This window comes from Cellulosimicrobium funkei, from assembly GCF_900155925.1.
GTDB classification, from domain to species: Bacteria; Actinomycetota; Actinomycetes; order Actinomycetales; family Cellulomonadaceae; genus Cellulosimicrobium; species Cellulosimicrobium funkei.
Genome location: NZ_FTMI01000001.1, coordinates 683,657 through 739,475, shown reverse-complemented (window position 1 = coordinate 739,475; position 55,819 = coordinate 683,657). Strand labels below are relative to the sequence as shown.

At 75.5% G+C, this 55,819-nt stretch carries 54 protein-coding genes (2 of these 54 cut by a window edge); 27 read left to right on the top strand and 27 right to left on the bottom strand.

Translation table 11 applies throughout. The features are described from left to right. Positions 1–261 carry the 5' portion of a phage holin family protein gene (locus tag BXA05_RS03235; RefSeq protein WP_021483630.1) on the bottom strand. It extends 129 nt beyond the left edge of the window, so the window shows 261 of its 390 coding nt (coding positions 1–261); it begins with the start codon at positions 259–261; its stop codon lies off the left edge, out of view. Positions 262–364: 103 nt separating this feature from the next. On the opposite strand from BXA05_RS03235, the gene hisC reads away from it, so the two are divergent. The 11 genes from hisC (at position 365) to BXA05_RS03180 (ending at position 11,283) form a co-directional block, all read left to right on the top strand. Next, positions 365–1,444 (top strand): histidinol-phosphate transaminase, encoded by a 1,080-nt coding sequence (hisC, locus tag BXA05_RS03230; protein WP_076403862.1) that lies wholly within the window; start codon positions 365–367, stop codon positions 1,442–1,444. 119 nt (positions 1,445–1,563) lie between these two features. Next, positions 1,564–1,854, top strand: a complete 291-nt coding sequence (locus BXA05_RS03225; RefSeq protein WP_082774291.1) for a lactococcin 972 family bacteriocin — start codon at positions 1,564–1,566, stop codon at positions 1,852–1,854. Positions 1,855–1,914: 60 nt separating this feature from the next. Further along, positions 1,915–3,960: a bacteriocin-associated integral membrane family protein gene (locus tag BXA05_RS03220; protein WP_143311018.1), complete on the top strand. Its 2,046-nt coding sequence runs from the start codon at positions 1,915–1,917 to the stop codon at positions 3,958–3,960. A gap of 10 nt (positions 3,961–3,970) precedes the next feature. After that, positions 3,971–4,666, top strand: coding sequence for an ABC transporter ATP-binding protein (locus tag BXA05_RS03215; protein WP_244550367.1), 696 nt, complete (start codon positions 3,971–3,973; stop codon positions 4,664–4,666). Positions 4,667–4,722: 56 nt separating this feature from the next. After that, positions 4,723–4,989, top strand: coding sequence for a DUF805 domain-containing protein (locus tag BXA05_RS03210; RefSeq protein ID WP_076403859.1), 267 nt, complete (start codon positions 4,723–4,725; stop codon positions 4,987–4,989). Positions 4,990–5,238: 249 nt separating this feature from the next. After that, positions 5,239–6,417 (top strand): pyruvate dehydrogenase (acetyl-transferring) E1 component subunit alpha, encoded by a 1,179-nt coding sequence (gene pdhA, locus BXA05_RS03205; RefSeq protein ID WP_211435821.1) that lies wholly within the window; start codon positions 5,239–5,241, stop codon positions 6,415–6,417. Continuing rightward, positions 6,414–7,406, top strand: a complete 993-nt coding sequence (locus BXA05_RS03200) for an alpha-ketoacid dehydrogenase subunit beta (RefSeq protein ID WP_076403857.1) — start codon at positions 6,414–6,416, stop codon at positions 7,404–7,406. Before pdhA ends, BXA05_RS03200 begins: the two co-directional genes overlap by 4 nt. A 53-nt stretch (positions 7,407–7,459) precedes the next feature. Next, complete coding sequence (locus tag BXA05_RS03195) at positions 7,460–8,998, top strand: dihydrolipoamide acetyltransferase family protein (protein ID WP_076403855.1); 1,539 nt, start codon at positions 7,460–7,462, stop codon at positions 8,996–8,998. Between the two features lie 252 nt (positions 8,999–9,250). Further along, positions 9,251–9,634 (top strand): hypothetical protein, encoded by a 384-nt coding sequence (locus BXA05_RS03190; RefSeq protein WP_061267040.1) that lies wholly within the window; start codon positions 9,251–9,253, stop codon positions 9,632–9,634. 85 nt (positions 9,635–9,719) lie between these two features. Further along, the gene (locus tag BXA05_RS03185) at positions 9,720–10,421 is read left to right on the top strand and encodes a DUF6766 family protein (protein ID WP_076403851.1); all 702 of its coding nucleotides are present in this window, start codon (positions 9,720–9,722) and stop codon (positions 10,419–10,421) included. A 76-nt stretch (positions 10,422–10,497) separates the two neighbouring features. Beyond that, positions 10,498–11,283, top strand: coding sequence for a sirohydrochlorin chelatase (locus BXA05_RS03180; protein WP_083711316.1), 786 nt, complete (start codon positions 10,498–10,500; stop codon positions 11,281–11,283). Here the strand turns inward: BXA05_RS03180 and BXA05_RS03175 are convergent. After that, positions 11,273–12,802, bottom strand: coding sequence for an MFS transporter (locus tag BXA05_RS03175; protein ID WP_083711314.1), 1,530 nt, complete (start codon positions 12,800–12,802; stop codon positions 11,273–11,275). The genes BXA05_RS03180 and BXA05_RS03175 overlap by 11 nt on opposite strands. Then, positions 12,799–13,827, bottom strand: coding sequence for an alcohol dehydrogenase catalytic domain-containing protein (locus BXA05_RS03170; protein ID WP_076403849.1), 1,029 nt, complete (start codon positions 13,825–13,827; stop codon positions 12,799–12,801). The genes BXA05_RS03175 and BXA05_RS03170 overlap by 4 nt, the downstream gene beginning before the upstream one ends. A 232-nt stretch (positions 13,828–14,059) precedes the next feature. Here BXA05_RS03170 and soxR point away from each other — a divergent pair, with 232 nt between their 5' ends. Then, a complete protein-coding gene (soxR, locus tag BXA05_RS03165; protein ID WP_076403847.1) occupies positions 14,060–14,530 on the top strand; it encodes a redox-sensitive transcriptional activator SoxR in 471 nt (156 codons plus the stop codon). 76 nt (positions 14,531–14,606) lie between these two features. On the opposite strand, the gene BXA05_RS03160 is transcribed toward soxR, so the two are convergent. The 8 genes from BXA05_RS03160 to BXA05_RS03125 form a co-directional block, all read right to left on the bottom strand. Beyond that, on the bottom strand, positions 14,607–15,329 hold the full coding sequence (locus BXA05_RS03160; RefSeq protein WP_076403845.1) for a GNAT family N-acetyltransferase: 723 nt from the start codon (positions 15,327–15,329) through the stop codon (positions 14,607–14,609). A 110-nt stretch (positions 15,330–15,439) separates the two neighbouring features. Further along, on the bottom strand, positions 15,440–16,075 hold the full coding sequence (locus BXA05_RS03155; protein WP_076403843.1) for a nitroreductase family protein: 636 nt from the start codon (positions 16,073–16,075) through the stop codon (positions 15,440–15,442). Between the two features lie 168 nt (positions 16,076–16,243). Further along, positions 16,244–17,290 carry a hypothetical protein gene (locus BXA05_RS03150; RefSeq protein WP_143311017.1) on the bottom strand — a complete coding sequence of 349 codons (1,047 nt, stop codon included), beginning with the start codon at positions 17,288–17,290 and terminating at the stop codon, positions 16,244–16,246. Continuing rightward, on the bottom strand, positions 17,287–18,372 hold the full coding sequence (locus tag BXA05_RS03145) for a vWA domain-containing protein (protein WP_076403839.1): 1,086 nt from the start codon (positions 18,370–18,372) through the stop codon (positions 17,287–17,289). Before BXA05_RS03145 ends, BXA05_RS03150 begins: the two co-directional genes overlap by 4 nt. A gap of 7 nt (positions 18,373–18,379) precedes the next feature. Beyond that, the gene (locus BXA05_RS03140; RefSeq protein ID WP_061267030.1) at positions 18,380–19,474 is read right to left on the bottom strand and encodes a vWA domain-containing protein; all 1,095 of its coding nucleotides are present in this window, start codon (positions 19,472–19,474) and stop codon (positions 18,380–18,382) included. After that, positions 19,468–19,971 (bottom strand): hypothetical protein, encoded by a 504-nt coding sequence (locus BXA05_RS03135; protein ID WP_076403837.1) that lies wholly within the window; start codon positions 19,969–19,971, stop codon positions 19,468–19,470. Before BXA05_RS03135 ends, BXA05_RS03140 begins: the two co-directional genes overlap by 7 nt. Beyond that, entirely contained in the window at positions 19,958–20,845 is an 888-nt protein-coding gene (locus BXA05_RS03130) for a DUF58 domain-containing protein (RefSeq protein WP_076403835.1), read from the bottom strand. Before BXA05_RS03130 ends, BXA05_RS03135 begins: the two co-directional genes overlap by 14 nt. Before the next feature lie 32 nt (positions 20,846–20,877). Beyond that, a complete protein-coding gene (locus BXA05_RS03125; RefSeq protein WP_043659061.1) occupies positions 20,878–21,876 on the bottom strand; it encodes an AAA family ATPase in 999 nt (332 codons plus the stop codon). 204 nt (positions 21,877–22,080) lie between these two features. On the opposite strand from BXA05_RS03125, the gene BXA05_RS03120 reads away from it, so the two are divergent. The 4 genes from BXA05_RS03120 to BXA05_RS03105 all read left to right on the top strand — a co-directional run bounded on the left by BXA05_RS03120 (position 22,081) and on the right by BXA05_RS03105 (position 28,420). Then, a complete protein-coding gene (locus BXA05_RS03120) occupies positions 22,081–22,590 on the top strand; it encodes a PPOX class F420-dependent oxidoreductase (RefSeq protein WP_083711313.1) in 510 nt (169 codons plus the stop codon). Between the two features lie 41 nt (positions 22,591–22,631). Continuing rightward, positions 22,632–24,740: a bifunctional copper resistance protein CopD/cytochrome c oxidase assembly protein gene (locus BXA05_RS03115; RefSeq protein WP_076403833.1), complete on the top strand. Its 2,109-nt coding sequence runs from the start codon at positions 22,632–22,634 to the stop codon at positions 24,738–24,740. A gap of 225 nt (positions 24,741–24,965) precedes the next feature. Beyond that, positions 24,966–25,982, top strand: coding sequence for a type IV toxin-antitoxin system AbiEi family antitoxin domain-containing protein (locus BXA05_RS03110; protein ID WP_076403831.1), 1,017 nt, complete (start codon positions 24,966–24,968; stop codon positions 25,980–25,982). A gap of 62 nt (positions 25,983–26,044) precedes the next feature. Then, complete coding sequence (locus BXA05_RS03105; protein WP_076404092.1) at positions 26,045–28,420, top strand: S9 family peptidase; 2,376 nt, start codon at positions 26,045–26,047, stop codon at positions 28,418–28,420. Positions 28,421–28,498: 78 nt separating this feature from the next. Here the strand turns inward: BXA05_RS03105 and BXA05_RS03100 are convergent, their stop codons facing one another. Continuing rightward, positions 28,499–28,705, bottom strand: a complete 207-nt coding sequence (locus tag BXA05_RS03100) for a hypothetical protein (RefSeq protein ID WP_061267027.1) — start codon at positions 28,703–28,705, stop codon at positions 28,499–28,501. 130 nt (positions 28,706–28,835) lie between these two features. Further along, entirely contained in the window at positions 28,836–29,573 is a 738-nt protein-coding gene (locus BXA05_RS03095) for an alpha/beta fold hydrolase (protein WP_076403829.1), read from the bottom strand. A 50-nt stretch (positions 29,574–29,623) separates the two neighbouring features. Here BXA05_RS03095 and BXA05_RS20370 point away from each other — a divergent pair, with 50 nt between their 5' ends. Continuing rightward, the gene (locus tag BXA05_RS20370; RefSeq protein ID WP_244550365.1) at positions 29,624–30,514 is read left to right on the top strand and encodes a helix-turn-helix transcriptional regulator; all 891 of its coding nucleotides are present in this window, start codon (positions 29,624–29,626) and stop codon (positions 30,512–30,514) included. A 10-nt stretch (positions 30,515–30,524) separates the two neighbouring features. On the opposite strand, the gene BXA05_RS03080 is transcribed toward BXA05_RS20370, so the two are convergent. Beyond that, complete coding sequence (locus tag BXA05_RS03080) at positions 30,525–30,890, bottom strand: VOC family protein (RefSeq protein WP_076403827.1); 366 nt, start codon at positions 30,888–30,890, stop codon at positions 30,525–30,527. Positions 30,891–30,931: 41 nt separating this feature from the next. Then, the gene (locus BXA05_RS03075) at positions 30,932–31,633 is read right to left on the bottom strand and encodes a TetR/AcrR family transcriptional regulator (RefSeq protein ID WP_076403825.1); all 702 of its coding nucleotides are present in this window, start codon (positions 31,631–31,633) and stop codon (positions 30,932–30,934) included. 129 nt (positions 31,634–31,762) lie between these two features. Between BXA05_RS03075 and BXA05_RS19230 the strand changes: the two genes are divergently transcribed. The 4 genes from BXA05_RS19230 to BXA05_RS03050 all read left to right on the top strand — a co-directional run bounded on the left by BXA05_RS19230 (position 31,763) and on the right by BXA05_RS03050 (position 38,781). Continuing rightward, complete coding sequence (locus tag BXA05_RS19230) at positions 31,763–34,777, top strand: MMPL family transporter (protein WP_083711307.1); 3,015 nt, start codon at positions 31,763–31,765, stop codon at positions 34,775–34,777. Next, positions 34,774–37,203 carry a YhgE/Pip domain-containing protein gene (locus BXA05_RS03060; RefSeq protein ID WP_083711305.1) on the top strand — a complete coding sequence of 810 codons (2,430 nt, stop codon included), beginning with the start codon at positions 34,774–34,776 and terminating at the stop codon, positions 37,201–37,203. Before BXA05_RS19230 ends, BXA05_RS03060 begins: the two co-directional genes overlap by 4 nt. Before the next feature lie 106 nt (positions 37,204–37,309). Next, entirely contained in the window at positions 37,310–38,398 is a 1,089-nt protein-coding gene (locus BXA05_RS03055; protein ID WP_076403823.1) for a chymotrypsin family serine protease, read from the top strand. Between the two features lie 122 nt (positions 38,399–38,520). Next, the gene (locus BXA05_RS03050; RefSeq protein ID WP_076403822.1) at positions 38,521–38,781 is read left to right on the top strand and encodes a hypothetical protein; all 261 of its coding nucleotides are present in this window, start codon (positions 38,521–38,523) and stop codon (positions 38,779–38,781) included. Positions 38,782–38,891: 110 nt separating this feature from the next. Here BXA05_RS03050 and BXA05_RS03045 read toward each other — a convergent pair whose 3' ends face one another. From BXA05_RS03045 to BXA05_RS03030, 4 genes are read right to left on the bottom strand one after another with little or no spacing between them, the layout of a single operon-like run. Continuing rightward, positions 38,892–39,203 (bottom strand): hypothetical protein, encoded by a 312-nt coding sequence (locus tag BXA05_RS03045; RefSeq protein ID WP_076403820.1) that lies wholly within the window; start codon positions 39,201–39,203, stop codon positions 38,892–38,894. 44 nt (positions 39,204–39,247) lie between these two features. Then, positions 39,248–41,566, bottom strand: a complete 2,319-nt coding sequence (locus BXA05_RS03040) for a heavy metal translocating P-type ATPase (protein ID WP_076403818.1) — start codon at positions 41,564–41,566, stop codon at positions 39,248–39,250. A 46-nt stretch (positions 41,567–41,612) separates the two neighbouring features. Next, positions 41,613–42,584 (bottom strand): DUF8832 domain-containing protein, encoded by a 972-nt coding sequence (locus BXA05_RS03035; protein ID WP_076403816.1) that lies wholly within the window; start codon positions 42,582–42,584, stop codon positions 41,613–41,615. Further along, entirely contained in the window at positions 42,581–42,793 is a 213-nt protein-coding gene (locus BXA05_RS03030; RefSeq protein ID WP_085951370.1) for a heavy-metal-associated domain-containing protein, read from the bottom strand. Before BXA05_RS03030 ends, BXA05_RS03035 begins: the two co-directional genes overlap by 4 nt. Before the next feature lie 94 nt (positions 42,794–42,887). Between BXA05_RS03030 and BXA05_RS03025 the strand changes: the two genes are divergently transcribed. Then, a complete protein-coding gene (locus BXA05_RS03025; protein WP_076403815.1) occupies positions 42,888–44,066 on the top strand; it encodes an FAD-dependent oxidoreductase in 1,179 nt (392 codons plus the stop codon). A 43-nt stretch (positions 44,067–44,109) separates the two neighbouring features. Beyond that, positions 44,110–46,134, top strand: coding sequence for an NHL domain-containing thioredoxin family protein (locus tag BXA05_RS03020; protein WP_076404090.1), 2,025 nt, complete (start codon positions 44,110–44,112; stop codon positions 46,132–46,134). A gap of 81 nt (positions 46,135–46,215) precedes the next feature. On the opposite strand, the gene BXA05_RS03015 is transcribed toward BXA05_RS03020, so the two are convergent. From BXA05_RS03015 to BXA05_RS02995, 5 genes are all read right to left on the bottom strand, one after another. Further along, positions 46,216–46,464, bottom strand: coding sequence for a hypothetical protein (locus BXA05_RS03015; RefSeq protein WP_021482232.1), 249 nt, complete (start codon positions 46,462–46,464; stop codon positions 46,216–46,218). A gap of 149 nt (positions 46,465–46,613) precedes the next feature. Further along, complete coding sequence (locus tag BXA05_RS03010; RefSeq protein ID WP_061267011.1) at positions 46,614–47,078, bottom strand: PTS sugar transporter subunit IIA; 465 nt, start codon at positions 47,076–47,078, stop codon at positions 46,614–46,616. After that, a complete protein-coding gene (locus BXA05_RS03005; RefSeq protein WP_061267010.1) occupies positions 47,078–47,308 on the bottom strand; it encodes a PTS sugar transporter subunit IIB in 231 nt (76 codons plus the stop codon). Before BXA05_RS03005 ends, BXA05_RS03010 begins: the two co-directional genes overlap by 1 nt. Positions 47,309–47,436: 128 nt before the next feature. Further along, positions 47,437–47,682 (bottom strand): PTS sugar transporter subunit IIB, encoded by a 246-nt coding sequence (locus tag BXA05_RS03000; protein WP_021482555.1) that lies wholly within the window; start codon positions 47,680–47,682, stop codon positions 47,437–47,439. Further along, complete coding sequence (locus BXA05_RS02995) at positions 47,679–48,536, bottom strand: GntR family transcriptional regulator (protein WP_076403813.1); 858 nt, start codon at positions 48,534–48,536, stop codon at positions 47,679–47,681. The genes BXA05_RS03000 and BXA05_RS02995 overlap by 4 nt, the downstream gene beginning before the upstream one ends. 360 nt (positions 48,537–48,896) lie before the next feature. Between BXA05_RS02995 and BXA05_RS02990 the strand changes: the two genes are divergently transcribed. Continuing rightward, positions 48,897–50,294 carry a PTS transporter subunit EIIC gene (locus tag BXA05_RS02990; RefSeq protein WP_082774278.1) on the top strand — a complete coding sequence of 466 codons (1,398 nt, stop codon included), beginning with the start codon at positions 48,897–48,899 and terminating at the stop codon, positions 50,292–50,294. A 50-nt stretch (positions 50,295–50,344) separates the two neighbouring features. After that, complete coding sequence (gene ptsP, locus BXA05_RS02985) at positions 50,345–52,024, top strand: phosphoenolpyruvate--protein phosphotransferase (RefSeq protein ID WP_143311042.1); 1,680 nt, start codon at positions 50,345–50,347, stop codon at positions 52,022–52,024. A 44-nt stretch (positions 52,025–52,068) separates the two neighbouring features. Here the strand turns inward: ptsP and BXA05_RS02980 are convergent, their stop codons facing one another. After that, a complete protein-coding gene (locus BXA05_RS02980) occupies positions 52,069–52,338 on the bottom strand; it encodes an HPr family phosphocarrier protein (protein ID WP_061267008.1) in 270 nt (89 codons plus the stop codon). 154 nt (positions 52,339–52,492) lie between these two features. On the opposite strand from BXA05_RS02980, the gene BXA05_RS02975 reads away from it, so the two are divergent. Then, the gene (locus BXA05_RS02975) at positions 52,493–53,446 is read left to right on the top strand and encodes a sugar phosphate isomerase/epimerase family protein (protein WP_083711436.1); all 954 of its coding nucleotides are present in this window, start codon (positions 52,493–52,495) and stop codon (positions 53,444–53,446) included. 10 nt (positions 53,447–53,456) lie between these two features. On the opposite strand, the gene BXA05_RS02970 is transcribed toward BXA05_RS02975, so the two are convergent. Both BXA05_RS02970 and BXA05_RS02965 read right to left on the bottom strand, forming a co-directional pair. Beyond that, positions 53,457–54,821, bottom strand: a complete 1,365-nt coding sequence (locus BXA05_RS02970; RefSeq protein WP_076403811.1) for a hypothetical protein — start codon at positions 54,819–54,821, stop codon at positions 53,457–53,459. Beyond that, entirely contained in the window at positions 54,818–55,390 is a 573-nt protein-coding gene (locus BXA05_RS02965) for a SigE family RNA polymerase sigma factor (RefSeq protein WP_061267006.1), read from the bottom strand. Before BXA05_RS02965 ends, BXA05_RS02970 begins: the two co-directional genes overlap by 4 nt. Positions 55,391–55,605: 215 nt before the next feature. Between BXA05_RS02965 and BXA05_RS02960 the strand changes: the two genes are divergently transcribed. After that, on the top strand, positions 55,606–55,819 hold the start of the coding sequence (locus BXA05_RS02960) for an MFS transporter (protein ID WP_076403809.1). Its footprint extends 1,118 nt past the window's final position; 214 of the gene's 1,332 nt are visible here — the first part of the coding sequence; the start codon lies at positions 55,606–55,608; the stop codon falls past the right edge of the window.

Genomic DNA, 55,819 nt, shown 5'->3' with positions numbered 1-55,819 from the left:
CCACGCGGTGAGCATCAGCATGAGCGCGTTGACGACGAGCGAGAACAGCCCCAGCGTGAGGATGTAGAGCGGGATCGAGAGGACCTGCACGATCGGCTTGATCACCGCGTTCACGAGCGAGTAGAGCAGCGCCACGACGAGGACGATCACGACCTTGCCGCCGGCCGTGTCGGAGCCGACGATCTGGAAGTGCTCGTCCATGAACAGGCTCGTGAGCCAGATCGCGAGACCGGTGATGAGGACGCGGACGACGAAGCTCATATCCGGCATCCTGCCATCCGGGCGGTCGTGCGGCACGAGGGCGGCGTGCGGCGCGTCGTCGCGCGCCACGGACGACGCCGCACGGGTGGCATGATCGAGGACCGTGGCCCACGAACCCCGCGTCCCCCTGCGTCCTGCCGTCGCCGCCCTGCCGGCCTACGTCCCGGGGGCGCGCGTCGCCCCGGGTGCGGCGGCGTTCAAGCTCTCCTCGAACGAGAACCCGTACCCGCCCCTGCCCTCGGTCGTGGCGGCGATCGCCGACGCCGCGGCGGACGCGAACCGCTACCCCGACATGTACGCGACCGAGCTCACCGAGGCGCTCGCGGCGGACCTCGGGGTGGGGGCCGACGAGGTCGTCGTGGGCAACGGCTCGGTCGCGGTGCTCGCGCACGTCCTCCAGGCGGTCGTCGAGCCGGGCGACGAGGTCGTCTACCCGTGGCGCTCGTTCGAGGCGTACCCGATCGCGGTCGCGGTCGCGGGCGGCACGTCGGTGCGGGTCCCGCTCCGGACGGGGGAGCACCGCGGGCGCCTCGACCTGCCCGCGATGGCCGCGGCGGTCACCGAGCGCACGCGCGTCGTCATGGTGTGCACGCCCAACAACCCGACCGGTCCGGCGGTGCACCGCGACGAGCTCGAGACGTTCCTCGCGGCGGTGCCGTCGGACGTGCTCGTGGTGCTCGACGAGGCGTACCTCGAGTTCGTGCGCGACCCGGAGGCCCCCGACGGTCTCGCGGTGTACGCGCAGCACCCGAACGTCGTGCTGCTGCGCACGTTCTCCAAGGCGTACGGCCTCGCGGGCCTGCGCGTCGGGTACGCCGTCGGGCGTCCGCGCCTCGCGGCGGGCATCCGTGCCGTCTCCACGCCGTTCGGGGTCTCGCACGTCGCGCAGCGTGCCGCGATCGCGTCGCTCGGGGCGCGGGACGAGCTCCTGCAGCGGGTCGAGCACCTCGTGGCGGACCGCACCCGCCTCGTCGAAGGGCTGCGCGACCAGGGCTGGTCCCTGCCGGAGTCGCAGGCGAACTTCGTGTGGTTCGACCTGGGGGACCGCACGGCGCAGCGCGCCGAGGAGGCGCGTGCCGCCGGCGCGATCGTGCGCCCGTTCGCGGGCGAGGGCCTGCGCGTGAGCGTGGGCGAGCCCGAGGCGACCGACCTCTTCCTGCGCGTCAGCGCGACCTGGCTGTAACCCCTCCTCGACGCTCCCCGGCGTTCCGGCAACAGAACTTTCCCAGATCGGCCCAGCCCCTGGTGCTCGCGTCTCCGGATTGCTACTTTTACGTAGCAATCACTTCCGAAGGGGGAGATATGAAGTTTGGTCGAGTACTGACGACGGCGATGGTCGCCGGTGTCCTGGCTCTCACGCCCGCAGCGGCGTTCGCCGGCTCGCAGCTCGTGGGCGGCGGGATCTGGAACTACGGGACCAGCTCCGGGGCGATCTACTCGCACTACCTGCACAACACCCAGTGCCACGGGGCGTCCGTGCACAACGGGAAGCTCTACCGGGTGACCAACATCAAGCCCGGGGTCTGGGCGAAGGTGCACGCCAAGGACTGGCCCATGCGCGTGGACCACGCCTACTGGCACACGTGCGCGTAGCACGGACGCAGGGCAGGGGCGGCGCCGTGCCGCCCCTGCCCGGTCCGGCGCGGAGCCTCCATGCCGAACAGAAGCCTCAGCCTGGCCTACGCCCTCGCGGTGGTCGTCAGCCTCTTCCTCGCCTTCTTCACGGTGCAGGCGTACAGCGAGTTCGCGGTCCGCGGGTTCGACGCCCAGCTCCGCGTCGACTCCCTCGGCACGACCGCGTCGAGCGCCGAGGTGTACGGCACGATCGCGACCTTCGCGACCTCCCGCGACTGCACCGTCGCCAAGGTGACCTTCGACCTCACCGACGTCTCGACGCGACACCTCTCCGTCCTCGGTGACGGCTCGGCCGACCCGGGCGGGCGGTGGCTCGACCACGGTGTGGCCGACTTCAGCCGCGGCGTCACCACGCAGGTGCACCCGGGTGCCGAGCTCGGGGCCACGAGCCCGGTGGGCTCCTACGGGCTCTCGTGCGGCCCGGCGGAGGCCGAGGCGCTGGCCGCCGCGCTGCGGGAGGCCGGGGTGACGGCGTCGGCCGACTCCTACCCGACGATCCTCTCGTGGCACCGCTACCTCGCGGGCACGCCGATCCCGGCGGGCTACGCCATCGCGGCGGTCGCCGTCGTGCTCCTCGCGGGGTGCGGCGCGCTCCTCAACGCCCGGGCGTACGCGGTCCAGCGCCTCCAGGGCGCGCCGTTCTCCAGCATCCTGCGGCGCGACCTCGCCCCGATCGGCCGACGCCTCGCCCTCCACCTGGGTGGTGCTGCCGTCGTGTGCGCGATCGTGCTCGGCGCCTACAACGGGTTCGCGCAGGCGACGACGTTCCTCGGTCTGGCCGCCGCCGTCCTCGCCGGGCTGCTGCTCGTCACCGTGACCGCCCACGCCGTCTCGACGGCCGCCGCGCAGCGCATCCCGCTCGCCGCCGCGATCAAGGGCGAGTCCGTCGGGGCCTGGGTCGTCCCCGCCGCGTTCGGCGTGCGGTTCTGCGCCCTCGTCATCCTCGTCGCGTCGATCTTCTCCGCCGTGCACGCGGGCCAGCTCATCGCGGGCCAGCAGGCCGCCCGCTCCGCCTGGCAGAGCGCGGGCGGCGCGACCTCCGTGGGCGTGGGCGGCGACGACCAGGCCCGGGCGGGCGAGTTCGCGCAGCGCCTCGGCGAGGTCGTCGTGCGGGCGCTCGACGACCGCGAGGCGGTGCTCGCCGCGCGGCAGCCCGTCTCGGCGTTCGGCACGGTGACGGTCGTGCCCGAGGACCAGCCGGTCCTCCTCGTCAGCCCCTCGTACCTGGAGGAGCAGGACGTCCGCGACGCGGCCGGGTCGCGGCTCGTCCCGGCGCCGGGGTCGTGCCTCACGATCCACCTGCCCGCCACGCTGCGGGTGGACCAGCAGGACGACGTCGTGGCCGCCGTCGGCTCGTGGGCGGACTACTTCGGTGCGACGTGCGCCGTCGAGCGCGGTGCGCCGCTCGCCGAGGGCAGCACGCTGTTCGACTACGGCAACGCGGCGGACCCGAGCGCGTCGCCGCTCGTGGACGAGCCGGTCGTGCTCGTCGTGGACCCGGCCTCGGAGGTCGTGAGCGCCGACGGGTACGGCGCGTACACCTCGACGGGGGACGTCGTCTTCCTCGACCCGGCGTACGTGCTGGAGGAGAGCCGCGCGGCGGGCATCCGCGACTACGTCCTCTCGGTCACGCCGATCGCCGACGCCGCGGCCGAGGAGTACCAGAAGCTCGTCCGGAGCTTCCGGCTCGGGCTCGCGAACATCGCGGCGGCGGCCGGCGTCGTGCTCCTCACCGCGGTCGTCGTGTCGAGCGCGTACACGCGGCGGTACGCGCAGAGCGTGTTCGTCCGCTACATCGCGGGGTGGTCGTTCGCGGCGCGGTACCGCGCGGCGTTCCTCGCCGAGGCTGCCTCGGCGGTGCTGCTCGTCGCGTACGTGGCGGCGAACCCGCCGCGCACGCCGCCGGCCCTCGGCGCCGTCGTCGCGGCCGCCGCGCCGCGGCTGCTCGCGGGAGCGGAGCCGCTCGTCGCGGTGGCGGTGTGCCTCGTGTCGTCCGCCCTGCTGGTGACCGCGCTCGCGGTGGCCCAGCGCAGGCTCCTGCGGACGCGATCCAGTGACAGCTGAACGAAGGGGGATGGCGATGATCGAGGTCGTGGGTGCGGCCAAGTTCTACGGGGCGCGGACGGTCTGGACGGGCCTCACGCTGAGCGTGGAGGCGGGCTCGATGGCGGGCCTCGTGGGGTCGAGCGGCTCGGGGAAGACGACGCTGCTCAACTGCGTGGGCCTGCTCGACCGGCTGGACGCGGGGACGCTGTTCGTGGACGGGCGCGACGTCACCGCGCTGAGCCCGCACGGACGGCGCCTGTTCCGACGGGACGAGCTCGGGTACCTGTTCCAGAACTACGCGCTCATCGACAACGCGACGGTGGCGGCGAACCTCGACGTCGCGTTCGTGAGCCGGGGCGTCCGGCGGGCGGACCGCGCGCGCCGGCGCGAGGAGGTGCTCGAGCGCGTGGGGCTCGGCGGCTACGAGCGCGCGGCGGTCTACGAGCTGTCGGGCGGCGAGCAGCAGCGCGTCGCCGTGGCGCGGCTGCTCCTCAAGCGGCCGCGCGTCGTGCTCGCCGACGAGCCCACCGGGGCGCTCGACGAGGGGAACGCCGACGCGATCGTCGGGCTCCTGCGCGAGCTCGCGGACGAGGGGCGTGCCGTGGTCGTCGCGACGCACAACCCGCGCGTCGAGCAGGCCTGCGACACCGTCCTCGAGCTCGGCGCCACGACCCAGCACGTGGCGCGCGCGCTCGTCGGCGCGGACGACGACGGCACGCCGTAGCGGCGGGCGCCCGCGGCGCGGTTGCCGGGTCCTGGTCACGCGAGAAGACTCGCGGCATGGACAACCAGGAGTGGGAGCAGTTCGTCGAGGACAACGGCTGGCTCTTCGGGGGCGCGGCCCTGGTCCTCTACGTCGCGGTCGCGGTGATCTTCTTCATCGCCTACGTCCGGATCATCCAGAAGGCCGGCTACTCCGGCTGGTGGGTGCTCGTGGGCCTCGTGCCGATCCTCAACGTCGTCATGTTCCTCGTGTTCGCGTTCTCGCGCTGGCCGGTCCTGCGCGAGCGCGACGCGCTGCGCTCGGGCGGCGTCTACCCGCGGTAGGGGCAGCCCTCCCGGGGCCGGGGGTGCGCCGGTGGGGATTGGAGGTTCCCTACAGCCGGTCGTGACGGACGTTGGGCGACACGTCGGAGGCGCTACCTACGGGGTCGTAGCCTACGCTTGCGTAGGCTACGGAGACGTAGGTTCCGACGGCGCCCCGCACCGGGCGCCTCCTGCCCCCGAGCGGGCCGGCCGCACGGTCGGGCCGCACCGAAGGAGAGTCGCGTGACCGAGAACGACGCGAGAACCGGCGTGCGGGACGCTGCGAGCACGCACCCCGACCTCCCCGACGTCGCGGGCGGTCCCGACGACGCACCCCTGCTCCAGCTCGTGACACCTGCGGGCGCCCGCGTCACGACCCCGGAGACCGACGGCTACCGCGAGCGCGTCGCCCACCTCGACGCCGCGGCGCTGCGCGGGCTCTACCGAGACATGGTGCTCACGCGCCGCTTCGACGACGAGGCGACGTCGCTCCAGCGCCAGGGCGAGCTCGGCCTGTTCGCGCAGGCGAAGGGCCAGGAGGCCGCGCAGATCGGCTCGGGCCGCGCGCTCGCCCCCCAGGACTACGTCTTCCCGTCGTACCGCGAGCACGGCGTCTCGCACGTGCGCGGCATCGACCCGACGGCGCGCCTGCGCCTCTTCCGCGGCGTGGACCACGGCGGGTGGGACCCGACGGCGCACAACGTCCACCTGTACACGCTCGTCATCGGGTCGCACGCGCTGCACGCGACGGGGTACGCCATGGGCGTCCAGCGTGACGGCCTCGTCGGGTCGGGCGACCCGGAGCGCGACGCGGCCGTCGTCACGTACTTCGGCGACGGCGCGACGTCGCAGGGCGACGTGAACGAGGCGCTCGTCTTCGCGGCCGTGAACAACGCGCCGGTCGTCTTCTTCTGCCAGAACAACCAGTGGGCGATCTCGGAGCCGACGACCCGGCAGACCCGCGTGCCGCTCTACCGCCGCGGCGGCGGGTTCGGCATCCCCAGCGTGCGGGTCGACGGCAACGACGTGCTCGCGTGCTACGCCGTGACCGCGGAGGCGCTCGAGCGCGCCCGCTCCGGCGGCGGCCCGACGTTCGTCGAGGCATTCACCTACCGCATGGGCGCGCACACGACGTCCGACGACCCGACGAAGTACCGGTCGCGCGCCCAGGAGGACTACTGGCGCCGCCGGGACCCGATCGACCGGCTCGAGAACCTGCTCCGCGCCGAGGGCGCGTGGGACGACGCGTTCGCCGCCGACCTGGCCGCCGAGGCCGACGCGCTGGGCGAGCGGCTGCGCGAGGAGGTCCGCGCGCTCGCCGCGCCGGACCCGGCGAGCATGTTCGACCACGTCTACGCGACCCCGAACGCCGTGGTCGAGCGCGAGAAGGCGTGGTTCGCCGAGTACCAGCAGTCCTTCGAGGAGCCGACCGCGGAGGTGGCGCGATGAGCGACAGCAAGACCCTGACCCTGGCCCGCGCCATCAACGAGGGGCTGCGCCGGTCGCTGGAGAACGACCCCAAGGTCCTGCTCATGGGCGAGGACATCGGCGCGCTCGGCGGCGTCTTCCGCGTGACGGACGGCCTGCAGAAGGACTTCGGCGAGGACCGCGTCGTCGACACGCCGCTCGCGGAGTCCGGCATCCTCGGCACGGCGATCGGTCTCGCGCTGCGCGGCTACCGGCCGGTGTGCGAGATCCAGTTCGACGGGTTCATCTTCCCCGCGTACGACCAGATCACGACCCAGCTCGCGAAGATGGGCTACCGCTCGGGCGGGAAGCTCCAGGTGCCCGTCGTGATCCGCGTGCCGTACGGCGGCGGGATCGGGGCGGTCGAGCACCACAGCGAGAGCCCCGAGGCGCTGTTCGCGCACACGGCCGGCCTGCGCGTCGTGTCGCCGTCCACGCCGCAGGACGCGTACACGATGATCCAGGAGGCCGTCGCCTCGCCGGACCCGGTGCTCTTCTTCGAGCCCAAGGGCCGCTACTGGGAGAAGGGGCCGGTCGACGTCGCGGGCCGCGGCGAGGGCGCGACCGTGCTCGACCGGGCGCGGGTCGTCCGCCCCGGCACGGACCTCACGCTCGTCGCCTACGGTCCGACCGTCGCGACCGCGCTCCGCGTCGCCGCGGCGGCCGAGCAGGAGGGCCGCAGCATCGAGGTCGTGGACCTGCGCAGCATCTCGCCGCTCGACACCGCGACCGTCGTCGAGTCCGTCCGTCGGACAGGACGCTGCGTCGTCGTGCACGAGGCCCCGACCTACCTCGGCTCGGGCGCCGAGGTCGCGGCCCGCGTGACCGAGGAGTGCTTCTACTCGCTCGAGGCGCCCGTGCTGCGCGTCGGCGGCTTCCACACGCCGTACCCCGTCGCGAAGATCGAGCACGACTACCTGCCGAGCCTCGACCGCGTGCTCGACGCCGTCGACCGCGCGTTCGCGTACTGACGCGCGTCCGCGACCTCGACAGCGCCGACCGGGACCACCAGGAGGACCACGCAGTGCCCACCTTCGAGAAGTTCAACCTCCCCGACGCGGGCGAGGGCCTCACCGAGGCCGAGATCGTGCACTGGCACGTCGCCGTCGGCGACGCCGTCACGGTCAACCAGACGATCGTCGAGATCGAGACGGCGAAGTCGCTCGTCGAGCTGCCGTCGCCGTACTCGGGCGTCGTCACGGAGATCCTCACGCCCGAGGGCACGACGGTCGAGGTCGGCGTGCCGATCATCGTCGTGGACACGGACCCGGGCGGCACCGCCCCGGCGCCGACCGCACCGGCCGGCGTCGTGCCCGACGGCGCGGACGCACCCGCAGCGGCCGCGGCACCGCAGGCGGGCACCGGCGACGCGACGCCCGCCGCGAGCGAGGGTTCCGGCTCGGTGCTCGTCGGGTACGGCACCGTCGAGCCGGGCACGGCCCGGCGTCGGCGCCGCGCGGCCGAGCCCGCCGCCGCGCCCACCGCTGCCGCGCCCGCTGCGCCCACCGGGGCCGGGGCCGCACGGCCCGGCACGACCGACCGCCCCGGCCCGGCGACCCCGGTCCGGACGGCCCCGGCGGCGAGCACCGCGGCGTCGACCCCGGCCCCGGCCCCCGCCCCGCCGGCGAGCGCGCCGGCCGCCGTCGGGCACGCGACCCTGCCGGTGCTGGCCAAGCCGCCGGTGCGCAAGCTCGCGAAGGACCTGGGCGTCGACCTGGCGAGCGTCGCGGGCACCGGCCCGGGCGGGATCGTCACGCGCGAGGACGTGCAGGCCTACCACGAGCAGGCGAAGGCGCAGCCGCTCGCGACGTACGCCGACGACGACCAGCCGTGGCTCGCGACGGGCGCCGTCACGGCCGACGGCCGCCAGACGCGCGTGCCGGTGAAGTCGGTGCGCAAGCGCACGGCCGAGGCGATGGTCACGAGCGCGTTCACCGCCCCCCACGTGACGGTCTTCCACACGGTCGACGTCACGCGCACCATGAAGCTCGTCCGAACCCTGCGGGAGGACCGCGAGTTCGCGGACGTGCGCGTCACGCCCCTGCTCGTCACCGCCAAGGCGCTGCTCCTCGCGGTGCGCCGCCACCCGGAGATCAACGCGAGCTGGGACGACGCCGCGCAGGAGATCGTCTACAAGCACTACGTGAACCTGGGGATCGCGGCGGCGACGCCGCGCGGGCTCGTCGTGCCGAACATCAAGGACGCGCACCGTCTCGACCTGCACGGCCTCGCCGGCGGGATCGCGGACCTCACCGCGACCGCGCGGGCCGGGCGCACGTCGCCCACCGACATGTCCGACGGCACGATCACGATCACCAACGTCGGGGTGTTCGGCATCGACACGGGGACGCCGATCCTCAACCCCGGCGAGGCCGCGATCCTCGCGTTCGGCGCGATCCGCGAGCAGCCCTGGGTCCACAAGGGGAAGATCCGCAAGCGCTGGGTCACGCAGCTCGCGCTGAGCTTCGACCACCGCCTCGTCGACGGCGAGCTCGGCGCGCGCGTGCTGGCCGACGTCGCGCGGATCCTCGAGGACCCGGCGCGCGGACTCGTCTGGGGCTGAGCCCACCCGTCGGCACGCGGGACGTGCGTCGGCACTCGCTGCGCCGCTCGGCACCTCGAGGTGCCGAGCGGGCGCGCTCCGTGCCGAACCGTGCCCGGGCCACTGCTTGCGAGCACACCCAGAACCGCGAGCATGAGGCTCAGCGCCGGCGACACGGTCGGCGCGGCGTCGCCACGGGAGGGTCGTGTGCTCGGGAGTGCTGGTCGGCGGTCACGGACGGGTCCGGGCGTCGGGCTCGCGGCCCTCGCGCTCGTGACCGCCACGCTCGCGGGGTGCGCGGGACCCGGCGCGGCGGAGGCGCGGGACGTCGTCGAGGACCTCGCGGGCGCGCTCGCCACGGGGGACGGTGACGCGGCGTGCGCCCTGATCCTGCCCGACGCCGCCGACGCGCTCGCCGCCGACGAGGGCGAGCCGTGCGCGGACGTCGTCACCGCGCCGGACGGCCCGCTCGCCGGGCTGGCCGCGGCCGGACCCGCCGTCGTCGTCGAGGACGTCCACGTCGCGGGACGTCAGGCGCAGGTCGTGACGGCGACCGACACCGTCTTCCTCGCGCTCTCCGGTGACGCGTGGGTGGTCACCGCGGCGGGCTGCACGCCCCGCGACGACCGCCCCTACGACTGCGAGGTGGAGGCATGAGGGTCCCACGGCTGATGTTCTGGGCCACGCTCGTGCTCGTCGTCGCGGGCCTCGCGGTCACGTTCGTGCTGGCGGCGGTGCACCGATGAGCGCCGGCAGCGGGAAGGGCGGCGTCCTCGGTGGCCTGCGCGCGAGCTCGCTGAGCCTGTTCTTCGCGCTCGCGTTCCTCGCGTCGCTCGTCGCGCAGGCCGTGAGCGGCGTCGCCGTCTTCAACACCGACCAGCGGGCGGCGGGCCTCGACCCGGTGACGTTCGGCCAGTACGTGCTGTCGTCGGCGTTCTGGGTCGACGTCACGGAGAACTGGCAGTCCGAGTACCTGCAGTTCCTCCTCTTCATCACCGCGACGGTGTGGTTCGTGCAGCGGGGCTCGCCCGAGTCGAAGAAGCTCGACCAGGCGGGCCGCGAGTCCGACGAGGACCAGAAGGTCGGCGAGCACGCGACCGCCGACTCCCCGGCGTGGGCCCGCGCCCGGGGCTGGCGGCTCGCCGTCTACTCGCGCTCCCTGTCGCTCGTCATGGGCGCGATCTTCCTCGGGTCGTGGGCCGCGCAGTCGGCGGCAGGCGCGGTCGCGTTCAGCGAGGAGCAGCTGCGCGACCTCCAGGACCCCGTGCCGTGGACGGAGTACCTGTCCATGCCGGACTTCTGGAGCCGTACGTTCCAGAACTGGCAGTCCGAGATGCTGGCCGTCCTCAGCATGGTCGTCCTCGCGATCTACCTGCGCGAGCGCGGGTCGCCCGAGTCCAAGCCGGTGGGCTCGTCCCACGAGGCGACCGGCGTCGAGGGCTGACGGCGCGGCGTGGCTACCCTGGTGGCCCCAGGGGCGACCACGACCGTCGCCGGACCGGACCACGACGGGAGCCCGCATGAGCCCGGACAGCCCCACCTCCCTCGACGGCGATCCGACCGGCCCGCGCGCCGCGGCACCCGTGCTCGTCGGCTGCTCCCACGGCACCGACGACCTCGCGGGGCGCGGGGTGGTCCGCGCCCTCCTGGACGACGTGCGCGCCGCCCGCCCCGACCTCGACGTGCGCGAGGCGTTCGTGGACGTGCAGCAGCCCGAGGTGGCGGACGTCGTGACCGCCGTCGTCGCCCCGTCCGACGGCGGGGCGCCCGGCGACGCCGTGGTGGTGCCGCTCCTGCTCTCCGCCGGGTTCCACGTGAGCGTGGACGTCGCCGCGGCCGTCGAGGACCGCGGCCCCGGCACCGGGGCCGCTGCCGCGTCGGGGCCGCTCGGTCCCGACCCGCGCCTCGTGGACCTGCTCGCCGAGCGGCTCGCGGAGGCCGGGCTGCGCGACGGCGACGCCGTCGTGATCGCCGCCGCGGGGTCGAGCCGCCCGGGCGCCGCGCGCGACGTCGAGACGCTCGCCGCCGGGCTCCGCGAGCGCGTCCCCGGCCCGGTCTCCGTCGGCTACGGCGCCATGGCGACGCCCACGGTGCCCGACGCCGTCGCCGCCGCCCGCGCAAGCCTCGCCCCGGGCGGGCGGGTCGTCGTCGCGGCCTACCTCCTCGCGCCCGGCTTCTTCTACGACCGGGTGCTGGAGGCGGGCGCCGACGTCGTGACCGGCCCGCTCGCGCCCGACCCGCGGCTCACCGCGATCGTGCTCGACCGGTACGCCGACGCCGCCGCCGGGCTGCGCGCTACGCCCTGAGGACCGGGCGCGTGCGCGGTGCGAGGAGGGCGACGCCCGCCGCGAGCAGCACCGTGACCCCGAAGCACACGACGTACGACGCCAGGCCGAGCGTGGGGTGCAGGGCCCACAGGAGCGACCCGGTGACGGCGAGCGCGGTCGCGGCCGCGACGGCGTCGGACACCTGGAGCGCGGACGAGTTCGCGCCCTGCTCGGCGACGGGCGAGAGCTCGAGCGTGAGCACGGACAGCGTCGGGTGCGTCATGCCCATGCCGAGCCCGGCGAGGGTCCACGCGACCATCCCGACCACGGGCGGCACGGCGGTCCAGGCGAGGAGCGCGGCGCCGCCGATCCCGAGCGCGACGAGCGTCCCGCCGAGGCGCACGTAGCCCGCGTGCTGGAGACCCCAGGTCGCCCGGCCGCGGAGCCACGACCCCGTCGACCAGCCGACGGCGCCGAACGTCAGCACGGCGCCCGCGAGCGACGGCGAGAGGCCGCGCTCGTGCGACAGCAGGAGCGGGAGCAGCACCTCGGCACCGGTGAACGCGGCCGCGACGAGGCCGCGGATCGCGATGACGCTCGGCAGGCCGCGGGCCGCGCGGGTCGTGCCGCGGGGGAGCAGTCGCGGGACGGCGAGCGCGACGGCCGCGAGCGACGCCACGAGCAGGGCCGCGAGCCCCACCCCGCGCAGCTGGCCCGCGTAGTTGAGCGCCCCGATCCCGACGGCGGCGACGACGGCCCAGGTGAGCGACGCCTGGCGCGCGGTCCGGTCGAGCGGCGACTCGGCGTCGTCGGGCCGGTCCCCGGACAGCGGGGTGGACGCCGGGGCGGGCTCGGGGGCCGAGCCGCGGGCGGCACGCATCCCCGGGCGCATGAGGAACAGCGCGGGCACCGCGAGGACCGGGACGGCGAGGAACACCCAGCGCCAACCGACGTGCTCGACCACGAGCCCCGCGATGGCGGGCCCGACGATCGACGGGATCACCCAGGCCGCCGCGAACGCCGCGAAGACCTTCGGGCGCCGGTCGGTGGGGAAGACGCGCGCGACGAGCACGTACAGCGCGACGATGTACAGGCCCGTCCCGACGCCCTGGAGCACGCGGCCCGCGACGAGCACGAGCATGTCCTGCGCGAGCCCGGCGACGAGCAGCCCGGCAAGGAAGAGCCCGATGCCGGTCCACAGCGGGGTGGTCGGGCCGGCGCGGTCGCTCCAGCGGCCGGACGCCACCATGCCGACGACGCTCGACGCGAGCGACGCGGCGAAGGCGAGCGTGTACAGCGTGAGCCCGTCGAGCTCGACGGCGACCGTCGGCATGGCGGTCGCGACGGCCAGCGCCTCGAACGCGCCGAGGAACACGAACGCGACCATGCCGAACAGCACCGTGCGCTGCGTCCCGGGCGAGAGCGTGCCCGCCTCGGTCGGGCCGGTCGCGGGGGCGGTCGTGGGTACGCCGACGTCTCCCGTGCCGGCCTCGCCCGCGCCGGGTGCGGGGGAGCCGTACGCCGGTGCGTCGGCGTCGGTGCGGGGGTCCGCCGTCATACGAGAACGACCTTTCCGGTGGTGGCGCGCGCTTCGAGCTCGCGGTGGGCGCGCGCGGCCTCCGCGAGGGGGATCTGGTGCGTGACGACCCGCCACGTCCCGTCCGCCGCGAGCGCGAGCGCGCGCTCCTGCAGCGCGGACAGGTCTCCCCAGGGTCGGGCCCGGGGTCCCACCGCCCACCGTACGTCCGGCGTGCCGCCGTGGGCCCCTGTTTTGCCGCCCGGGTGGTCGACGTCACCGGCCCGGTTCGGCGCCCCCGACGCCCAGCCGTAGAGCACGAGGCGACCGGTCGGCGCGACGAGGCTCGCGGCGTCGGTGCCCGCGTCGCCGCCGACGCCGTCGAGGAGCACGGTCGCGCCCTCCGGGGCGTGCTGCCCGACGGCGGTCCGCGCCTCGTCGAGCCAGCCGTCGGCCCGGTAGTCGACGGCGGCGAGGCGGTCCTCCTGCGCCTGCCCGGCGAGCGACCGCACGAGGGCGACCTTCTCCGGGCCGCCGGCGAGCGCGACGACGCGCGCCCCTGCCGCGAGCGCGCTCTGGACCAGCAACGTGCCGAGCCCGCCGGCCGCGGCCGTGACGACGACGGTGTCCGTCGCGGCGAGTCCCGCCAGGTCGAGGATGCCGACGGCGGTCCGCCCGGTGCCGATCATGGCCAGCGCGTCGGGCGCGGTGACGTGGTCGGGGATGCGGTGCAGCGCCTCGACGGGCACGACCGCCAGTCGCGCGTACCCGCCCCCGTCGGGCGTGGCGCCGAGGTGGGCCGCGACGCGTCGCCCGCGCCATGCGGCGTCCACGCCCGGCCCGACGACGTCCACCACCCCGGCGACCTCGCGCCCGGGAACCGTGGGCAGGGTGGGCAGCGGCAGCGGTCCCGCGACCTCGCCGCGGCGCAGCGCCGTGTCGAGCAGGTGGACGCCGTGCGCGCGCACGGCGACGCGTACCTGGCCGGGGCCGGGGACCGGGTCGGGGACCTGGTCCAGCACGAGGTTCTCGGGTGGTCCGAACGCGTGCAGGCGGATGGCGTCCACGGGTGCTCCTTCGGGATCGGGTCGTGCAGGGCGGTCGTGCGCGGTGCTGTGGGCGGGCCGCGTGGTGCACGGCCCCTCTGGGCCGTCGCACGGTCCGGGCCGCGCTGCCTGACGGGCGCGCCCTGCTAGTCTCGAACCTCAACAATTGTTCAGGTCAAGTGCCCCGGGCCGAGGGGTGACCGGTCGCGTCCGCCGCGTCGGCCGTCAGGCCCGTCTGCGTGGAGGTACCACCGTGCCCGACACCGCCCCGGCCCCGAGCGACGAGCTCACCGTCGGCCAGCTCGCGGCGCGCAGCGGCGTCGCCGTGTCCGCGCTGCACTTCTACGAGCGCGAGGGGCTCATCACGAGCCGTCGGACGCCCGGCAACCAGCGGCGCTTCACGCGCGAGACGTTGCGCCGCGTCGCGTTCGTGCGCGCGTCGCAGCGCGTGGGCATCCCGCTCGCGCGCATCCGCGCCGCGCTCGCGACGCTCCCCGGCGACCGCACGCCCACGGCCAAGGACTGGCACCGGCTCTCGGCCGGGTGGCACGCCGACCTCGACGCGCGCATCGAACAGCTCACGCGCCTGCGCGACCACCTCACGGACTGCATCGGCTGCGGGTGCCTCTCGCTGCGCCGGTGCGTCCTCGTCAACCCCCACGACGCGCTCGCCGACGAGGGCCCCGGGCCCCGCACGCTGCTCGTCGAGGGGATCGAGGACTGAGCCGCACGGCGCCGAGCGTCCGATCGGCCGCGTGGTCGCGTGGCCGGAGCGTGGGGCGGGCCCGGCGACGAGGCCGTCAGCCCGGCGCGCGCAGCGACCCGAACGTCGGGTGGTGGCGCAGCGCGAACCCGAGCCGCTCGTAGACGCCGATCGCGCCGACGTTCTGCGCCGCGGCGTGCAGGAACGCGCGGTCGCCGCGCTCCTGGACGTGGAACGCGACGTCGCGCACCAGACGCGAGGCGAGGCCGCGCCCGCGGTGGTCGGGGTCGGTCGCCACGGCGCTGATCTCGGTCCACCCCGCGGGCCGCAGGCGCTCGCCCGCCATGGCGACGAGACGGCCGTCGCCGTCGCGGAACCCGACGTACCGGCCGAGCAGGTAGGTCCGCGCCTCGAAAGGACCCGGTCGGCTGCGCTCGACCAGCGCCAGCATCTCCGGGACGTCGTCCGCGCCGAGCACGACAGCCTCCGGGTCGGGCCGGGTGACGAGGCGCTCGGTCTCGACGAGCTGGACGCCCTCGACGCGGGCCTCGACCGTCCAGCCGCGCGGCGGCTCGACCCCGGCCGGCGGCGCCGAGAAGTGCCCGCCCGGGCCGACGAGCGCGGCGATCGCGTCCCACACGCCCGGGTCGGTCCACGAGCGCACGCCCGTGATCGGGGAGACGTCGGCCGGGTAGCGTCGCGCCAGGTCGTCGCCCTCGGCGAGGTGCGCGTGCGCGCCGGTGAGCGCGCTCCACGACGGGTTGTCCAGGACCAGGTGGTCGACGCCGGTGGCGCCGGGCCCCGTGCTCGTCGCGGTCATGCTGCTCCTCCTCGCCCGGTCGCCCGGGTGCCGTGCCGTCGTCGCGGCCGTCAGGCCGTGCGTGTCCTCCGGGGCGAACGCGTCCGGGCGGTCTCCTCTTCCCGGCGCGCTCAGCCGTGCCACCGGTCCCGGTGCACGACCTCCGCGAGCGGACGCCGCCGCGGCTCCGACCAGCGGCCTCGGGTCGGGTACCCGAGGGGGAGCAGGCCCATCGTCAGCGCGTCGTCGGGCAGACCGAGCAGCGCGGCGACGTCGCCCTCCCGGACGGTGTGGAAGGTCGTGAGCGTCGTCCCGATCCCGTAGGCCCGGGCCGCGAGGACGAGGTTCTGCACCGCGCCGTAGATCGAGGCGCCGAGCCGGGGGTCGGTCGAGCGCGCCGCGTCCCGCAGCACCGGCACGACCCACACCGGAGCCTCCTCCAGGTGCAGCGCGAGGTGCTCGACGGCGCGGAAGCCCGCCTCGCTCACGCCGATGTCGTCGGTCGCGGCACCGAGGACGGCGTCGCGGCGGTCCCCGTACGCCGCGCGCCACCCCTCGCGGTACCAGGCGGCGATCTGCGCCTTCGTCGCGGGGTCCTGCACGACGACCCACGCCCACCGCTGCCGGTTGCCTCCGCTGGGCCCGCGGACCGCGGCGTCGAGGATCGCGTCGAGCACGTCGTCGGGCACCGGGTCGGGCGAGAGGTAGCGGCGCGACGGCGTCGAGTGGAGCGCGCGCAGGACGGGCAGGTCCTCGGGTGTGGTCACGGTCGCCGAGGGTACGGGCGGGTGAGCGACGCGTCCTCGGGTCGTGCCCGTCGTCTCGCAGGCTGGGCACCCCTGCGACGCGTCCGGCTCCACCGGCCGGCGTGGAGAGCAGGCGGTCGCCGGAGCGGCCGACGGGCGACGGCGGATCGGCCGCGGCGCAGCCGGCGCTCACCAGTTCTTGGTGCCGCCCCCGCTGCTGTCGCCCGGGTCGCTGCCGGTGCCCGGCTGGTCCCCGTAGAGGTCGCGGTACTCCTGCTCGAGGCGCTCCTGCTCGTCGCGCGCCTCGGAGCCCTGCTGCTCGAGCTGCTCCTGGCGCTGCTGCTCCTCGCGCTCGGCCTGGCTCTGCTGGTCCTCGCCCTGCGCGCCGTCCCCGCCCGAGGCGTCCGACTGCTCGTCGCCCTCGGAGCCGTCGCCCTCGCCCTCCGAGGTGTCGCCACCGTCCTGGTTCTCGGGCTGCGCGTCCTGCGCCTCCTGCTGCTTGTCCTGGAGGCGCTGCTGTGCGGCCGCGTCCTGCTCCTGCTGCTCGGGGGTCTGCTCGGACTCCCCGCAGTCGGGCCAGCCGCGGATCTGCTCGGCCGTCGCGTACTCCTGCTCGGCGTACTCGTACCAGTCCTGGACGTCCTGGCGCAGCTCCGCCGGGTCGAGCTCGGTGCCGTCCCCGTACGGGTCGAGCACCCCCTCGTCGTACGGCAGGCCCGCGTCGCGGGCGGCGATCGCCTCCTCGACGAGGGCGAGCTCCGCCGCCTTGCGGTCGGCGTAGGCCATGTCGCCGTCGCCCTGGATCTCGTACGTCAGCGAGAGGTTGGTCTGGATCATGCACCGTTCCTCGGGAGACGCGTTCTCCGCGAGGTCGTAGGCGCGGTCGAGGGACCGGATCGCGTCGTACAGCGACCACGAGTCCTCGGTCCGCGCGAGCGCCGTCCCGTGGTTGTAGTGCGCCTTCCACGGCTCGACGAGGTTGAGCGTGCGCTGGAGGCCGTACGCGCTCGCCGCGCCCTCGGTGTCGCCGGCGTCGTAGCGGTCCTTCGCGAGCGAGGCGACCGGGGCGCGCAGGGCGAGCGTGACCCCCAGCACGAGGAGCACGAGCACGACGGGCAGGGTCCCGAGGAGCCACCACCGGCGCCGGCGCTGCCGCGCCGCACGCAGGGCGGCGGCGCCCGTGGGCCGGGGCGCGCGGGCGCCGGGCGGGGGTGCCGGGGGAGGGGTCCAGGTCATCGGCGCACCTCCGCCCGGTCGGGCGCCGTCGGGCGCACGAGCGAGCGGCTCGCCGAGCGCGCCCAGAACCACGCCTCGACCCCGAGCAGCGCCACGAGCGCGAGGGCGAACGGCCACACGACCGGCCGGTACGCCGTGACGTCGCGGCGGCCGTCCGCCGCGACCTGCTGCGGGTCGACGCCCGCGACGAGCGACGCCGTCTCCGACGGCTCCTGCCGGTGCACGTACGGCACGCCGAGCTGGTCGGCGAGCGCGGTGAGCGTCGCCTCGTCCAGCACGGACAGCGCCTCGACGGGCTCGCCGCCGTCGCTCGGCTTCGACCAGTCGACGAGGTACTCCGCGTCCTCGGGGTCCACGTCCGGGTCGTACTCCTTCATGCGGCCTCCCTCGGCGGTCCCGTAGCCGAGCACCGCTCCGCCGTCGACGAGCGGTGCGAGGTCGGCGAACGACCGCGGCTCGCCCTCCGCCGTCTGCTCGCCGTCGGTGAGGAAGAAGACGAGCCGCACGTTGGCCGGGTGCTGCTCCGCCGAGCCCTCGAGCGCGGACCGCAGCTCGTCGAGCGGCCGGTCCGTGAGGGACCCCTGCGAGTACCGCGTGATCTCGCGGTGGAACGTGTCGGCCCAGGACGTGATCGCGCGCGCGTCCGTCGTCAGCGGGAGCTGGCGCGACGCCTGCGAGTCGAACGAGATGATCGAGTACCGCGCCCCGGGGATCGCCTCCGTGAGGCTCGTGATGTCGTGCCGCACGCCGTCGAGGCGCTCCTGGCCGCCCTCGGGCCCGTAGTCCTCGGCCGCCATCGACCCCGTGCGGTCGACGACGAAGAACATGTCGACGTTCGCGACCGACGTGTCGCGGTCCGTCGATGCGACCGACGGCGCGATCCCGATGATCCCGAGCAGCGCGACCGCCCCGGCCCGTCGCACCCAGGCCGCTCGCGGGGCGCCGGGGCGGGGGGCGCCGTCGGGCCCCGGGCGCCCGGCCACGACCGCCTGCCACCCGGCGAGGCCGAGCAGCGGCAGCACGAGCAGCGCCAGCGCCCACAGGGGCACGAGCGGCTGGAACGTGAGTCCGGCGAGGTTCATCGGCGCGTCACTCCTTCACCCGCCACGCGACGACGAGCAGCAGCGCGACGCCGAGGACCGCGACGAGGAACCAGCCCGCGGGCCGGTCCGTGACGACCACCTCGGGGGACGCGTCGAGCTCGACGGCCTGCTGCGCGACGACGTCGTCGACCATGCCCTGCACCGCGGCCGGGTCGTCCGCGAGGAAGTACAGGCCGCCGCCCGACTCGACGGTCTCGCGGTACTCGGTCTCCTCGGGCGTGCCCTCGTAGCGCTGGGACCCGCCGAAGATGCCGTGCAGCGTGATGTCGCGCGACGCGACGAGGTCCGCCGCCTGCGGGAGCGTGTAGATCGGCTCGCCGGAGACGTAGTTGTCCGTGGCCAGGATGATCGAGCGCGAGCGCTCGGTGTCCTCCGCGTCGAACTGGAGCGCGCAGCTCGCGAGCCCGTCGCCGATGAGGCTCGCGCCCGAGAGGTTCGCGGTCGTGCCCGCCGTGAACTGCGCGTACTCGAGGATCTCCGCGTCGTCGGTGCCGCCCGTGTAGTCGAACGTCGCCGGGTCCTGGTCGAGCGCGGCGATCCCGGCCTGGAGCTCCTCCTGGACGAGCGTGTAGTCGTCCGTGAGCGGGAAGACCGTGCGCGACGACGAGTTGAAGATCGACAGCGCGATCCGCTCGCCCTCGAAGTTGTCGACGAGCTCCTGGAACACCTTGAGCACCGCGCCGTCGTACTCGATCATCGAGCCCGACACGTCGAGGCACAGCACGATGTCGCGCGTGCCGAGGCGGTCGACGACGACGTCCGTCTCCACCGGGCGGGCCGCTACCGCGCCCGCCCCGACGACCGCCACGAGCAGCCCCGCCGCGGTGAGGCCCTGCAGCACGCGGTAGCGGCGCACCCACGCGGCGAACGCCGGGACGCGCGCGAGGTAGTCGGAGTTCGCGACCCAGAGCACGCCCGCGTCAGCGTCGCGCGCCCGGCGCCGCCGCGCGAGCCACCACGCCACCGCCGCCGCCGCGAGCACCGCGACGACGAGGACGACCCACAGCCACGGCCACAGGATCGACGGGCCCTGCGGCCCCGGGACGACGGCGGTGCTCGCCGCGACGGAGCGATTCACCATCCGCGCACCACCGCCCGGGCACGGTCGATCGAGTCCTCGCCGTCCGTCGAGCGCGCCGCCGGGTCGTTGTCGTGGTCCGCGAACGACGGCCGGTAGTAGCGCGCGATGAGCTGCGTGAGCCGCCCGGCCTCGGCGAGCTGCTGGATCTCCGAGAGCGTCATGGACGACGCGTCCTGGCCGAGCCGTCCGGTCGCGAAGCCGCGCATCTCCGCCGAGAGGGCGAGGTGCAGGGTGCGCTCGTCGAGCTCGCCCGCGCGGAACTGCTCGGCGACGGCGTCGAGGCGCCGCTCGTACTCCGCCCGCAGCGACGCGTACGGGTCGTGCGGGCCCGTGGGGAGCAGCGGGGCGGGGCGCGGGGCGTTCTTCTCCTCCGCGCTGGCGCGCGTCAGCCAGATCACGAGGAACACGACCACGGCGGCCGCGAGGACCAGGACGATCCCCAGGGCCGTCCACCACCCCGAGTAGCCGACGGGGTCGACGAGCTCATCGACGGGCACGCTTCTGCCTCCCCAGGAGCTCGACGAAGCGTTGCAGGACGTCGTCGGACCCCTCGACGAGCACGCCCTCGACCTGGAGGGCGCGCAGCCGCTCGGCCACCTCGGCGCGCCGCGCGGCGAGCGCCTCGGCGGCGGGCGCCGCGAGCGCGGCCCGGCCGCGCAGGAACGGCGGCAGGCGCAGCGTCCCGTCGACGTCGGCCACCTCCCCGGTCCCGGCGCCCACCGGCGAGAGGTCCGCGACCTGCACGACCATCACCTCGTGACGCACGCGCAGCGAGCGCAGCAGCTGCTCGTGCTCGGCAGCCGGGCGGGCCTCGTCCGTGACGACGACCACGAGCGATCGGCGCCGGAACGCCGTCTGCGCGCGGTCGAGCGGCCGGGACAGGTCGCTCCCCGGGGCGTCCGGGCGCCACAGCCCCTCCACGGTGCGCAGCAGCACCTCGAGGTCGCGCGTGCTCGCGCGCGGCGGGAGCTGGACCAGGCGCTCGGCGTCGCCCGCGACGAGCGCGACGCGGTCGCCCCGGTCGCGGGCGAGATACGCGACGAGCGCGCAGCAGAAGCTCGCGATCTCCGCCTTCGTCTCCCCGCTCGGCGCCGTCGCGCCCATGGTGCGCCCCGTGTCCACGACGAGCACGAGGTTGAGGTTCGACTCGCGCACGAACCGGCGGATGATCGGCAGCCCGGCGCGAGCCGAGGACTTCCAGTCGATGTCGCCGACGTCCTCGCCCGGCGCGTACAGGTGCAGGTCGTCGAAGTCCTGCCCGTGCCCCTTGAACACCGAGCGGTGCCGGCCCTCGAGCAGGCCGGACGCCCGGCGCGCGACCGGCAGGTCGAGCCGGGCCCGGACCTGGGCGAGACGGGAGACGTCGGGCACGTGGTGCTCTCTCGGGACGGTGGGCGGACCGGTCAGGGCGTGGGGACGGCGTCGAACACCGCGTCCACGAGCTGCTCCGGCGGCACGTTGTTGGCGAGCGCGTCGAACGTGCGCACGAGGCGGTGGCGCAGCACCGAGTACCGCACCGCCTTGATGTCGTCCGGGATGACGTACGCCCGGCCCGCGAGGATCGCGAGCGCCTGGCCCACGCGCATGAGCGCGATGCCGCCGCGCGGCGACGCGCCCACGCGCACGTGGCGCTCCAGGCCCGGCACCGGGCGGGGACCCGAGAACCGCGTCGTGTTGATGAGGTCGACGACGTAGCGCTTGATCGAGTCGTCCACGTACACGTCGTCGACGAGGCCGCGCAGGAAGCGCACGTCGTCGAGCGAGATCGGCTGCGCCGTGAGGGGGCGCGTCATCTGCCCGGTCGCGATGCGCTGAAGGATCTCGAGCTCCTGCGGCGGCGTCGGGTACGTGAGCACCTCCTTCATGAGGAAGCGGTCCATCTGGGCCTCGGGGAGCACGTACGTGCCCTCCTCCTCGATGGGGTTCTGCGTCGCGAGCACCATGAACGGGTCGGGGAGCGCGTAGTTCTCGCCGCCGATCGACGTCTGCTTCTCCTGCATCGCCTCGAGCATCGCCGACTGCGTCTTGGCCGACGAGCGGTTGATCTCGTCGAGCAGGACGACGTTCGCGTGCACCGGGCCGAGCTGGGTCGTGAACTGGCCGGTCGCGTAGTTGAAGATCTGCGTGCCGACGATGTCGTTCGGCATGAGGTCCGGCGTGCACTGGATGCGGTGGAACGAGCCGTCGACCGCCGCGGCGAGCGTCTGCGCAGCGGTCGTCTTGGCGAGGCCCGGGACCGACTCGAGCAGGATGTGCCCGCCCGCGAGCAGCGTGCTCACGAGCGCGGTGCGCAGGGCCTCCTGCCCGACGACGCGCTGGTCGAAGACCTGGCCGACGCGCTTGAGCAGGTGGCTCGCGCGGTCGAGGTCCTGCGTCGAGATGCTGCCGTGCCCTGCGGCCATCGGTCGTCCTCCGGGTGGTGCGGGTGGTGTGGTCCCGTGCGCGGCCGGAGGGCGGACGGAGCCTCGCGAGCCCCCGGCGAACCCGGCCCAGTATGCCAGCGCGGACCCCGCCGGACCGGGCGTCGTCCACAGGTTCGGGTGGGGAGAGGTCCCCACGTGCGGTGCGCCGGGAATGCCCCGCGGGCTGGCGACGGTTGCCCCGGCATGAGCACCGACGCCCGTGACATCTCCCGTGACACCGTCCGCGACGTCCCCGGCCGCGGGCCGCGCGCCCCGCTCGGGGACCCCGCGCTGCTCGACCTCGTCGCCGCGCGCCGCCAGGGTGTCCTCGCGACCGTGAAGAAGGACGGGCGGCCCCAGCTCTCCAACGTGCTCTACGTCTGGGACCCGGAGGACGGGCTCGCGCGCGTCTCCGTCACCGCCGACCGCGCGAAGACCCGCAACGCGGCGCGCGACCCGCGCGTCTCGCTCCATGTGAGCGCGGAGGACTTCGCGGGCTACGCCGTCGTCGAGGGCGACGCCGAGCTGAGCGCCGTCGCGCTCGACCCCCACGACGCCGCCGCCGACGAGCTGGTCGAGACCTACCGCGCGGCTACCGGGGGCGAGCACCCGGACTGGGAGGAGTTCCGGCGCGCCATGGTCGCGGACCGCCGCCAGGTGCTGCGCGTGCGCGCGACCAAGGTCTACGGGATGGCCCGCCTGTCCCGGCGCTGAGCCGTGACCGGAGGGGCCCGCGCGGTCGATACCCTGGTGGGGTGACCACCACTGCCCTGCGCCGCGCGCCCTCGGACGCCCGACCCGCGAACCCGTGGTGGCTCGTCGTCGCCGGGCCGTTCGCCGTCGTCGTCGCGGTCGTCGCCGTCCTCGCCGCCGGCGCGTTCTCGGCCGCGTTCACCGTCCCCGCCGGCTTCCCGGACCCGGGCGCCCTCGCGCGCCTCGGCACCCCGGTCGTCACGGTGCTCACCGAGCTCGCCGTCGCGCTCACGCTCGGCTCGCTCGTCCTCGCGGCGTGCGTGCTGCCCGCAGGGACGCCCGTGCGCAAGGCGCTCGGCGTCGCGGGGGCGGCGTCGGCCACGTGGGCGGTGCTCACCGTCCTGCAGGTCGTGCTGCGCTACTCCTCCATCTCGAGCACGCCGGTCACCAACCCGACGTTCGGCGACCAGCTCGGCCTCTTCGTCTCGCAGGTCAGCCTCGGCCGGAACTACCTCGCGATCGTCGTCGTCGCGGCCCTGACGTCCGCCGTCGCGCTCGCCGTGCGCAGCGCGACCGGGGCGATGTGGACCGCGGCCCTGGCGCTCCTCGCCCTCGGGATGCAGGCCAACACCGGCCACGCAGCCGGTGCGGTGAGCCACGAGCTCGCCGTCTCGTCGATGTTCCTGCACCTGGCCGGCGCCGCGCTGTGGGTCGGCGGGCTCGGGACGCTCGCCGTCGTGCGCGTGCGCGGCGGGCTGGGCCGCGCGGACTTCGCGTCGTCCGTCGCGCGGTACTCCGCGATCGCGCTGTGGTGCTACGTCGCCGTCGCCGTCTCGGGCATCGCGAACGCGAGCATCCGGGTCGACTCCCTCGCCGGCCTGACCACCGACTACGGCATCCTCCTGCTCACCAAGCTCGCGCTCCTGCTCGTCCTCGGCGCGGTCGGGTTCGCGCACCGCGAGCTCGTCGTGCGTCGCCTCGCCGGCCCGACGGCGGCCGCTCGCCCGGCCGGGGACGGCGCCCCGGCGAGCGGTGCCGGGACGGGCGGGACGTCGTCGTCCACGGGCGCACGGGCCGCGGCCGCGGAGGGCACGCGCTGGCTGTTCTGGCGCCTCGTCGCGGTCGAGCTCGCGATCATGGGCGCCGTGTCCGGCGTCGCCGTCGCGCTCGGGTCCACCGCCCCGCCCGTGCCGCAGGAGGAGCCGCTCGACACCTCCGCCGCGTACCAGGTGACGGGGCACGCGCTCCCGCCGGAGCCGACGCTCGCCCGCTGGTTCACCGAGTGGCGCTGGGACCTGCTGCCCGCGTTCGCGTGCGTCGCGGCGATCGTCGTGTACCTGCGCTGGGTGCGCCGCCTCGCGCGGCGCGGCGACTCGTGGTCGGTGGGGCGCACCGTCTCCTGGTGCCTGGGGATCCTCGTCCTGTTCTGGGTCACGTCCGGCGGCCCGGCGATGTACGGCCACGTGCTGTTCAGCGCGCACATGGTCCAGCACATGATCCTCGCGATGGTCGTGCCGATCTTCCTCGTGCTCGCCGCCCCCGTGACGCTCCTGGTGCGCGCGGTGCCGCCGCGCAAGGACGGGTCGCGGGGACCGCGCGAGTGGGTGCTCGCCCTCGTCACGTCGCGCGTGGGCCAGTTCTTCGCGAACCCGGTCGTCGCGGCGGTGAACTTCGCCGGTTCGATGATCGTCTTCTACTACACGCCCGCGTTCGAGTACGCGCTCACGACGTACGCCGGCCACCTCGTCATGCTGGTGCACTTCACGCTCGCGGGGTACCTGTTCGCGAACGCGCTCGTCGGGATCGACCCCGGCCCGCACCGCCCGCCCTACCCGCAGCGTCTGCTCCTGCTGTTCGCGACCATGGCGTTCCACGCGTTCTTCGGCGTCGCGCTCACCTCGGGCGAGGAGCTGCTCGTGCCCGAGTGGTTCGGCCTCCTCGGCCGTGAGTGGGGCCCGAGCGCCATCGCCGACCAGCAGCGCGGCGGCGCCGTCGCGTGGGGCATCGGCGAGCTGCCGACCCTCATCCTCGCGATCGTCGTCGCCGTCATGTGGACGCGCTCCGACGAGCGCGAGGCCAAGCGCCGCGACCGCCAGGCCGACCGCGACGGCGACGCCGAGCTCCAGGAGTACAACGACATGCTCGCGGAAATGTCGAAGCGGAACGACTGACCGAGCCCCCGTTCCGCCCCCTCTCGCCCCGCCCCCCGTCTCCGCCGAACACGGGGTTGGAGACCGAGAATCCGGGATTTCGGTCGCTGATCGCGTGCTCGCGGGGCGGTGATGGGGGTTTGAGGGCGACTCTTGTTGTGCACAGGGTCGGTGCCGGGCCGGGTGTCCACAGGGGGCGAAGGCTCGTGCCGCAGTGGACGAGGGTGTCGTGGTGCCATGCCGGCCATGGCGTTCTCACCGGAGCTGGACCGGCTCGTCGCTGCGCAGGCCGGGCTCGTGTCGATCGACCAGCTGCTCGCCGCAGGGGTCTCCTCGCGCGTCGCTCGTCGTCGCGTCGACTCGGGTGCCTGGGCGCGCGTCACGCGTGGTGTCTACGACCTCTGGCCGCCGGCCGGTCAGCGCTGGGGCTGGGACCATCGACGGCGGAGATCGGCGTGGGCGGGCCTGCTCGCCTTCGGCCCGGAGGCCATCGCCGTCGGGACGACGGCGCTCGTGCTGCACGGCGTCCAGGGGATCCCCGTCGGGGTCGCCCCGGAGGTCGCCCTGCCCCGTGCGAGCGACCGCACCACGCGCGACGGCATCCGCCTGCGGCAGTTCGACGACGGGATGACCACCGTCCAGATCGGTGGGCGAGCCGTCGCGACCGTCGAGCGCGCCCTCGCCCAGGCGGTGCCCGAGCTGCCTCGCGCCCACGCGCTGGCCGTCCTCGACTCCGCGCTGCACCGGCGGTCGACCGACCCCGACGGGCTCGCGAGGGCGCACGACCTGGCACGCGGGCGTCGTGGCGTCGCCGCCACGCACGCGCTCTGGGGAATGGCGGACGGCCGCGCGGAGTCGCCGTTGGAGTCCTTCGGACGGCTCGACTGCGTGGATGTGGGCGTGCCGCCTGACGTCCTCCAGCTACCGGTGCTCGACGCGGACGGTCGCGTCGTCGCGCGGGGAGACATGGGTTGGCGTCTCGGTGGCGGGCGGTGGCTGGTGGCGGAGATGGACGGAGCGGACGTGCACTCCGACCCTCAGGCCGTGTACGCCGATCGCACGCGCCAGAACCGTCTCGCCGCCTCGGGCACGATCGAGCTGCTCCGGTTCACGAGTCGTGACGTGCCGGGCGGCGTCGGCCCCGCGGTACGAACCTTCCTCGGCCACCGCGGCGCCCTCCCCGCGGCCAGACCGCCCGAACACGGGAGAAGCGACCGTCGAGAACGGGGGTGGCGACCCGAATCCGCGGATTCCGGTCTCTGACCCCGTGTTCGGCGGGAGCCGTTTCCGGGGGAGGGGCGTGATAGGACGTACGGGTGAGCAATCTGGCTGGCACGCCCGGTACACCCGACCCGACCGTGGGACCGTTCCACGATCTCGACCGATATCTCGCGATCCCGCGCGTCGGGGGCCTCGCGCTCTCGCCCGACGGGACGCGCCTCGTCACGACCGTCCAGACGCTCGACCCGCAGCGCACCGGGTACCGGGCGGCGCTGTGGGAGGTCGACCCGGCGGGGGAGGCGCCCGCGCGTCGGCTGACGCGCAGCACGAAGGGCGAGTCGAGCGCGACGTTCACCGGCGCGGGCGACGTGCTGTTCACGTCGGCGCGGCCCGACCCGGACGGCGGCTCCGACGACGACGCGACGTCGGCGCTGTGGCTGCTGCCGGCGTCGGGCGGGGAGGCGCGCGTGGTCGCCACGGCGCCCGCGGGCGTCAGCGGGCCGCTCGCGGCGACGGACGCGCCGGTCGTGTCGGTCGCGGCGTCGGTGCTGCCGAGCGCGCGCGACCTCGCGCACGACGCCGAGCTCCGGTCGGCGCGCAAGGACGCGAAGGTCGCGGCGATCCTGCACAGCGCCTACCCCGTGCGGCAGTGGGACCACGACCGCGGCCCCGACGAGGCGCACCGGTTCGTCGGCGACCTCACGACGCTGGTCGACGCGCCCGCGCAGCCCCTCCCCGCCCCGGCCGCCCCGACCGACGCGCCCGCGCCCTCGGGCAGCACCGCGCCGCTCGCCGCCGCGCCGCTCGCCGTGGGAGCGCAGGGCACCGCCGCGGAGCACGCCGCCGAGCACGCCGCAGCCGAGCACGACGCGCGGCTGCTCGACCTGCGCGACGTGAGCCGCGGCGTCGGGCACGACGGCACGGCGCCGGGGCGCGCGCTGCACGAGCACTCGGCGGACCTGTCCGCCGACGGCACGACGCTCGTCACGACGTGGCAGGTGCCGGGTCCCGGCCCGCAGGTGCGCAGCACGCTCGTCGCGATCGACACGGCGACGGGCGCGCGCCGCACGCTCGTCGACGAGCCGCGCGCGGAGGCGCACTCGCCCCGCATCTCGCCCGACGGCGCGTGGGTCGCGTTCGTGCGCGAGACGATCTCGACGCCGCACCAGGCGCCGGAGGAGAGCCTCGCCGTCGTGCCGCTGCACGCGCCGGACGGGCCCGCCGGGACGGCTGAGGGCCACGACGACTCGGCGACGACGCGCGCCGAGAACCACGCGTCGCCGCGCACGCTCGTGCCGCACTGGGACCGCTGGCCGACGTCGCTGCGCTGGCTGCCCGACGGCTCGGGCCTGCTCGTCACCGCGGACGACGACGGCCGCGGCCCGGTCTTCCTCGTCCCCTTCGACCCCGCGGGCAACGGCGCGGCCGAGCACGGCACGGCGGAGCGCGTGACGAGCGACGACGCGACGTTCACGGACGTGCAGGTCGCGCCCGACGGCCGGACGCTCTACGCGCTGCGGACGAGCTACCTGGAGCCCGCGCACCCGGTGCGCGTCGACCTCGGCGCGTTCCTCGACTCCGGCACGCCGGGTGGCCGCACGCCGGTGCCCGCGACGCCGCTGCGCGGCCCGGTCGCGACGCCCGACCTGCCGGGCACGCTCGTCGACGTCGAGACGGCGGCGGGGGACGACGTGCGCGTGCGGGGCTGGCTCGCGCTGCCGCACGGTGCGTCCGCGGAGGACCCGGCACCGCTGCTGCTGTGGATCCACGGCGGCCCGCTCGGGTCGTGGAACGCGTGGAGCTGGCGCTGGAACCCGTGGCTGATGGTCGCGCAGGGCTACGCGGTGCTGCTGCCGGACCCGGCGCTGTCGACCGGGTACGGGCAGGACTTCGTGCAGCGCGGGTGGGGCGCGTGGGGCAAGGCCCCGTACACGGACCTGCTCGCGATCACGGACGCCGTGGAGGCGCGCCCGGAGATCGACGCCACCCGGACGGCCGCGATGGGCGGGTCCTTCGGCGGGTACATGGCGAACTGGGTCGCGGGCCACACGGACCGCTTCCGCGCGATCGTCACGCACGCGAGCCTGTGGGCGCTCGACCAGTTCGGCCCGACGACCGACCACGCCTACTACTGGGCGCGGGAGATGACGGACGAGATGGCGCTGGAGAACAGCCCGCACCGGTTCGTCCAGGACATCGTGACGCCGATGCTCGTCATCCACGGCGACAAGGACTACCGCGTGCCGATCGGCGAGGGCCTGCGGCTCTGGTACGAGCTGCTCGCGTCCTCCGGGCTGCCCGCCGGTCCGGACGGCGACACGGTGCACCGGTTCCTCTTCTACCCGGACGAGAACCACTGGATCCTCCAGCCGCAGCACGCGAAGGTCTGGTACCAGGTGGTCCTGGCCTTCCTCGCGGAGCACGTGCTGGGGGCCACCCCGGGCGAGGGCGACGCCGCGCTGCCGACGACGCTCGGCTGACCGGGTCGCCGCCCGCGGGCGGCGGCCCGCAGGGCTCAGTCCGTCGACCGCCGTCTGACGGCCGTCATCAGACCGCCGTCAGGCGACGGTCGACGGGAGCCCCGCGGCCGCCGCGCGCCAGCGCCGCACGAGGCGCCGGTCGGCGGCGCCGCGCGCGGCCGCCCACAGGCAGTGCTGGGTCGTCTCGCGGTGCTCGAGGAGCGCGTCGCGGTCGTTCTCGAGCGCCCAGAGCAGGGCGGTGCGCACCTCGGTGCGCGAGGGGGCGGAGGGCAGGGTGTCGTGCATGGTCCGTCTCGTCGTCCGTCGTTCTGCGGCGGCCGGTCGGCCGTCCACACGAGGAGACGGCAGAAGTCTCCGTCTGTGACGCGACTTCGGAGACTTTTTTCCGGAACGTGCACGATGTCTCACCCGGAGGTCAGGAGACGGCGTCGACGATCACGGCCGCGAGGTCCCGCGGGCGGGAGAACATCGGCCAGTGGCCGGTCGGGAGGTCGACGTAGGTGACGTCCTCGACCTCGCCCAGCTCGGTGTGCAGGGGCGGCCCCGGGTGCGCCATCTCGGCGAGGACGGCGGACGGGATCGACGAGCAGACGGCGGTCGCGGGCACCTTCAGGCGGCCCGGGTCCGACACCCGCACCGCCCCCCGCGCGACGGGCCCGGGGGTGGGCACCGCCCGCTCGCGGAACCGCGCCAGCGCGGCCTCGTCCAGCCCGTCGAGGCTCGACCCGGCCTCGGCGAGCTCCTCCCACGTCGGGAGCGGGACCTCCGCGGCGTCGGCCGGGAGGCCCGGCGACAGCGCCGCGCCGTCGACGAGCGGGCCCGTGTCGACGTAGACGACGCGCTCGATGCGCGCGGGGCCCCGGTCGAGGGCCTCCTGCACGACCGGCCCGCCGCCGCTGTGCCCCACGAGCACGACGCGGCCGTCGAGCCCGTCCACGAGATCCGTGACCGCGGCGACGTGGTCCGCGCGCGTGACGTGCGCGCGGTCGGCCGCGGTCGCGCCGGGGTCCAGGCCCGGCAGGGTCACCGGGTGGGGGACGAGGCCGGCGGCCTCGAGGTGGGGGACGACGTCGTCCCAGGCCCACGCGCCGAGCCAGAAGCCGGGGACGAGGACGACGTGGACGGGCTGCTCGGGTGTTCCGTGGGTGCTCATGCAGCCACCCTCGCAGGGTGTCGGTGACACCTGTCTGTCACCATTCTGGGGTGAACAGGACGGAGCGCCTCTACGCGCTCGCGGAGGAGCTGCGCCGCGCGGGCCGGACGGGTACGACGGGGCCGCGCCTCGCCGCGGCGCTCGAGGTGAGCGAGCGGACGATCAAGCGCGACGTCGCCGCGCTCCAGCAGGCCGGGCTCACGATCTGGGCGCAGGCGGGGCCCGGGGGCGGGTACGTGCTCGACCCGAGCGCGTCGCTCCCGCCGGTGAACTTCACGCCCGGCCAGGCCGTCGCCGTGGCCGTCGCGCTCGCGACGCTCCCGCCCGGGAGCCCGTTCGCGGTCGACGCCCTCGCCGCCCGTGGCAAGGTGTGGGACGCGCTCGGCGCGGGCGACCGCGCACGGGCCGAGGCGCTCGCCGCGCGCGTGTGGGTCCGTCACGCCGTGCCGGACCCGGACCGGCCCGACGCCGTCCCGCCCGAGAGCCCGCCCGACGCCGTCCCGCCCGCGAGCCCGCCCGACGTCGTCCCGCCCGCAGCAGGCCCGCCCGCCGTCCCGGCCGACGCCGTCCACCCGGGAGAGCCGTACGGCGACACGACCCCGCCGGGCCGGGGTGACGTCGTCGGGCGCGCGCGGACCCACCTCGGGGTGCTGCGCGCGGTCGAGCAGTCGATCGCGGGCGGGCGCGTGCTGGCGATCCGGTACCGGGACGTGCGCGGGGCGACGTCGGCGCGTCGCGTCGAGCCCGTGCTGCTCGCGCACACCGACGGCCGCTGGTACCTCGTCGCGTGGTGCCGCACGCGCGAGGCGATCCGCTGGTTCCGGCTCTCGCGCGTCGAGCGCGCGGACCTCACCGCGGAGGCGTACGACCCGCGCCCCGTCGCGGACGTGGGGGAGCCGCCCCCGGGCTCTGCCGCGGTGTACCGCCCCGACCCCGCCTGACGTGGAGGGGTCAGTCGCCGCGCAGGACGCAGAACTCGTTGCCCTCGACGTCCGCCAGGACGACGAACGTCTCGTGCTCGCCCTGCCCGACGTCGACGCGGCGTGCGCCGAGCCCTTCGAGCCGTGCGACGTCGGCGGCCTGCGTCGACGACGAGAAGTCGAGGTGGAGGCGGTTCTTCACCGTCTTGCCCTCGGGGACGCGCTGGAAGACGAGGCTCGGCGGTCCGAGGATCGTCTCGCCGTCGCGCGGGAAGAGCACGGCCTCGCCGTGCGGCCCGGTCTCGCACCCCGTCCACCCGAGCGCGGCCTGCCAGAAGTCCGCCACGGCGGCGGGGTCGGCGCAGTCGACCACGGCGCCGCTGAAGGTGAGTGTCATGGCGCCAGTGTGACGTGCGCCACCCACGCCGGGGGCGGTTCTCAGTCCGCGGCGGGCAGCGGCTCGACGAGCCGGCCGACGAGCGCCGGGAGCCAGTCCGCGCTCTGGGCGCGCTGCACGGCGTCGTCGCCCGCGGGGCTGAGGAACGCGTCGCGCGCCGCGCACGTGTACGCGCTGATGAGCACGCGCGTCGCGGCCGCCGGGTCGATCGCGAACCGCATGCCGACCTCGGTGAGCACGCGGGTGAGGATGCCCGCGAGCTCGGCGCGGAACGACTCCTCCTGGTCCGCGAACCGCGCCGCGACCTGCGGGTCGCGCAGCGCGAGCAGCTCGAGCTCCGCGCTCATGAGGCACCAGCGGCGCTCGTCGCGCGGGTCGGCCATGACGGCCGCGACGATCGCGGCGATCGTGTCGGGCGCGATGACGCCGTCGCGGACCGGGTCGTCGGGCAGGTGCTCGACGGCGGCCTCGAGGTTGCGCATGCGCGTCCGAATCTCGCGCTCTGTGAGGGCGAGGAACAGCGACTCCTTCGACTCGAAGTTCGAGTAGAACGCGCCGCGGGTGAAGCCCGCGGCCTCGCACACCGCCTCGATCGAGGTGCCGTTGATGCCGTGCTCGGCGAAGAGGCCGTAGGCGGCGTCGAGCAGGCGCTCGCGCGTGCGCTCGCGGCGTCGCGAGAGCGGCGCGTCGTTCTCCGCGCGGTCGACTCGGGTCGGGTCGAGGTCCGTCGTCACGCCGGACATGCTCCCACTGTCGGACGGCGCCGCCCGAACCGGGCGGCCTTGCGATGCACGAGTGTATCCGATACGTTCGCGCATCGGATACAGCGGCGTATCCTCGAATCCGTCTGCACTCTCCCCGGGAGGCCGCCCGTGTCCTCAGCGCTGTACTCGCTCGGCCGTTGGGCGGTCGGGGCGCGCCGGCTCGTCCTCGTGGCCTGGATCGGCATCCTCGTGCTGGCCGGAGGGCTCGCCGGTCTCGTCGGCCAGGGCCTCGACGACGAGGTGACCATCCCCGGCACCGAGTCGCAGGCCGCGCTCGACCGTCTCGCCGCCACGTTCCCGCAGGTCAGCGGGGCGTCCGCGCAGGTCGTCGTCGTCGCTCCCGACGGCTCGACCATCGAGGACGACGCGGTCCGCGGCCCCGTGGAGGACGCCGTCACCGCGCTCGGCGACGTCGACGGCGTCGCCGCCGTCACCTCCCCCTACGACGACACCATGCCCGCGTCGGTCAGCGACGACGACGTCGCGACCCTCATGACCGTCCAGCTCGACGAGGGCCAGAGCGAGGTCACCGACGCCACGAAGGACGCGCTCGGCGACGTCGTCGACGACCTCGCCGCGGCCCTGCCCGACGGCGCGCAGGCCGCCCTCGGCGGCCAGCTCTTCAGCACCGAGTTCCCGACCCTCACCGTCACCGAGGCGCTCGGCCTCCTCGTCGCGCTCGTCGTGCTCGTGCTCACGTTCGGCTCGTTCGTCGCGGCCGGGCTGCCGCTCCTCAACGCCGTCGTCGGGGTCGGCGTGAGCATGGGACTCCTGTTCGCCGCGACCGCCGTCGCGCAGATCAACTCCACGACCCCGATGCTCGCCGTCATGCTCGGCCTCGCCGTCGGCATCGACTACGCGCTGTTCATCGTGTCCCGGCAGCGCGACGAGCTCGCGACCGGCCTCAGCGTCGAGGAGGCCACGGCGCGGGCCGTCGCGACCGCCGGCTCGGCCGTCATCTTCGCGGGCCTCACCGTCATGATCGCGCTCGTCGGCCTCGGCGTCGCCGGCATCCCGTTCCTCACCGTCATGGGCGTCGCCGCCGCCGTCGGGGTCGGGCTCGCCGTCCTCGTCTCGATCACGCTGCTGCCCGCCATGCTGGGCTTCGCGGGCGAGCGCCTCCGCCCGAAGGCACCGCGCCCTCGTGGGCGCGGGCGACGCCGTGCGACCGCGGGAGCGGACGGCGGAAGGGCGACCGGGGCGACCGGGTCGCGCGGGCGACGGGCCGGACGAGCGGTGGGGGCGGCCTCGGATGCGAGAGGGCGTCAAGCCGCGCTCGTGAACCCCCGCCCGGACGAACCGGGTGACGGCGCGGCAGCCCCGAGCACCGAGGGCGCCCCCACCGCGGACCCGACCAGGGACCTCTCCGACCCGACCACGACCGAGCACCGCAACCGGTTCTTCGCGGGGTGGGTGCGCGCCGTCACGCGGATCCCGCTGCTGACCATCGGGCTCGTCGTCGCCGCGATCGTGCTGCTCACGCTGCCGGCGCGCGACCTGCAGCTCGCGCTTCCCGACGCGGGGACGCTGCCCGAGGACAACCAGGCGCGCGTCACGTACGACCTCGTGTCGGAGCACTTCGGCCCGGGCTTCAACGGGCCTCTCATCGTCACGGGCACGATCGTCACGTCCACGGACCCCGTCGGTCTCATGAACGACCTGGGCGACGAGATCGCGGACCTCCCGGGCGTGGCGGACGTGCCGCTCGCGACGCCGAACCTCACGGCGGACACGGGCATCGTGCAGGTCGTCCCGACCGGCGCGCCGGACTCGGAGGAGACGAAGGACCTCGTCACGGAGATCCGCGCGCAGCACGACCACTTCCTCGACGAGTACGGCGTCGACCTCGCGGTCACGGGCTTCACGGCGGTCGGGATCGACGTCTCGGCGAAGCTCGGAGCGGCGCTGCTGCCGTTCGCGTTCGTCGTCGTCGGCCTGTCCCTCGTGCTGCTGACGATGGTGTTCCGGTCGGTCGCGGTGCCGATCAAGGCGACGCTCGGCTACCTGTTCTCGGTCGGCGCGGCGTTCGGCGTCGTGACGCTCGTGTTCGAGCACGGGTTCCTCGCGGACGCGCTGCACGTGACACGGCTCGGGCCGGTCATCTCGTTCATGCCGATCGTCCTCATGGGCGTGCTGTTCGGCCTCGCGATGGACTACGAGGTGTTCCTCGTGGCGCGCATCCGCGAGGACTACGTGCACTCGGGCCAGGCCCGGCGGTCGATCTTCACGGGGTTCCAGGCGTCGGCGAAGGTCGTCACCGCGGCCGCGGTCATCATGTTCGCCGTGTTCGTGGCGTTCGTGCCCGAGGGCGACATGAGCCTCAAACCCATCGCGCTCGGCCTCGCGGTCGGCGTGCTCGTCGACGCGTTCGTCGTGCGCATGACGCTCGTCCCGGCCGTGCTCGCCCTGCTCGGCGACAAGGCGTGGTGGATGCCGCGCTGGCTCGACCGGGTGCTGCCGTCGTTCGACGTCGAGGGTGAGGGGCTGTCGAAGGAGCTCGCGCTCGCGGACTGGCCGGAGCCGGGCAGCACGGACGCGGTCGTCGCGCACGACCTCGTCGTCGCCGGCGCGCGCGGCCCGCTGGCCGAGCCGGTCACGGTCCGGGTGCCCGACGGCGGGTCGCTCGTCGTGCACGGGGAGTCGCCCGCGGCGGTGTCCGGGGTCGTGCTCGCGCTCGCGGGGCGCCTGCGCCCGACGAGCGGGGCGCTCAAGGTCACGGGCCTGGTGCTGCCGGAGCGTGCGCTGACCGTGCGGCGCCGCGTCGCGCTCGTGGACCTCGCGGCGGACGTCGCCGCGCTCCCCGGCGACGCCCCGGCGCCCGCGGCGCACCGCGTGCCGGCGGCGGCGAGCGTCGCCGAGGTCCTGCGCGAGCGGCCCCGGCTCCTGGCGGTGGTCGGGACCGACGCCGTCACGTCGCCCGCCGAGCGGGCCGCGCTGGCCGAGGTGCTCGCCGACGCGGCGGGGCGCGGCACGGCGGTGGTGCTCGGCGCCGTCGGCCCGGCACCGACGGACCTCGCCCCGCCCGGCACGCCCGTTCTCGACCTGCACGACCCGCACCACCCCGACCGCACCGTCCCCGCCGCGCCCGTCGTCGGCCCGCGCACCGAGGAGGTGCCCGCATGAGCGTCTTCCCGCCCGAGCCGGTCCCGACCGACCCGACCGCCGACCCGACGTCCCCAGGGGCGCCGACCGGCGGGGCGCGCCCCCGCCGCGTCGACGCCCGGCGCGCGTGGACCGTGGCCGCCGCCGTCGCGCTGCCCCTCGCCGTCCTCGGCCTGCTCCTGTGGGCGCTGTGGAACCCGCAGGAGCGGCTGGACACGGTCAAGGCCGCGGTCGTGAACCTCGACGAGCCGGTCGAGGTGGACGGCCAGACCGTCCCGCTCGGCCGTCAGCTCACCGCCGGGCTCGTCAGCGGGGGCGCCGCCTCGACCGACACCGGCGCGGTCGCCGTGCAGCCCGACCCGGGGACGACGAACTACGACTGGGTCATCACCGACGCGGACGACGCCGCGGCCGGTCTCGCCGACGGCACGTACGCGGCCGTCGTGACGATCCCGGAGAACTTCTCCGCGGCGGCCACGTCGTTCGGCGGCGACCCGTCGGCCGCGACGCAGGCCACGCTGTCCGTCAAGACGACGCCCGGCGGGCGGGTCGTCGACGAGGCGCTCGCGCGCATCGTCACCACGACCGCGACGTCGGTGCTCGGCACGACGCTCACCGAGAACTACGTGGACGGCGTCCTCACCGGCTTCACGACGCTCCACGACCAGCTCGGCGAGGCGGCCGACGGCGCGGACCAGCTCGCCGACGGCGCCGCCCAGGCGAGCGACGGGGCGACGCAGCTCGCGTCGGGCGCGGGCGAGGTCGCCACCGGGGCGGGCGCGCTCGCGTCCGGCGTCGGCGAGCTCGGCACGGGCGCGGACGGCCTGGTCGCCGGGGTCGGGGAGCTCGGCAGCGGCGCGGACCAGCTCGCGTCGGGCGCGCAGGGCGTCGCGAGCGGCGCCCAGGGTCTCGCTGCGGGGTCGCGGCAGGTGGCGGACGGCGTCGACCAGAGCGCCGCGGGCGCGGGGCAGCTGGCCGCCGGGGCGCAGAGCCTCGCGGGCGGCGTGGGTGCGCTGTCCACCGGGGCGTCGGACCTCGCGAGCGGGCTCGGCGCGCTCGACGCCTCGATCGCGGACGTGCGGCTGCCCGACGGCACGTCGACCGGCCGGTCGCTCCCGGAGACCGCGACCGCGCTCGCGACGGGCTCGCGCGACGTGGCGGGCGGCCTCGCCCAGGTCGTGGCCGGTCTCGAGCAGCAGCGGGTCGCGGCGGGGTGCGTCGACGGGGCGACGGACCCCACGTGCGGGGTGCTCGACCAGCAGCTCGAGGTACTGAGCCCGCTCGCCGCCGACGCGGCGGGCGTCGCCGTGGGGAACGCGGCCCTGGCGGGCTCGCCGTCGGGCCAGGGTGGTGCCCCGACCGGTCTGTACGCGCTCGCGGCGGGCGTCGACCGGCTCGCCACGGGCGCCGACGACCTGTCCGCAGGCGCGGCGCAGGCGTCGACCGGGGCCGCCGGCGTGGCCCAGGGCGCGGCTGCGCTCTCCGCAGGGCTCGGGCAGCTCGCGCCCGGGGCGGACCAGGTCGCCGACGGCGCGGCGCAGCTCTCCGGCGGCGCGGGCCGGCTGTCCACCGGGGCCGACGGCCTGGCCGCCGGGGTCGGGGCGCTCGGCAGCGGCGCGGACCGGCTCGCCGACGGCGTCGGCGCCCTCGGGACCGGCGCGGACCAGCTCGCGACCGGCACCCAGGAGCTGGCGACGGGCGCGGGCGACCTCGCGGGCGGCGTCGGGCAGCTCGCGGGCGGCACGTCCGACCTCGCCGACGGTCTGGGCGAGGCGACCGGGCAGATCCCCTCGTACACCGACGCGGAGCGCGAGAACCTCGCGAGCGTCGTGGCCGACCCCGTGGCCGCGCCCGGTGTCGACGACCTAGGGACCGGCTCGACCGGCCCGCTGTTCGCGGTGCTCGCGCTGTGGCTGGGCGCGCTCGCGATCTTCGTCGCGTTCCCGCCGGTCCCGGCACGGCTCCTGGGGTCGACGCGCGGCCCCGGCCGGCTCGCGCTCGCGGCGCTCGCGCTCCCGGCCGGGATCGCCGCGGCGACCGGTCTCGTGGTCGGCGGCGTCCTCGCCGCGGTCGAGGGTGCGAGCGTGGGCGGCTGGATCGGTCTGCTCGCGTCCGGGGCGCTCGCGTCGGTCGTGTTCGTCGCGCTCAACCAGGCGCTCGCCGCGCTCCTCGGGAACGTGGGGCGCGCGATCGGCCTGCTCGTGGCGGTGCTGCTCGTCGCGACCGGCATCGTCGCGACCGTCCCGGCCGCGCTCACGAGCCTGCGGGACGTCCTGCCGGTGGGCTCGGCGCTCCGCCTGCTCACGTCGATCGTCGACCCCGGCGCGGCCGGGGGAGCGGGCGACGCCGTGGCCCTGGTCCTGTGGGGCCTCGTGTCCGTCGCGGTGACGACGCTCGTCGTCGCGCGCCGCCGGTCCGTCCGGGTGGAGCAGCTCCTGCGCGCCTGACGCGGGTGCGGCGCGCCGCGGTGCGCGTGTGGGCGGCTGCCGCCAGACTCGCTCGGCAGGACGCGGGCGGCGGGAGCCGTCCGCCGGGCGAGGGGACGGTGCACCGATGGACCAGCAGAAGGCACGGGAGATCAAGTCGCAGCTCGCGGACTACGCGCGCGAGCTCGCCGAGCGGTCGGGCCTGCCGGGCCGGTCGGACACGGCGATCGAGGCGCGCGACGTGCCCGACGCCGCGGAGGTCGTGCGCGCCCCCACGCTCGCGATCGGGCTCGCCCCGCACGACGACGGCGGGTACGCGATCGCGGTCCGGTACCGCCTCGGGGTGCCCACCGCGCGCAGCATCGCGCGCAAGGTCGCCTCGGAGGCGGGCGACACGGTGGACGTGCGGCGCACGGGACGCATCCGTCCGCTCGCCGCCGCGCCGGGCGCCGGGCGTGCCCGCGGCGACGGCCCGGGCGTGCGCCCGCCCGTCGTCACCGCGTACGCGACCGGCGAGACCGGCCGCGTCCGGCCGCTGCGGCCCGGGGTCTCCGTCGCGCACGTCGACGTCACCGCGGGGACGCTCGGGGCGTTCGTGCGCGTCGCGCCGCCAGCGGTCGACGGCGCCGACGAGGCCTCGGTCTACGCGCTGTCCAACTGGCACGTGCTCGTCGGCTCGCCGGCCGCCCGGGTGGGGGACGTCGTCGTGCAGCCCGGCCCGGCCGACGGCGGTCGCGCGCCCGACGACCGCGTGGGCACCCTCGCCGGGCTGGTCCCGCTCGAGGCCGGGATCACGCAGACCGTGGACGCCGCGGTCGCGCTCCTCGACGACCCGGACGTCGACCCGGAGTACCCGGTCGGCAGGATCACGACGACGGCGGTCGCGCTGGGCGGCGAGGTCGTGGGCAAGTCGGGCCGGACCACGGGGGTGACCGCGGGGCGGGTCACGGCGATCGAGCTCGACGACGTCGTCGTCGGGTACGGCGACGGGCTCGGCGCGCTGCGCTTCGACGACCAGATCGAGGTCGAGTCCACGGGAGACGGGCCCTTCTCGCGCGGCGGCGACTCCGGGTCGCTCGTGTACCGCGAGGACGGCGTGGCGCTGGGGCTGCTGTTCGCGGGGTCGGAGACCGGGGGTGCGAACGGCACCGGGCTCACGTACTGCAACCCCATCGGGACCGTGCTCGATCGGCTGGGTGCGACGCTGCTCGGCTGAACCGGCACGACGCTGCTCGGGCCGTCCGGACGGGTCTGCTCGCCCGATCCCCGGAGGGTGGGGCGGTCGGCCCTGCCTTCCGGCCGCCGTCGGGCGCACAATGGGTGCGGGAGGTGGTTGCCGTGGCGACCCTCGAACGAGCCCGGGAGGCCAAGGCCGCGCTGCGCGACGAGCTCGCGGGCCTCGACGGCGTGACCGGCGTCGGCATCGCGCGCGCCGACCTGACCGGCGGCCCGGTGCGCGGTGCGGGGACGTCCGGCGTCGGCGACGACTGGCTGCTGCGCGTGAACGTGACGTCCGACGACGTCGCGGTCCCCGAGACCGTGGACGGCGTGGACGTGGAGGTGCGCGTCGTCGGCGACGTGACGGCGTCGCGCGCCTGAGCCTCTGCCGCACGACCCGTCCGTCGCACGACGCGTGCCCGGCACCGCACCGGGAGGGTGCGGCACCGGGCACGAGGGCGCCGGGACGACGCGGCCGGTGATCCGTGCGGTCAGGCGGCGCGCGCGTACCGGGCCGGGTCGGCGTCGAACAGCGGCCCGCACGACGAGCAGCACAGCCAGTAGCGCACGCCCTCGTGGTCGCGCACGAGCCCGGCCGCCTCGGCGTGGGCCTTCGCGACCATGCTCCCGCGCATCACGGGGCACTCGGCGAGGTCGTCGTCCGCCGCCTCACTCGTCGCTGGCGCGACCCCCGCGGCGGTCGCGGGCGCGTGGTGGTGCGCCGCGTCGTGCGCACCGTGGTGCCCGCCGTCGTGCGGGTGGTCGTCGTGGCCGGGGTGGGTGTCGTCGTGGTGCTGGCACATGCGGGGTCCTCCTGGAGGGTCGTCAGTCGGGGTCGGGGTCGGGGTCAGACGCCGGCGAGCCGGGCCGTCGGCGCGGTCGCGGCGGGCGTGCCGGGGTGCGCGCCGGTCGCGCGGCTGGAGAACGAGCGCAGCCGCAGGCTGTTGCCCACCACGAAGACGCTCGAGAACGCCATCGCGGCACCGGCGAGCATGGGGTTGAGCAGGCCGAGCGCGGCGAGCGGGATCGCGGCGACGTTGTAGGCGAAGGCCCAGAAGAGGTTCACCTTGATCGTCCCGAGCGTCCGACGCGCGAGCCGGATCGCGTCGGCCGCGGAGCGGAGGTCGCCCCGCACGAGCGTGATGTCGGCGGCCTCGATCGCGACGTCCGTGCCCGTCCCCATGGCGAGGCCCAGGTCCGCCTGGGCGAGCGCGGCGGCGTCGTTCACGCCGTCGCCGACCATCGCGACGACCTTGCCCTCGCCCTGGAGCCGGCTGACGACGTCGACCTTGTCGCGCGGCATGACCTCCGCGATGACCTCGTCGATGCCGACCTCGGCCGCGATCCGTCGGGCGACGGTCGCGTTGTCCCCGGTGAGGAGCACCGGGGTGAGGCCGAGCGCGCGGAGCTGGCGGATCGCCTCGGCGCTCGTGGGCTTGACCGCGTCGGCCACCACGAGGATGCCGCGGGCCTGCCCGTCCCAGCCGACGACGACGGCCGTGCCGCCCTGCTCCTCGGCGCGCGCCTTGGCGTCGGCGAGCTCGCGCGGGAGGTGCTGCGCCCACTCGGCGAGGAGCGACTCGCGGCCGACGAGCACGGCGTGCCCGTCCACGACGCCCTGCACGCCCTTGCCCTCGACGTTGGTGAACTCCGTGAGCACGGGCAGCGGGCCGACCTCCTGGACCGCGCCGCGGGCGATCGCCCGGGCGACGGGGTGCTCGGAGGCGTCCTCGAGCGCGCCCGCGAGGCGCAGGAGCTCCGCGCGGTCGGTGCCCGTCCCGGTGACGACCTCGGTGAGCGTCATGACGCCCGTCGTCACGGTGCCCGTCTTGTCGAGCACGACGGTGTCCACGGAGCGCGTGGACTCCAGGACCTCCGGCCCTTTGATGAGGACCCCCATCTGCGCGCCGCGTCCCGTCCCGACGAGCAGCGCCGTCGGGGTCGCGAGGCCCAGGGCGCACGGGCACGCGATGATGAGGACCGCGACGGCGGCGGTGAACGCCGCCGAGGCCGGCGCACCCGCCCCGAGCCACGCGCCCAGCGCGCCGACGGCGATCGCGATGGCGATGGGGACGAAGATCGCGGAGACCCGGTCGGCGAGGCGCTGGACCTGCGCCTTGCCGGACTGCGCGTCCTCGACGAGGCGCGCCATCTGCGCGAGCTGGGTGTCGCCGCCGACGCGCGTCGCGCGGACGACGAGCCGCCCGCCGGCGTTCACGGTCGCCCCGGTGACGGCGTCGCCCTCCCCGACCTCGACGGGCACGGACTCGCCCGTGAGCATCGAGGCGTCGACGGCGGACGTGCCGGCCACGATGGTGCCGTCCGTCGCGATCTTCTCGCCCGGGCGCACGACGAACTCGTCGCCCACGGCGAGGTCGGTGATCGGGATGCGGGTCTCCACGCCGTCGCGCAGCACCGCGACGTCCTTCGCGCCGAGCTCCAGCAGGGCGCGCAGCGCGGCGCCCGCCTGCCGCTTGGACCGCTTCTCGAAGTAGCGGCCCGCGAGGATGAACGTCGTGACGCCCGCGGCGACCTCGAGGTAGATGTTCGCCGCGCCGTCGGTCCGGGCGACCGAGAGCGTGAACGGGTGCGTCATGCCCGGCTCCCCGGCCGTGCCGAGGAAGAGCGCGTACAGCGACCAGAGGAACGCGGCGCTGGTCCCGACGGAGATCAGGGTGTCCATGGTGGCCGCGCCGTAGCGCAGGTTGGTCCACGCGGCGCGGTGGAACGGCCACGCCGCCCACACCACGACGGGCGCGGTGAGCACGAGGCTCGCCCACTGCCAGTACGTGAACTGGAGCGCGGGGACCATCGCCATGGCGATGACCGGGACCGACAGCATGACGGCGCCGATCAGCCGGTGCCGCAGCGCGGTGAGCTCGGGGTCGTCCGCGTCCGTGCCCGCGTCCTCCTCGGAGGCGGGGGCCTCGGCGCGCGGGACCTGCGCCGTGTAGCCCGTCTTCTCGACCTCCGCGATGAGCGTGGCCGCGTCGACGCCGTCCGGGACGGTGACCCTCGCCTTCTCGGTCGCGTAGTTCACGGTCGCGGTGACGCCGTCGAGCCGGTTGAGCTTCTTCTCGATCCGCATGGCGCACGAGGCGCAGGTCATCCCCCCGATCTCGAGCTCGACGAACGTCCCCGGCGACGGGGCGGCCGATGCCGTCATGAGGTTCTCCTTCCGGCCGGGCAGCGGGCTGCCCGGTGCAGGGTGGTCAGTGGTCGTCGTGCGCGGCGGGGTCGTCGTCGGCGGGGGCGTCGGCCGGGGCGTCGGCCGGGGTCGCCGTGGCGCCGGTGGCCTCGACGGTGAAGGCCGCGGTGCGCACCTGGCCCTCGACCTGGAAGTCGAGGTACAGGAGGTACCGGCCCGCGGTCGGTGCCTCGACGGCGAACGCCACGGTCGGGCCCGAGACCTCGCCGGGCGCGGCCTCCGCGCCCTCGGGGTGGGCGTGCAGGTAGGCGAGGTCGCCGTCGCGGAGCGCGACGAGGTGGCCGAACGCGCCGAGGTACGGCTCGAGCGTCGTGACCGGCTCGCCGTCCCGCGTGACCTCGAGCGTCAGGCGCGAGGCCGTGCCGACCTGGAGGCTCCCGTCGAGCGTGACGTCGTACCCGTCGACGGACGCCGTGGTCGTGGGGGCTCCCGCCCGGCCGGGCACGACGTCGCCCGCGACCTCGACGGTGCGGCTCAGGGTGATCGGGTCGCCGCCGGTGGGGACGGCGTCGGCGTACACGCGGTAGGTGCCCGCGGCGTCCCACGTCCAGGGCACCGACCAGCGGCCGGCGTCGTCCAGCTCGGGGTGGGCGTGGCGGTAGTGCGCGCCGTCGGAGCGCACGACGACGAGGTGCAGGCGCTGCTCGTGCGCGACGGCGAAGTCGGTCACCGGCGCGCCCATCGGGTCGGCGAGGGTGAAGGCGAGCTCGCCGGGCGTGCCCGGCGACTGCGGCGCCTCGATCTCGCCGAGCGTGTAGCCGCCCTGCTCCAGGGACAGTCCGCCGACCATCTCCGCTCCTCTCGTGGTCTCCTGCGGGGGGTCGTCGCTCGTGGCGGCGTGCTGCTCCGGCGCGTGCGCGGCGGGCGGCTCCGCCAGCGCGCCCTCGGGGACGACGGCGCCCGCGACGGCGGCCGAGGCCACGAACACGACCCCGAGCCCGGCGACGTAGAGCGCGATCCGGGCGGGGGCTCTCATCGCGTCCGCTCCGCCGTGTAGCCGGCCTCGTCGACGGCGGCGAGGACCGCGGCGTCGTCGAGGGGCTGGTCGGCCGTGACGACCAGCCGACCGGTGGTCGCGCTCACGTCGATCGCGGTGACGCCGGGCACCTGCCCGACCTCCTCGCGCACCGACATCTCGCAGTGGCCGCACGTCATCCCGGTCACCTGGTACTCGATCTCGACGATGCTCACGACGTTCCTCCTCCGTGCTGATACCCCCATGGGGTATGGCTAGGATGGCGAATATACCCACAGGGGGTATCTAGGTCAAGGAGGAGAGATGGGCGACGTGGACAGGCCGGACGTGGTGGTGGTCGGCGGCGGAGCCGCCGGGCACGCCGCCGTGACGACGCTGCGCGGCGAGGGGTTCGACGGTCGCGTCGTCCTCGTGCACGGCGAGGAGGGGGAGCCCTACCTGCGCACCCTCGTCGACAAGGCGATCCTCCAAGGCCTGCTCACCGCGGAGCAGGCCGCCCTGCCGGTGCCGCTCGACGTCGAGCTCGTACGGGCGCACGTGATCGGCCTGGACCCCCAGCGGCGGGCCGTCGTCCTCGCGGACGGTCGCGAGCTCACCGCCGCCGCCGTCGTCCTCGCGACCGGCGCGGTGCCTCGCCCCGGGCCGGCCGTGGACCGCGTCCCGGCGCTCGCGGGCGCCGACGGCGGGGAGCCCCGCGTGGTGCACCTGCACACCGCGCGGGACGCCGAGCGGCTGCGTGCCCTGCTCGGCCCCGATCCCGCGCGGCGCACGGTCACCGTGCTCGGCGCCGGGTTCGTCGGTTCCGAGACCGCCGCCTGGCTCGCCGAGGTCGGCGCGACCGTCCACCTCGTCGCCCGCTCCCGGCTCCCGCTCGCGAGGGCGCTCGGGACCGCGGTCGCACGCGCCGTCGCCCTGCGTCACGAGGAGCACCTCGACGCCCACCTCGGCCGCCGGGTCGAGGCGGTGACCGAGCGCCCGGGCGGCGTCACCGTGCGCCTCGTGGGCGGGACGACCCTGGAGTCCGACCTCGCGGTCGTCGCGCACGGCACCGCGCCCGCCGCACCCGGCACCGGCGGCGGCGTCGACGTCGACGACCGCCTCGCCGTCCCCGCCGCGCCCGGCCTGTTCGCCGCCGGGGCGGTCGCCGTCCACCGGGACCGGCACGGACGACGGTTCCGGACCGACCACTGGGACGCCGCCGTCGCGCAGGGCGCCCTCGCGGCGCGCGCCGTCCTGCGCCGTCTCGTCGGCGGCCCGGACCCCGGCCCGTACGTGCCCGACGCCGGTTTCTCCCTCGTGCTGCACGGCGCCCAGGTCGCCGGGTTCGGCGTCGCCGTGCCCGGCGCGACCCCGGAGCACCGCACGCTCGACGGCGGCGGGCTGCTCACCGAGCTGCGTGTCGGGGGCGACCTGGTCGCCGTGGTCGGCCTCGGCGCGACGCGGGAGCTCCACGCGCTGCGCCGAGACCTGCGCCGCCCCTGAGGCGTCGTCGGTCCACAGCGCGCCGGCGCGCGAGAATGGCCGCGTGACCACCGAGCGACTTCCCCGTGTCCGCGCGTCCGAGCTCGTCGGGCGCGGCTGGCTCAACACCGGCGGCCGCGACCTGACCCTCGCCGACCTGCGCGGCAAGATCGTCCTGGTCGACTTCTGGACCTTCTGCTGCGTCAACTGCCTGCACGTCCTCGACGAGCTGCGCGAGCTCGAGGAGCGGCACCGAGACGTGCTGGTCGTCGTCGGCGTGCACTCGCCGAAGTTCGAGCACGAGGCGGACCCGGCGGCGCTCGCGGCCGCGGTCGAGCGGTACGAGGTCCACCATCCCGTGCTCGACGACCCGGAGCTCGTCACCTGGTCCGCGTACGCGGCGCGCGCCTGGCCGACGCTCGTGGTCGTCGACCCCGAGGGCTACGTCGTCGCGCAGATGGCGGGGGAGGGGCACGCGTCCGCGATCGCCGCGCTCGTCGAGGAGCTCGTCGCGGAGCACGACGCGAAGGGCACGCTGCACCGGGGCGACGGCCCGTACGTGGCGCCCGAGCCGTCGTCGGGCACGCTGCGCTTCCCCGCGAAGGCGATCGAGCTGCCCGGTGGCAACATCCTCGTCGCGGACGCCGGGCACCACGCGCTCGCCGAGCTCCTGCCCGACGGCGAGACCCTCGTCCGGCGCATCGGGTCCGGCGAGCGCGGGCTCGCCGACGGCGGCCCCGAGGACGCGCGGTTCGCCGAGCCGAACGGGCTGTGCCTGGTCCCGGTCGAGCTCCGGCCGTGGCTCGGGTACGACGTCGTCGTCGCGGACACGGCCAACCACGTCCTGCGCGGGGTCCGCCTCGAGGACGGCCACGTGACCACCGTCGCGGGGACGGGCGAGCAGTTCATGGTCGGCGGGGTCGAGAACGTCGTGCTGCGGGAGGGACGGGGCGCCGACGTCACGGGCCACGGTCCTGCCGAGGCGGGCGGGCAGTACGCGCCGCTCGACGTGCGCCTCTCGTCGCCGTGGGACGTGGCCTGGTCGCAGGACCTCGCTGCGTTCGTCGTCGCGATGGCCGGGAACCACACGCTGTGGGCGTTCGACGGCGAGCAGGGCTCGATGACGCACCTCGCCGGGACCATGAACGAGGGTCTGGAGGACGGGCCGGGAGCGTCGGCCTGGTTCGCCCAGCCGTCCGGGCTGGCCGTCGCATCCGACGGCGCCGTCTGGGTCGCCGACGCCGAGACCTCGGCGCTGCGCCGCGTGACCGCGGTCACCGGTGGAGATGTCGAGGTGCGGACCGCCGTCGGGCAAGGGCTGTTTGACTTCGGCCACCGCGACGGCCCGGCCGAGCAGGCGCTGATGCAGCACCCGCTCGGGGTCGCGACGCTGCCCGACGGGAGCGTCGTCGTCGCCGACACCTACGACGGCGCGCTGCGCCGGTTCGCGCCCGCGGCCGGTGACGCCGGGAGCGTCGGGGACGACACCTCCGGAACCCGCCTCGCCGGCGAGGTCACGACCCTGGCGACGGGCCTCGCGGAGCCGAGCGGCGTCGTCGTGCAGGTGGGCGAGGGGCCGGACGGCGAGCCGCAGGTCCACCTGCTCGTCGTGGAGTCCGCGGCGCACCGCCTGACGCGCGTCGCGCTCCCGGCGTCGCTCGCGGGCGAGGTGCTCGACGGCGGCGCGCACCGCACGCAGCGCCCCGTCACCGACATCGGGGCCGGGCCGCTGTGGCTCGACGTGCCGTTCGTCCCGGCGCCGGGGCAGAAGCTCGACGACCGGTTCGGTCCGTCGACGGAGCTGCGCGTGAGCGCGACGCCGCCCGAGCTCCTGCTGTCCGGGGAGGGCGTCGGCGTCGAGCTCGGGCGCGACCTGGTCATCAACCCCGCGGTCGGGGAGGGCGTCCTGCACGTGACGGCCCGGGCGGCGTCGTGCGACGTCGTCCCCCTCGGCCCGGACGGCGAGCCCGACCCGGACGTGTTCCCCGCGTGCCACCTCGCGCAGCAGGACTGGGGCGTGCCGGTCCGCGTGGTCGACCGCGGCGAGCCGGGGGACGTCCCGTCCCTCACCCTCCCGCTGCGCGGCTAGACCACGGTCCTCACCGGGGCCGTCGGTGGACGTGCGCGGGGTCGGGCTCCGACGGAGCCCGACCCCGGTGACGCATGATCGTCAGCAGGCGGTCCAGGAGTGGCCGAGGATGTGGCCCGCGGTGCTGAAGGTCTTGGACTGCCCGCCCAGGAGCCGGTAGGTGGCCGTCGTCTTCGCCCCGCCGGCGTTGGCGTAGGAGATCACGAGGACCCGGCAGCTGCCGAACGTGTTGGTGTACGTCCGTGTCTCCGCCGCGTTCGCGACGGTCGGCGTGGCGAGGGCCAGCGCCGCAGCGGCGGCGACGACGGCGACGAGCTTCTTGAACTTCATCGTTCCCCCTTCATCGGGTGTGATGCGCGAGCATCCTGACGCCGTGCTCGCCCCCTGTGGACGTGGCGTCAGTATCGAAGGCTCGCATATGGAAGGGGTCCGCACAATCGCTCGCCGTGGCCCTCCCGGCCGATCGGGGGCCCGACGCATCAGCCCCAGGTGAGCAGCTCCTCGCCGTGGGCGGCCCACGCACCGACCTCGGCGAGCGAGGTCACGTCGTCGGGCGCCGCCTCGAGCGCGACCACGGGGCACACGGCCGAGCGGCCGCCGGCGCGCACGGCCTTCGGGTCCCACGTGACGAGCACCGTGCCGCGCTGGACGTGGTCGCCCTGCGCGACGTGCGTCGTGAAGCCCTCGCCGCCGAGCTGGACGGTGTTGATGCCGAGGTGCACGAGGACCGCGCGGCCGTCGTCGTGCTGGACGACGAACGCGTGCGGGTGCAGCTTGACGACCGTGCCCGTGATGGGCGCGACGGCCTCGCCGCCCTGCGCGTCGTCGGGCTCGACCGCGAGCCCGGGGCCGACGAGCCCGGCGGAGAAGACGGGGTCGTCGACGTCGCCGACGTCCACGACCGTGCCCGTGACGGGGACGAGCACCGTGAGCGGCGCCGCCATCAGCGGAGGTCCTCGATGTCGGAGGCGATGTTGTCCGCCTCGGGGCCGACGATGACCTGGATCGCGGCGCCCGACCGCACGACGGCGATCGCCCCGGCCGCGGTCAGCGTGGCGTCGTCGACGAGCGCCGGATCCTCGACCTCGACGCGCAGGCGCGTGATGCACGCCTCCAGGTCGAGGACGTTCGCGTCGCCGCCGAGGCCTCGGAGGATCTGCTCTGCCTTGCTCACGGGTGCTCCTCGTGGTCGGGGTCCGGCCGGGGCCGGGTCGGGGGGCCCGGCCGGCAGCCGTGCCGGTCGGGGTGCGCGGGGTGCGCTGGAGAAGGGCGGTGGCCCGGGTCGCGCCCGGGCCGGGTTCCTCACATGAGGTCGGCGAGGTCGGACGCGATGGTGTCGACCTGCGGGCCGACCACCACCTGCACGACCCGCCCGTTCACCATGACGCCGAACGCGCCGGCGCGGCGCAGGAGCGCGGCGTCGACGAGTGCGGGGTCCTTGACGAGCGACCGGAGCCGCGTGGTGCACGGGTCGATCTCCTCGATGTTCCCCACCCCGCCGAGGCCGGCGAGGATCGTCGCGGCGCGTTCCGCGTCGGACTGTGTCATCGGTCGTTCCCTTCGGTCGCCCGTGCCGGCACCGGCACGGGGGCGAGCTGGTCGGTCGGCGCGTCGTCGGTGACGGCGCCCCCGTCCGCGGCGGCGGCGTCGTCGGCGGTGGTGCTGCGCGGCACGAGCGTCGGGCGCGCCTCGCGCAGCGGGACGAAGACGCTGTACCGGTCGCCGCGGTAGCTGGACCGGGAGTACATGAGGGGCGAGTCGCCCGCGAACGTGCGTCGCACGGTGCGCATGACGGCGCGCGAGGCGCGGAGCCCGAGCAGCTTCTGCTCCTGGACGGTGGCGTCGGACGCGGTGATCGTGTCCTCGCCCCACGTCGGCGCGAGGCCGCGCTCGCGCAGGGCGCCGTACAGGCTCTCGGGCACGCCGTCGTCGAGCAGGTCGGGGGCGAGGTCCACGGGGATCCAGGCCTCCTCGACGCTCATGGGCGACCCGTCCGCGGTGCGCAGGCGCACGACGTGGTGCATCGGGTCGCCGGTCGCGCGGCCGAGCGACTCGGCGACGGAGGCGGGCGCGGGGACGGTCCCGACCTCCAGCACCTCGGTGCCCGGCTCCATGCCGCGCCGTCGTGCCTCCTCGCCGAACGTCGTGAGGCGCATCTCGAAGTCGGCGCGCGGCGGAGCGACGAAGGTGCCCCGCCCCTGCGCGCGCTCCAGCACGCCCTCCGTGACGAGCGCGTCGACGGCCTGGCGCACGGTCATGCGCGAGACGCCGAACTTCTCGGTGAGGCTGCGCTCGGACGGCACCGCGTCGCCGACGGAGAGCTCGCTCGCCACGAGGTCGGCGAGGTAGGCGCGCACCGTGAGGTACTTGTGCTCGCTCGCCTGCGATCGTGACCTGCTCATCGTCGTGCCGCGTCCTCGTCCTCGTGCCGTCCCTGGTCCCGGTCGTCGCCGACCGTCCTGCTCCGGTGCCGCGTTCTCCACGGCTGCATTCTCGTTGCCCGGCCGTGGTGCGACCTGCGGCGACGCGCCCCGCGGGGCCCGCCGTGTGTCCCGGGTCACCCTCGGGGGTTGACACATCATGAGGTCTAGACCACTCTTCCTGCAAGTGGTCCAGACAACCTGGACCGACAGCCCGGGCACGACGACCCCAGGTCTTCTCGTCGCGCCCCGGGACCGGCAACGACGCCGCTCGACGTCGCGCCACAGCCGCCGCACGACGCACCTCGCCTGCGCCCCAGGCCTGCCCAGGAGGAGAAGGACATGACGACCGTCGCCGAACCGACGAGGACCAAGAGGGGGGTGCCCGGCTTCGCGCAGCTCCAGCGCGTCGGGCGCTCGCTCATGCTGCCCATCGCGTCGCTGCCCGCCGCCGCGCTGCTGCTGCGCCTCGGCCAGCCGGACATGCTCGGGGCCGACGGCGTCGCCGGCACCTTCGCGTGGATGCAGCCCGTCGCCGACGTCCTCGGCGCCGCCGGGAACGCGCTGTTCAGCAACCTCCCGATCATCTTCGCCCTCGGCGTCGCGGTCGGGTACGCGAAGAAGTCGGACGGCACGACGGGGCTCGCCGCCCTCATCGGCTACCTCGTCTTCAAGGGCGTCAGCGACTCGCTCTCGCCCTACGTGCTCGGCGAGGCGGCGGAGGGCGAGACGCAGGCGCTCATCAACTACGGCGTGCTCGGCGGCATCGTCATCGGCCTGACGGCCGCGCTCCTGTACCAGAAGTACTACCGGATCAAGCTGCCGCAGTACCTCGCGTTCTTCGGCGGTCGGCGGTTCGTGCCGATCGTCACGGCGGGCGTCTCGGTGCTCATCGCCGTGGTGGGCGCGCTGATCTACCCCGCGTTCGACTGGCTCATCAACGAGCAGATCGGCGGGTTCGTCACGGGCTCGACCATCCTCGGCGCGTTCGTCTTCGGCACGCTCAACCGCCTCCTCGTGCCCATCGGCCTGCACCACCTGCTCAACTCGCTGCCGTGGTTCCAGTTCGGCGAGTACACCGCCGCCGACGGCACGGTCGCGCAGGGCGACATCTTCCGGTTCCTCGCGGGCGACCCCACCGCGGGCACCTTCCTCACCGGGTTCTTCCCCATCATGATGTTCGCGCTCCCGGCCGCCGCGCTCGCGATCGTCCACACCGCCAAGCCGGCGCAGCGCAAGGTCGTCGCGGGCATCATGGGCTCGGCCGCGCTCGTCTCGTTCGTCACGGGCGTCACCGAGCCGCTCGAGTTCGCGTTCGTGTTCGTCGCCTACCCGCTGTACGTCATCCACGCGGTGCTCACCGGCACGTCGATGGCGCTCGTCAACGCGCTCGGCATCCGCGACGGGTTCGGCTTCTCCGCGGGCGCGATCGACTACCTGCTGAACTTCCGGATCGCCGAGATGCCGCTGCTTCTCATCCCCATCGGGCTCGGGTACGCGGTGCTCTACTACGTCCTCTTCCGCTTCGTCATCACCCGCTGGAACCTGCGGACGCCGGGTCGTGAGGACGACGACGCGGAGGGCGCCGTCCAGGCGACGGGCGCCGTGGACACCACCGACGACGCCCGGCCGGACGCCTCGGCGGCCGAGGCCGCGTCGGTGCGGCGCGCGGCCGCTGACACCGCGGAGGCAGGCACCCCGAGCCGGACGGGCGCGTCCGGCGGCGGGGGCACGGCGTGACGCTCGCCGACGACGTGACGCGCGCCCCGGCGCGGGCCGCCGACCCGGGGCTGACCGGCGTGCCGGTCAGCCCCGGGCGGGGGGCGGGGCCGGTGGCCCGGATGCCCGGCTCGGTCGCGGAGCCGGACCCGGCTCCGCTGTCCGCCGCCGCGTCGGGCGCCGACGTCGACCTCGCGGTGACGCAGGTCCTCGCGGCGGTGACGACGGTCCAGGAAGACCTCACGGCCCGCGCAGCGCGGGCCGAGGGCACCGCGGCGGAGGTCCTGGGGGTGACCGCCGCGATGGCGGCCGACCCCGCCCTGGCGCGCGACGCCGTCGGGCGGGTGCGCGAGCAGCGGGCCACCCCGGCCCGGGCCGTGTGGGACGCGGCGGGGGTCGTCGTCGGGCGGCTCGAGGCGCTGGGCGGCCTCCTCGCCGAGCGGGCGCGCGACGTGCGGGACGTGCGCGACCGGATCGTCGCGACCCTGCTCGGCCTCCCCGTACCCGGCGTGCCCGATCCGGGCCACCCGTTCGTGCTCGTGGCCGACGACCTCGCGCCCGCGGACACGGCACAGCTCGATCCCGAGCGCGTGCTCGCGGTCGTCACGCGGGGTGGTGGGCCGACGTCGCACACCGCGATCCTCGCGCGCGCCCTGGGCATCCCGGCCGTCGTCGCGGTCGAGGGCGCGCTCGCGCTGCACGACGGTGAGACCGTGCTCGTGGACGGCGGCCTCGGCACGGTGGAGCGCGACCCGTCGGAGCACGACGTGGCGGCGGTCGTCGCGGCCCGGGGTACGCGCCGCGTCCGGCGGCGCCTCGACGGCCCGGGGCGGACGGCGGACGGCCGCCGCGTGGAGCTGCTCGCCAACGTCGCGGACGGCGCGGACGCGCGCGCCGCCGCCGAGGCGGGCGCGGAGGGTGTCGGGCTGTTCCGCACCGAGGTCTGCTTCCTCGGTCGCACCGTCGAGCCGACGGTCGACGAGCAGGTCGCGGCCTATCGGGAGGTGCTCGCCGCGTTCCCGGGCCGCAAGGTCGTCGTGCGCACGCTCGACGCGGGCGCCGACAAGCCGCTCCCGTTCGTCACCCCCGACGCCGAGCCGAACCCCGCGCTCGGGGTGCGCGGCCTGCGGACCGCGCGCCGCCACCCCGACGTGCTCGACCGCCAGCTCACGGCCGTCGCGCGCGCGGCGGAGGCGGAGGCGGCCGACGTGTGGGTCATGGCGCCGATGATCGCGACGCCGGACGAGGCGGAGTCTTTCGTCGCGCTGTGCGCGGACCACGGCCTCGCGACGGCGGGCGTGATGATCGAGGTGCCGGCCGCGGCCCTCGGCGCGCGCTGGGTGCTGGCCAGGGCGGCGTTCGCGAGCATCGGCACGAACGACCTCACGCAGTACACGATGGCGGCCGACCGCGAGGTCTCCGACCTCGCGCGCCTGTCCACCGCGTGGCAGCCGACGGTCCTCGCGCTCGTCGGGGCCACGGGCTCGGGGGCGGCGCTCAACGGGCGACCGCTCGGCGTGTGCGGGGAGGCGGCGGCCGACCCGGTGCTCGCCCCGGTGCTCGTCGGGCTCGGCGTGACGTCGTTGTCCATGACGCCGCGCGCGCTCCCGGACGTCGCCGCGGTGCTGGCGGCCACGACGTCGGGGGAGTGTGAGGAGCTCGCGTTCCTCGCGCTCCAGCAGCCCACGCCCGACGCCGCGCGCGCAGCAGTGCGCGCCCGGCTCCCCGTGCTCGACGAGCTGGGTCTGTGACGAGCGCCGTGCCCGGCCCCGCGCCCGCGGGGCCGGGCACCGCGTCAGGCGACCTCGGTCTGCTCCAGGAAGGCGACGAGCGCGTCGATCGACGCGCTCGCTTCGTCGCCGTCGGCGTCGGTGGAGAGCACGACCTCGTCCCCGGCCGAGACGCCGAGCGTCATGACCCCGAGGATGCTCGCCGCCTCGACGGCGTCGCCGCCGGGCTTGGCGATGCGCACGGGCGCGGGCTGGGCGGCGGCAGTCTTGACGAAGAGCGCGGCCGGGCGGGCGTGCAGGCCCTCGGTGATCGCGACGACGACGGCACGGTCCATGGTGTTCCTCCGGCAGACAAGTGGTCTGGACCAGTGCATCCTAGGCGATCCGGCCCGGAAAGGGGAGGGTCGGAAGCCCTTCGCGCGGCGCGGCGTCGTCGGCGCCGCCCGTCCGCTGGTGTGGGCCACAGCGGACGGGTCTAGGGTGACCGGCATGTCAGACGCGACGACGCCGCGAGACGCCCCCCGGTCACCGGGGGAGCAGCCGCGCATCCACGTCACGCTGTCCACGGCGAGCGTCTACCCGCGCAAGGCCCAGTACGCCTTCGAGGCGGCGGCCGACCTCGGGTACGACGGCGTCGAGGTCATGGTGTGGTCCGACGAGACGACGCAGGACGCCGCGGCGCTGCGCCGGCTCTCCGCCGAGCACGACGTGCCGATCCGCAGCATCCACGCGCCCACGCTCCTCGTGAGCCAGCGCGTGTGGGGACGGTCGCCCGGCCCCAAGCTGCGGCGCAGCGTCGAGCTGGCGCAGGAGGTCGGGGCGAGCACCGTCGTCGTGCACCCGCCGTTCCGCTGGCAGTACCGGTACGCGCGCGAGTTCGAGGACCTCGTCGGCGAGCTCGACGAGACCGAGGGCGTCACCATCGCGGTCGAGAACATGTACCCGTGGCGCAGCCGCAAGCGCGAGATGCAGGCGTACCTGCCCGGCTGGGACCCGTCCGAGCACGGCTACGAGCACGTCACGCTCGACCTGTCGCACGCCGCCGTCGCGCAGCAGGACGCGCTCGCGCTGCTCGAGGTGTTCGACGGCCGCCTCGCGCACGTGCACCTCGCGGACGGGTCGTCGTCCATCACGGACGAGCACCTCGTCCCCGGGCGCGGCGACCAGCCGTGCGACCTCGTCCTCGCCGAGCTCGTGCGCCGCGGCTGGGAGGGGGACGTCGTCGTCGAGATCTCGACGCGGCGCGCCCGCACCGCGGCCGAGCGGCGCGAGGACCTCGCCGCCTCGCTGTTCTTCGCGCGCACCTACCTCACGCCCGGGCCGCACCCCGGGTACTCGCCACCGCCCGGACCTCCGCACCGCCACGTCGACGCGTGGGGCGAGGCGGAGGCGCGCGAGATAGCGGCGGCGGAGGACGCCGCGGGCAGCGCCGGCACCGGCTGACGGCGGAGCGTCAGAACCGTAGCGAGCCGAGGATCCCGCGCAGCGTCTCGAGCCCCGCGTCGTCACCGGGCAGCGAGATCATCAGCATGAGGTTCTCTCCGCCGTCCGCGCCGTGGACCCGGACGTCCGCGCTGAGCGCCGAGATCCCGTCGTCCGCCCAGAACGGCCCCTGGTGCAGGAGCACCTCGGCGAAGTCGGCGCCCGGGACCTCGATCCGCTGCCCGTGCCACCCCTCGCCGGAGTAGTCGAACGCGCGCGCCCCGGAGCCGCCTCGCTGGACGAACATGTTCCAGTGCACGTCGGGGGACGTGCCGTCCTGGACAGGCCCGGGGTTCGTGGCGAACGGGCCCGTCCACTCCACGCCGGGACCGTAGTTGCCCTCGACGTCGGCGACGGTCCAGCCCGGCGGCACGGCGTAGGAGAGGGTGCCGGTCGTTGCCGTCTGCCACCCGGCGGGCGTGCCCGTGGTGAGCGGGCCGATCTCCGGGTACGTGTACGTCGGGCTGAACCACTCCGGCGCGCCCTCGGCCGCTAACCACAGGTTGCCGAGGAAGTCGCGGGCGAGCTCGTCGCCCACGGCGTCGTCCGTGAAGTCGAGGCGGATCGTCCAGCCCGTTCCGCCGTACCGGACCCGGGCCTCCCAGCGGGCGAGGTCCGGGTCGTCGGCCGGGCCCCGCGTCACCACGACGAAGTCCGAGCCGGGGACCTCGACCGTCCAGGCCCCGGAGTCCCGGGCCGGCACGACCCACGACGCGGCCCCGGGGTCGACGTCGATGCTCACCGTGGCGCCGGAGTCGACCATGGGCGGCGGGACCGCGTCCGCGGGGATCTCCGACCCCGGAGGGGCCCAGTGCTCCGGGCCCTTCCAGCGGACCGACGCGGGCTCGCCGGACGCCTCGCCCTCGACCTCCCACCCCCCGGGGGGCAGCGTGTACGTGAGCCCGCCCTGCACGGTGTAGTCCCCGTGGTGCGTGCCGACGACGCCGTGCTCGACACCCGGCAGCTCCGGCAGCTCGCCGTCGCCCACCGGCAGGTAGCGTGCGGGCTCCTGCGGTGGCGCCGCGGGAGCGGGGGCCGCTCCCTCCGACGCCGGTGCGGTGGTCCGCGCGGGGGCCGCCGCGAGCGCGGGCGGCGGCGCCGACCCGCGGGACAGGGCCCCGGGGAGGAGCGCCGCGACCGCGACCAGCGCCGCCACGGCGACGGCCGACCCGCTCGCGGCGACCACGCGCCGTCGTGCCCGCACGCGCCGGACCGCGCGGCGCGCCAGAGCGTCCGGGTCCAGCGTGGGCGGCACCTCGACGGCGGTCTGCGCGGCGCGCACCCGCTCCACGAGGTCCTCGTCGTCCGGGGTCCTGCGTTCCGGCGTCGTGCTCATCGCTCGGTCTCCGTCCCGTGCTCGGGTGCGATCAGGGTGCGCAGGCGGGCCAGGGCCCGGGACCCGGTCGACTTCACGGTGCCGACCGCGATCCCGAGCTCTGCGGCGGTCTCGGCCTCGGACCGGTCGAGGACGTAGCGCAGCAGGACGACCCGCCGCTGCTTGACGGGGAGGGCGAGCAGGGCCCGCACGACCCGGTCCCGGTCCTCGATCCCGGACGAGTCGCCCGTCGCCGGGACGTCGAGACCCACGAGGGTGTCGTGCTCCACGGAGACCTCCCTCCGGGTGCGCCGCCACGAGTCGATGCGAGCCGTCACCACGACGCGGCGCGCGTAGGCGAACGGCTGCCCGTCGCCCACGCGCGTCCACGCGCGGAACGTCCGTTCGAGCGCGAGCTGCACCAGGTCGTGCGCCCGGTGCGCGTCCCCGCACAGCAGGTACGCGTACCGGTACAGGTCGGCGGAGCTCGTCCGGGCGAACTCGGTGAAGCGCTCCTCGGCGGTCAGGCCGACGCGCACGACCTGCACCTCGGGCGCGCCGCCCCACCGCTCGGTCGTGACGTCCGTCATGGCCGACCGCCCCCCTGCTGCGGTCGGCGCCTCGGCCGACGTCGGTTCCTCACGACTGCTAGACGCAGCGGAGGGTGCCACGGGTTCCACCTTTGTCCGGGAGCTCGCAGGGATCGCCCAGGATGCCACCGCCGACTCCCGGGCGTCCCGCGCCCGGCCGGCCCGCGCGGCCGGTCTGCCCGCGCGGCCTGCGGGCTGACGTAGGCTCGGCGGTCGTGGCTCGAGTCAACGGTCTTCTCGCCGACACGACCCCGCTGCGCATCTCCCCGCCGTTCCGCCGCCTGTGGTGGGGGCTCGGCATCTCCAACCTCGGCTCGCAGCTCACGGTCGTCGCCGTCGGCCTGCAGGTGTACGCGCTCACGGGCTCGTCGCTCGCGGTCGGCGTGCTCGGCCTCTGCGCGCTCGTCCCGCTGGTGGTGCTCGGGCTCT

Excerpts from the sequence above, each read along its gene's own strand:
- BXA05_RS03225 (WP_082774291.1), top strand. The coding sequence starts at position 1,564 with ATGAAGTTTGGTCGAGTACTGACGACGGCGATGGTCGCCGGTGTCCTG.
- BXA05_RS03220 (WP_143311018.1), top strand. The coding sequence starts at position 1,915 with ATGCCGAACAGAAGCCTCAGCCTGGCCTACGCCCTCGCGGTGGTCGTC.
- BXA05_RS03215 (WP_244550367.1), top strand. The coding sequence starts at position 3,971 with ATGGCGATGATCGAGGTCGTGGGTGCGGCCAAGTTCTACGGGGCGCGG.
- BXA05_RS03210 (WP_076403859.1), top strand. The coding sequence starts at position 4,723 with ATGGACAACCAGGAGTGGGAGCAGTTCGTCGAGGACAACGGCTGGCTC.
- BXA05_RS03200 (WP_076403857.1), top strand. The coding sequence starts at position 6,414 with ATGAGCGACAGCAAGACCCTGACCCTGGCCCGCGCCATCAACGAGGGG.
- BXA05_RS03185 (WP_076403851.1), top strand. The coding sequence starts at position 9,720 with ATGAGCGCCGGCAGCGGGAAGGGCGGCGTCCTCGGTGGCCTGCGCGCG.
- BXA05_RS03180 (WP_083711316.1), top strand. The coding sequence starts at position 10,498 with ATGAGCCCGGACAGCCCCACCTCCCTCGACGGCGATCCGACCGGCCCG.
- BXA05_RS03175 (WP_083711314.1), bottom strand. The coding sequence starts at position 12,802 with ATGACGGCGGACCCCCGCACCGACGCCGACGCACCGGCGTACGGCTCC.
- BXA05_RS03160 (WP_076403845.1), bottom strand. The coding sequence starts at position 15,329 with ATGACCGCGACGAGCACGGGGCCCGGCGCCACCGGCGTCGACCACCTG.
- BXA05_RS03150 (WP_143311017.1), bottom strand. The coding sequence starts at position 17,290 with ATGACCTGGACCCCTCCCCCGGCACCCCCGCCCGGCGCCCGCGCGCCC.
- BXA05_RS03145 (WP_076403839.1), bottom strand. The coding sequence starts at position 18,372 with ATGAACCTCGCCGGACTCACGTTCCAGCCGCTCGTGCCCCTGTGGGCG.
- BXA05_RS03140 (WP_061267030.1), bottom strand. The coding sequence starts at position 19,474 with ATGGTGAATCGCTCCGTCGCGGCGAGCACCGCCGTCGTCCCGGGGCCG.
- BXA05_RS03125 (WP_043659061.1), bottom strand. The coding sequence starts at position 21,876 with ATGGCCGCAGGGCACGGCAGCATCTCGACGCAGGACCTCGACCGCGCG.
- BXA05_RS03120 (WP_083711313.1), top strand. The coding sequence starts at position 22,081 with ATGAGCACCGACGCCCGTGACATCTCCCGTGACACCGTCCGCGACGTC.
- BXA05_RS03110 (WP_076403831.1), top strand. The coding sequence starts at position 24,966 with ATGGCGTTCTCACCGGAGCTGGACCGGCTCGTCGCTGCGCAGGCCGGG.
- BXA05_RS03100 (WP_061267027.1), bottom strand. The coding sequence starts at position 28,705 with ATGCACGACACCCTGCCCTCCGCCCCCTCGCGCACCGAGGTGCGCACC.
- BXA05_RS03095 (WP_076403829.1), bottom strand. The coding sequence starts at position 29,573 with ATGAGCACCCACGGAACACCCGAGCAGCCCGTCCACGTCGTCCTCGTC.
- BXA05_RS03080 (WP_076403827.1), bottom strand. The coding sequence starts at position 30,890 with ATGACACTCACCTTCAGCGGCGCCGTGGTCGACTGCGCCGACCCCGCC.
- BXA05_RS03075 (WP_076403825.1), bottom strand. The coding sequence starts at position 31,633 with ATGTCCGGCGTGACGACGGACCTCGACCCGACCCGAGTCGACCGCGCG.
- BXA05_RS03060 (WP_083711305.1), top strand. The coding sequence starts at position 34,774 with ATGAGCGTCTTCCCGCCCGAGCCGGTCCCGACCGACCCGACCGCCGAC.
- BXA05_RS03055 (WP_076403823.1), top strand. The coding sequence starts at position 37,310 with ATGGACCAGCAGAAGGCACGGGAGATCAAGTCGCAGCTCGCGGACTAC.
- BXA05_RS03045 (WP_076403820.1), bottom strand. The coding sequence starts at position 39,203 with ATGTGCCAGCACCACGACGACACCCACCCCGGCCACGACGACCACCCG.
- BXA05_RS03040 (WP_076403818.1), bottom strand. The coding sequence starts at position 41,566 with ATGACGGCATCGGCCGCCCCGTCGCCGGGGACGTTCGTCGAGCTCGAG.
- BXA05_RS03035 (WP_076403816.1), bottom strand. The coding sequence starts at position 42,584 with ATGAGAGCCCCCGCCCGGATCGCGCTCTACGTCGCCGGGCTCGGGGTC.
- BXA05_RS03025 (WP_076403815.1), top strand. The coding sequence starts at position 42,888 with ATGGGCGACGTGGACAGGCCGGACGTGGTGGTGGTCGGCGGCGGAGCC.
- BXA05_RS03015 (WP_021482232.1), bottom strand. The coding sequence starts at position 46,464 with ATGAAGTTCAAGAAGCTCGTCGCCGTCGTCGCCGCCGCTGCGGCGCTG.
- BXA05_RS03010 (WP_061267011.1), bottom strand. The coding sequence starts at position 47,078 with ATGGCGGCGCCGCTCACGGTGCTCGTCCCCGTCACGGGCACGGTCGTG.
- BXA05_RS03000 (WP_021482555.1), bottom strand. The coding sequence starts at position 47,682 with ATGACACAGTCCGACGCGGAACGCGCCGCGACGATCCTCGCCGGCCTC.
- BXA05_RS02995 (WP_076403813.1), bottom strand. The coding sequence starts at position 48,536 with ATGAGCAGGTCACGATCGCAGGCGAGCGAGCACAAGTACCTCACGGTG.
- BXA05_RS02990 (WP_082774278.1), top strand. The coding sequence starts at position 48,897 with ATGACGACCGTCGCCGAACCGACGAGGACCAAGAGGGGGGTGCCCGGC.
- BXA05_RS02980 (WP_061267008.1), bottom strand. The coding sequence starts at position 52,338 with ATGGACCGTGCCGTCGTCGTCGCGATCACCGAGGGCCTGCACGCCCGC.
- BXA05_RS02975 (WP_083711436.1), top strand. The coding sequence starts at position 52,493 with ATGTCAGACGCGACGACGCCGCGAGACGCCCCCCGGTCACCGGGGGAG.
- BXA05_RS02970 (WP_076403811.1), bottom strand. The coding sequence starts at position 54,821 with ATGAGCACGACGCCGGAACGCAGGACCCCGGACGACGAGGACCTCGTG.
- BXA05_RS02965 (WP_061267006.1), bottom strand. The coding sequence starts at position 55,390 with ATGACGGACGTCACGACCGAGCGGTGGGGCGGCGCGCCCGAGGTGCAG.